Genomic DNA, 57,671 nt, shown 5'->3' on the forward strand with positions numbered 1-57,671 from the left:
GGTGGTACCGCACAATCCATTAGGTCGGGTGGACATTCGACGCTAAAGCTTAGACGTGGAATCCGCATATGAATCACGCCCAAATATGCACGTACTGAATTGAATTGATTATCGACACTGCTGAGCATCAAGTTGCCATCACTGCGCATTTGTGGAATAGTCGAACGTAAATAATCGACCAGATGGTCAATGATCGCCACACCACGGGCTGGATCGCTGAGCATGGCGGCGCGTACACCGGACAAAGTATTGAATAAAAAATGCGGTTCGACTTGGCTGGCGAGAACCGACAGGCGCATCTGCGCTTGATTGCGTTCGTTTTTGTATTGATCCAGTTTTTCTTGGATACTGGCCTCTTCGAGCTCTCGTCTTTGCTTAAGATAAGTGCGAAAGTCGAGTACGCCACCCCACCAACTTAATAATACAATCCACAGCATGATATTGGCGATATTGACATCGCGTTCCTGTTCAGCCGTGATAACTATTCCCATTTTTACCTCATTACTTTTGCTGAGCTCATGAAGTTTTTCCTTGGTTTCAGGACTGGTTTTTTTCATTTTTTTGTCGACTAAGCGATCTGCCGACTCGACAATCACGAGTGAAAGGGCGATGCCTAAGATAAGGCCACTGGCAATGCCTAACATTTCATTTTTCTTTTGCCATTGTCTCTTTTTGACTTGTGTCGCGAGCCAGCGTCCTCCTAATAAATTCAAGGCGATTCCCAAATAGAGAACAAGAAACATTAGGAAAGGTCTTTCTGCTTCGGGAGACTGTATTTTCTCGTTCGCAACGATGACCGAAATGATTAGCATGATCAATGCCAATACTCCCAAGGGCGCCGTAAAACCCAGCGCACGATAGCGGAACCAGGTTTGACTAAAGACTGGGTAATGCTGCGCTTTCACCGACCAACTACCTAGCTTATCGATCAGTTTTCCAGGTAAAGGCTGGTCTGGCGTGATGGGATTTTTTTCTAAAGTCGACATAAGAGTGGGCGCAGTATCTTTCCAAGTTTGGCAAGGTAATTGAATGGCTAGCAGTATTCCATCATTTTGAAAGGTGCGAAGTTTTTGCGATAGAGCTGACAAAACAAGACATCAGTTTACAGTTTCCCGTCATGAGTGCGGGACGATGCTCTTAATGGTGATTTCAATTCATGCACGATTTTGGGCTTTGGTGACAGGAATTTGCGGCTTGATCGCATTTAAACTAATTGATTGCATTGTCATGTATATTTTGCATGGTATGTCATAGCAAAATTTTCATCGCTAAATTGTTAATTGTTGGAGTTTTACACTTAGGAGCTTACCTCATGCTGTCGATTAAAAATTTAAATAAAACTTACGCCAATGGCGTGCATGCAACGAATAATGTGAATTTGGAAATTCCGAATGGACTATTTGGTTTGTTAGGACCTAATGGTGCAGGTAAATCTTCCTTGATGCGCACGATTGCGACTCTGCAGGAGCCAGATAGTGGCTCGATTCACTTTAATGGCTTGGATGTATTGAACAATAAAGAGGAACTGCGCCGTCAATTAGGCTATTTGCCGCAAGACTTTGGCGTTTATCCAAAAGTGTCGGCCGAAGATTTACTCAATCACTTTGCGGTCTTGAAAGGCATCACCAATAAAGCTGATCGTAAACAATCGGTAGAGGGCTTACTACGTCAAACGAATTTGTGGGAAGCACGTAAACGTGGATTGGGAACCTACTCGGGCGGTATGCGCCAGCGTTTCGGTATTGCCCAAGCCTTATTGGGTTCGCCCAAATTAGTGATCGTGGATGAACCAACAGCGGGTCTCGATCCCGATGAACGTAATCGTTTTTTGAATTTGCTATCTGAAATTGGTGAACAAGTTGTCGTCATTCTATCGACGCATATCGTAGAAGACGTGACCGATTTGTGCCCACGCATGGCGATGATCGCCAAAGGACAGGTTTTGGTTCACGGCGAACCTCAGGCTGCCATTGAGACTTTACAAAACAAAGTCTGGCGTTGCAGTGTCAGCAAAGAAGCACTGCCAGGTTATTTGGAAAAATTCACCGTGTTGACGACCCGTCTGGTTGCTGGCAAACCACAAATTAATGTGTATTCAGAAACCCAGCCTGACGATGGTTTCCGTCAAGTGGAAGCGAATTTAGAGGATGTGTATTTCCTGCAATTGCGCAAATCACAAAATAGCGCCCCAGCGCTCTCAGTTTAAGGAGCTCGCTATGTGGTTTGAATTCTTTAAATTTGATTTGCGATTTCAACTCAAACAGCCTTTGCTGTGGGTGATCGCCTTGATTTTTGGTGCGCTCGCTTTTGGTGCAGCGAGTAGCGATGCGATCACCGTCGGTGGTGCGGTCGGGAACGTCAATCGCAATGCCCCAACCGTGATTGCCCAATTTTTGGGTGTCTTCAGTGTGTTGTCGATGTTCGTCGTCACTATCTTTATCGCGGGTGCGGTCTTGCGTGATGCAGAGATTGGTATCTCCGACATGCTATTCGCGACGCCTATGCGTAAGCGCGACTATTTGATTGGTCGTTTCGTCGCTGGTTTGGTGGCTTGTTTGGTGATTTTTTTATTCGTGATTTTGGGACTGCTGATTGGTCCCTATATGCCGTGGGTAGATAGCGCTAGAGTCGGGGCATTCACGCTTCAGCCTTTCGTTTGGGGATTGTTGGTTTTTGTGCTTCCTAATCTCTTGTTTATCGGTGCTTTGCTGATGTTATTGGCAGCAACCACCCGCTCCATGATGATGGTGTATGTGGGCGTGATCGGTTTTTTTGTGTTGTGGTTAGTGGCCGGTTCTTTCACGCGCGACATCAGCAATGAGTGGAGTGCAGTTTTGCTAGATCCATTTGGTCTGCGTGCATATGGCCGTATGGTGCGTTACTTCTCGACCGCGGAATCGAATTCGATTTTGCCTGCACTCGATAGTTATCTGCTAGTGAATCGATTGTTGTGGGCGGGTATTGGCTTGGCATTGTTAGCGCTGACATTAGTTCTGTTTAAACCGCAGCGTGCTGGTACTGGTCGCCGTTGGTTTGGTAAGGCGAAAGCTGAAGCAGCGAGCAGTTTGGCGACACCTCAGTTAGCCAAAGTTAGCTTGCCAAAAGTCCAGCAAGACAGCGGTACTGCAACAGCATGGACGCAATTTTGGAATATTCTCAAATTCGATGCGAAAGCCGTGTTTAAGAGTGTGCCTTTTCTGGTCATGCTGCTGTTTGGTATCGTCAATTTTCTTGGTAGCGCCAGTCAGTCTGGTGCGATGTTCGGCACCACGGTGTATCCCGTGACCACGAATATGCTGTCGGTACTGGCGGGTAGTTTCAATTTTATGTTGATCATCATCATTACCTTTTATGCGGGTGAGCTGATATTCAAAGAGCGTCAAGTGAAAATTGCCGATGTGGTAGATGCTATGCCTGTGCCGAACTGGGTGCCTTTGTTAGCCAAATCGGCTGCTTTGATTGCCGTGATTTTAAGTTTTCTTGGTGCTGGCGCAATCGCTGGCATCTTGATGCAATTAGTTAAAGGTGGCGCACCGATTGAATTGGCTTTGTATGTGAAAGGTATTTTGCTTGGGGCGAGCGGCTTTATCTTGCTTGGTTTACTTGCCTTGGTTTTGCAGGTGCTGACGAACAATAAATTCATTGGTTACTTGGTGATGATTCTGGTGTTGATTTCACAAATTGTATTTGGCAGTTTGGATTTGGATCACAATCTTTACAATTTTGCAGGCATGCCAGCGACGCCTTATTCTGATATGAATGGTTATGGGCATTTCCTCTATGGGTGGTCGTGGTTCACGCTGTATTGGAGTTTGTTTACGGTTGCGTTGCTGATTTTGGCGCAAGCATTCTGGGTACGCGGCTTGTCGCAGGAATGGAAGGTTCGCGTGCGTTTGGCGTTTGTGAAACTCAATAGCAAAGCTGGTCTTGCATTGGCTCTGACTTTGACCGCCTTTGTCTTTACTGGTGGCTGGATTTTCTATAACACCAATGTGTTGAATCAGTACCAAACCAAGTCTGCCGGTTTGGATGAAAACGCCGAGTACGAGAAAAAGTACAAGCAATATAAGAACTTGCCACATCCACGTTTGACCGATGTGAAAGCGAATGTTGATATTTATCCTGAGCAGCGCAGAGTGGTGATCAATGGGCATTATGTATTGCAGAATAAATCTGCTCTACCTCAAGATACTTTGCGTATTCAACTCAATACACGCGTAAAAACCGAATGGGAAAATTTACCTGCACATGAGTTGGTGTTGGATGACAAAAAACTGGGTTTTAGTATTGTCAAACTCAAACAAGCGCTTGCTGCCGGTGATAGCCTAGCTTTGGATTTCGTCACGACAGTTGAAAACCCCGGCTTTACCAATAGTGGTGCGGCGAATACGGTGAATTTGAATGGTAGTTTCTTCAATAATCGTGAGTTCTTCCCACAGTTTGGGTATGCCTCCGACCTTGAAATGCGTGACCGCAATGAGCGTAGAAAACGTGGTTTGGGCGAGCCTGAACGTATGCCTAAATTGGAAGATGAAGCAGCGCGTGCGTACCACGCTTTGGGTAGTGAAGCTGATTGGATCAATTTTGAAACCACCATTTCAACTTCCTCAGATCAAATCGCCATGGCGCCAGGGTATCTGCAAAAAACTTGGGAAGATCAAGGTCGTCGCTATTTCCAATACAAAATGGATAGACCGATGATGCCATTTTTCGCATTTTTGTCGGCGCGTTGGGAAGTTAAAAAAGGTGATTGGAAAGGCCTGCCGATTGAGATCTATTACGACAAAAAGCATGCTTACAATGTTGATCGCATGATAGAAAGCACGAAAAAATCCTTGGATTACTACACGGCCAATTTCACACCTTATCAGCATCAACAAGTGCGGATTTTGGAGTTTCCTCGCTATGCTGGTTTTGCGCAATCCTTTGCGAATACGATTCCTTACTCCGAATCCTTGGGCTTCATCGCGGACTTGCGAGATAAAGAGGATATTGACCATGTGTTTTACGTGACGGCGCATGAAATGGCGCATCAGTGGTGGGGACATCAGGTCATCGGTGCGAATATGCAAGGGTCGACTGTCTTGATGGAATCACTATCGCAATACTTCGCCTTAATGGTTATGGAAAAAGAATACGGCAAAGATAAAATGCGCCGTTTCTTGAAGTATGAGCTCGATGGCTACTTACGCGGTCGTGGTGGTGAATTGATTGAAGAGCAGCCACTAGCACGGGTTGAAGGTCAGCAGTATATTCATTATCAAAAGGGCAGTCTGATTTTCTATCGTTTGCGCGATGAGATCGGTGAAGATGCTTTGAATCGCGCTTTGAAACGCTTTTTGCAAGACAAAGCCTATCAACAAGCACCGTACACCACGACCAAAGAATTATTGGCCTACATCAGCGAAGAAGCACCGCAAGAAAAGCACGCTTTGATTGCAGATATGTTTGAAAAAATCGTGTTTTACGATAATCGCGTGACAGAAGCGAAAGCAGTGAAGCGTGCTGATGGACAGTGGGATGTGACGATGAAATTACATCTGGCAAAAATCGAAGTCGATGGCAAAGGTAAAGAAACGCTGCGTACTTATGACGAAGCCGTCGAGATTGCTATCTTCTCCCGCGCTCCGGGTGCTAAGGAAAAAGATGAGAAAGTTCTCTTCATCGAAAAACGTGTGTTGCAAGGTAACGCACCGAGCGTCACGATCACGGTGAAAGACAAACCGTTTGAAGTCGGTGTCGATCCATACAATAAGATGATTGATCGCGTGTCGAAAGATAATCGTAAGGAAGTGAGTATGGATTAAGTCGAAAGAGCTTGAAATCAAAACCGCTAATCAGAAATGTTTGGCGGTTTTTTTATTGTGCGACGATTTATAATGCCGCCATCAAGATCATCTCAGGAAATAATAAATGACAATATTACCCATCATCATCGCAGGCGGCGGTGTTTCCGGTCTCTACTGCGCAATGCAATTGGCCGATGCTGGGCATCCAGTTTTGATTTTGGAGGGTTCGGCAGACCGTTGGGGCGGGCGCATCGAAACGGAGGAGATGGACGGCTTCATCGCTGAATACGGCCCCATGCGTTTTGAGCCGACCTTGCAACCACGCTTCGCCCAATTGTGCGCCAGTCTTGGTGTTGATTTGGTGGATTTTTCCGGACCCAGCGCGGAAGAAATGGTGATGCCTGATCAAGATTTGTCACCAGAAGAACAAGGACTAAATTCGCTGCAACTTTTGAAACGCGGCATTATGCTAGTGATGGGACGTGACCCCAATGATCAGGCTTGGATAGATAGTTTGACGGAACAAGATTTCAATCAAATGCGTAAGCACGCGCAATTGCGTGGTCAGCCTTTATGGAATATGGGTTTTTGGAATGCCTTGTCGAGTCAGGGTGTATTGAGCCATAGAGCCTTAGTGAAGCTGCGCGATACAGGTACTTTTTATCACATGATTCCAGAAAATCTGAATGCGATTGAATGGATTATTTGGTGGCTGCGCGCTTTAAAAACAGTCGGTCAACAACTGGCTAGTATCGCCGGTGGTTCTGCCCGACTCACTGAGCGATTATTGGGGCGCTTGCGTAGTCATCCGAATGTCACTTCGGCGGGCGCGCACAGTTTGTTATCCTTCCGCCCAGTAGGTTTAGGTCAGAAACGCATCGAGGTTGATGTCGCTACCGAAAACGGCACCATACAATTGCAAACGGATCGATTAATTTTGGCCCTGCCCCGATTACCTTTATTGAAGCTAGCGAATTCTTTACCAATGCATATCAGCGAACAACTCGATAGCGTGAATGGTTTTCCGATGTTGAAAGTCTTTTTCGTTACCGATAAACCTTGGTGGGATTACGATCAGCGTCCGCAACAATACGCAAATTGTATGCCGACCCGCGAGATTCATTATTTCCGCCGCGCCCCCGATGCGGATCACGATGGTCACGGCATGATCTTGTTGTATATGGATAGACCGACGACCGAATTTTGGAAGCATTATCTGACCGAGCCGTACAAACACGATCGTGCAGAGATTGATCAAAATGTGAATATCGTCGATGCCTTTTCTCTGTTCATCGCTCGCGATGTACATCGTGTCGTAAACACCCCCGATAACCCAGCCGCAGGCTTACATTTGACGGCACAATCAAAAGATTTGTTCAGCCATCAATCCGTGGATGAATCAACCGCTTATATCAAAAATTCGATTTTGACCTACGGCATCCGTGACTGGGCACGCGCACCGTATGGCGCTGCTAATCATGGCTGGCAACCAGGCGTGCGATCGTGGCGTGTAATGGAGGCGTTTAAGGCTTTTGATTTTGGCTCGGGTGCCAAGAACGTGCACATTGTCGGCGAAGCGTATTCGGATTATCAGGGCTTTATTGAAGGGGCTTTGAATAGCTGTGAATTGGCATTGGCGGGGATTGCGCCAGTTGTTGTGCCAGGTCTGGATACTGATGAACAAAGTTGATTTATTTGGCCTTAGTATTCGCTTTTGGAACGGATTTCCCAATCGCAGTTAGGGTATGCTTTTGTAAGTCAAAGTCAAAGTCTGAGCAAGACTTGTCATTCCTGCGTAGGCAGGAATCTAGCGTCTTTCGTTGTTCAACAAAACGACGCTGGACTCCTGCCTACGTAGGAGTGACAGTGAATGGACTTTGCTGTTTATTTAACTTACGTAGATATCGATGCCTTTAAAGGCTAGGGGCTAAAACCAGTTCACGGCACTTTCAAGAATGTAACGTTGAACAGCAGGCTACTCAGCTTGATTCATCGCCGCCATAATCTCATGATGCCCCTGCGCCATGCCATTTTCAGGAACGATTTGGCCTTCACTGTTTTTGACATCTTGCAGATGCGCCATCAGCTGTTCATCAATGTCATCGCCGCGTCCTAAATAAACGCCCTTGGTTAAGCTGATATGCGCCGCCTCAAAACTACCACCACCCGCGCATAAAATTGTGCGATTTGGTGCATCTTGCGCGGCCAATACCAACATGGCTGGTACCACATCGCTTGCTTGTATCGCATTGAGCATGGCTTCTGGATATAGACCATTGGTCATGCGGGTTGCCGCGGTTGGTGCTAGTGCGTTGACGCGGATATCGTGTTTCGCGCCTTCGATTGATAGGGTTTGCATTAGGCCGACTAAGGCCATTTTAGCTGCGCCATAATTAGATTGGCCGAAATTGCCGTACAGACCAGATGACGAGGTTGTCATCATGATGCGACCATAATTTTGTGCTGTCATGATAGGCCATACCGCCTTACAACAATTTACGCTGCCCATCAGGTGCACGTCGATAACTAATTTAAAATCATCGAGCTCCATTTTACCGAAAGATTTGTCACGCAAAATACCGGCGTTGTTGATCAGTATATCGATGCGCCCCCATTTTTCCAGCGTCTCCTGCACCATCGCCTGAACTGCCGCAAAGTCGGTTACGGAGGCACTGTTCGTGATGGCTTCACCGCCAGCCGCAATGATTTCATCGACCACCACTTGTGCGGCCGTTGCCGAGCCGCCTGATCCATCTCGTGCACCACCAAGATCATTGACAACGACTTTGGCGCCACGTTTGGCAAGTGCCAAAGCGTGTTCACGACCAAGACCACCACCAGCACCAGTAACGATAGCAACGCGACCTGAAAAATCTAAACTCATGTGGACTCCTGTTTGACTACATTGAAAATAAGGTGGAAATCAAAGTTAACGTTGAAACTTTTTTTGGCACTCCTGTATTCTACAAGCGACCAATCGACGATGTTGCTTTGTGGATGCGAAGCCTTGAGCAATCAAGAAATGCCTCCACCATCATCTCGCTACCAAAATGCATAAGCGATAAGATAACTGAAAAGATACCCAGAGAGTTTGGAAATTTTTCGAGAAACTCATCTAGCTGATATGGATCAATCACTAAACTCTTAAAAATTCTTCTCTATGGCCCATCCATCGCTGCAAATGCGCTTCGACAGTCGGCATATCATGTGCCAATAACTGCACCGCCAGATTGCGGGCTTTCTCAACTAAATATTGGTCTTTCTCCAGATTGGCAAAACGTAGCAGTGCTTCGCCTGATTGCCGTGCCCCTAAAAATTCACCCGGGCCGCGTAGTTCTAAATCTTTTCGGGCAATTTCAAAACCATCCGTACTTTCACGCATAGTCAGTAAGCGTTGTTTGGCGGTGTGACCGAGCGGGCCCTGATACAGCAATAAGCAAACGCTGGCAGCCGCACCGCGACCAACACGACCACGCAATTGGTGTAACTGGGACAGACCAAAGCGTTCAGCATGTTCGATCACCATCAGGCTCGCATTCGGCACATCGACGCCGACCTCAATCACGGTCGTTGCTACCAAGACTTGTACTTCATTGCGAGTGAAGGCATCCATCACGATCTGCTTCTCAGTGGGCTTGAGTTTGCCGTGTACTAGACCAACTCGACAGTCAGGCAAAGCGGCACTGAGCATCGCGTGTGTGTCTGTTGCAGTTTGTAATTGCAGGGCTTCGGATTCTTCGATCAGCGGGCAGACCCAATATACTTGTTTGCCTTCTTGCGCTGCGGCGTGTACGCGTTCTATCACTTCATCACGGCGATTCTGATCGACCACGCGCGTAACGATGGGTGTGCGTCCTGGCGGCAGTTCATCGATCACTGACACTTCAAGATCCGCGTAGTAGGTCATCGCCAGAGTACGTGGAATCGGTGTTGCTGACATCATTAGTTGATGTGGAGTTTTGCCGGCTTCAGCTTTGTTACGTAGCGTGAGTCTTTGCGCCACACCGAAGCGATGTTGTTCATCGACGATGACTAAACCCAATTTAGCAAATTGCACACTGTCTTGAATCAGCGCGTGGGTGCCAATCACCAGTTGTGCTTCACCGGAAGCGATGAGGGCGTTTGCTTGTTCTTTCTCTTTCTTCTTTAAACTACCGGTCAGCCACGCTGTTTTTACGCCTAGAGGTTCTAGCCAGCCCGCGACTTTACGAAAATGTTGTTCCGCCAAAATCTCGGTCGGTGCCATCAAAGCTGCTTGATAGCCGCTGTCAATTGCTTGCGTGGCGGCGAGCGCGGCGACTATGGTTTTGCCGCTACCGACGTCGCCCTGCAATAATCTTTGCATGGGAAACTCTTGTTTAAGATCGGCGCGAATTTCTTCCAAGACGCGTTCTTGGGCTCCCGTTAGTTTGAAAGGCAAAGTCGCTAAGAAAGCGTGCGTCAATGTCCCAACGATAGGCAGCGCGGTCGCACCTTGAGAACGTCGTGAGGCTTGTGCCCGTTTGAGTGATAACTGTTGCGCTAGTAGCTCATCGAACTTCATACGTTCCCAAGCTGGATGCTCGTGTTCCAGCAAGGCATACTGATCAACATCCGGCGGCGGATTGTGTAGTAACTTCACTGCCGATTCAAAATCTTGCAAGCCCATTTCCTGCAGTAGAGCAGGGGAGAGCGTGTCGTACCATCGCACTTTATTGAGCGCACTAGTAATGGCTTTGCGCAGCATGGTTTGCGAGACACCGTCGCCAGCGTGATACACCGGTGTCAATGAGGTGGGTAATGCCGCACCTTCATTCACCATTTTATAGGTTGGATGTACCATCTCCGCACCGAAAAAACCGTGGCGAAGCTCACCGCGAGCTCTGACTCGCATGCCGACTGCCATCTGTTTGATTTGGCTGCCGTAAAAATTTAAAAAGCGTAGGACAACTTGTCCGGTATTGTCGCTAATCGTGACCACGAGTTGACGACGTGGTCGATATTGAATATCACATTCGGTGACTTCACCTTCGACTTGCACCGAGCTACCACCACGAAAACCGGCATCGCGCATGGACACGACTTCCGTCTCATCTTCGTAGCGCATCGGTAAATGCAGAACGAAATCCATGTCAGAACGCAGACCTAGTTTGGCAAATTTGTCTTCCAAGCGCACAGGCTTGGCGGGAGCAGCTTTCTTCTTGCTGGCAGGCTGAGTAGGTGCGCTTGCTGACATAGGGTAAAATGGCGGGTTGGTCTTAAAAGTGATGCGCGGAAAGTAATTCGCGTGATTCTACTGGTTTTTTATACAGTGATGTGAATTTTAAGTAGGGCGGGTTGTAACCCGCCAAAATAGGTTCGGGTAAAACTTGGTTCCGGCCAAACTCGGTACCGGTTGATCATGGCGGGTTGCAACCCGCCCTACGGTTTCCTTCGGTAGTTTGTTTATTTGGTGTAAATATGTACTCACTCAGTGATTTTGATTTTGAACTCCCACCCGAGCTGATCGCGCAGACCGCTTTGCCGGATCGCACGGCGTCGCGCCTCTTGCACGTCAGTGATACTGGCATCGTTGACCGTCAATTTTTTGACATCGTCGATCAACTTGACGCAGGTGATTTGCTGGTATTTAACGATACCCGCGTATTGAAAGCACGTTTTTTCGGTGCCAAAGAAACCGGCGGCAAAGTTGAAATGCTGGTCGAGCGTGTGATCAAAAATACGAATGACGAACACATTGTGCATGTGCAATTGCGCGCTTCCAAATCGCCTTTGGCAGGTAGCAAAATCCGCTTGGCTGATGCCTTCGATGTCACAGTTGGCGAACGTGCTGGTGAGTTTTTCACCTTGCATTTCCCTGATGATGTGTTCGAACTCATCGAGAAATACGGCCGCCTGCCATTGCCTCCATATATCAATCATGAAGCCGATGATTTCGATGAACACCGCTACCAAACCGTGTACTCACGCGTTCCGGGTGCAGTCGCTGCACCTACCGCAGGTTTGCATTTTGACGAAGTGCTTTTGGAAAAATGTAAAGCCAAAGGCATACAACTCGCGTTCGTCACTTTGCACGTTGGCGCTGGGACTTTCCAACCTGTGCGTACCGAAGACTTAAGCAAGCACGATATGCATAGCGAGTGGTACACCGTACCAGAAGAAACTGTAGCGGCAGTGCGCGCGACCAAAGCTGCTGGTAAAAATGTGGTCTGTGTTGGCACTACCAGTATGCGTGCAATTGAATCGGCGTCACAAACTGGTGAGCTGTTAGCAGGCAGTGACGATACCTGTTTGTTCATCACGCCAGGCTATCGTTTCATTACTGTGGACCGTTTAATTACGAATTTCCATTTGCCAAAGTCTACATTAATGATGCTGGTATCAGCATTTGCGGGTTACGATGCGATACGTGAAGCGTATGCCCATGCGATTGCACAGAAATATCGTTTCTTTAGTTATGGTGATGCGATGTTGTTGACGAATCGCTCATAAAGAAAGCATTGAACCGCAGAGGCGCGGAGTACGCAGAGACATTAAGTACGAACTTCTGTGATGTCTGCAATGCCGTTCAGCTAAGCTCTTGATTGATTTGTCGTCATTCCCGCGAAGGCGGGAATCCAACGGCGTAAAAGCCGAAAGACACTGGATCCCTGCCTTCGCAGGGATGACACCAAGTCGTGTTGAGCTTATTTGATTGGTGACTGTCAATTCTGTGCATTCACAGTTAAACGTTTAAATTTTCTAGTTACAATTTTTATTTAGGTCGGTAAATCCTATGCTGCAATTTCAATTACTCAAAAAAGACAAAACCACAGCCGCGCGACGTGGTCGTATCACGGTTGATCATGGCGTGATCGAAACGCCGATCTTTATGCCTGTCGGCACTTACGGTTCGGTGAAGGCGATGTCGCCGCTCGAACTGAAAGAAATCGACGCCCACATTATTTTGGGTAATACCTTTCACCTGTGGCTGCGCCCAGGTTTGGACGTCATCAATAAGTTTGGCGGTCTGCATGATTTCATGGGTTGGGACAAACCTATCCTGACGGACTCTGGTGGATTTCAAGTATTCTCACTTGGCGCAATGCGCAAGATCACCGAAGAAGGCGTGAAGTTTGCCTCACCGATTAGTGGCGAGCGCTTGTTCTTGTCGCCTGAAATCTCGATGCAAATCCAACGTGCTTTGAATTCCGACATCGTCATGCAATTCGACGAATGCACCCCGTACGAAATCGACGGTCGTCCAGCTACGAGCGAAGAAGCCGGCAAATCCATGCGCATGTCTTTGCGCTGGGCACAACGTTCGATGAATGAATTCAAAGGTGGCGAAAATCCAAATGCCTTATTCGGCATCGTACAAGGCGGCATGTTTGAAAATCTGCGCGACGAATCTTTAGCTGCGTTAAACGAAATGGGCTTCGATGGCATGGCAATCGGCGGCTTGTCGGTTGGTGAACCAAAAGAAGACATGCTACGCATCCTCTCGCATGTCGGCCCAAAACTGCCAGAAAACAAACCGCACTATCTAATGGGCGTAGGCACACCTGAAGACTTAGTCGCTGGTGTGGCCAACGGCATCGATATGTTCGACTGCGTGATGCCAACTCGCAATGCACGTAACGGCTGGATTTTCACCCGCTTTGGCGATGTCAAAATCAAAAACGCCCGCTACAAAGAAGATAAAGCGCCATTGGACGAAACGTGCACCTGCTACGCCTGCAAAAATTTCTCCCGCGCTTACTTGCATCATTTACACCGCACTGGCGAAATCTTGGGCGCTCGTTTAAATACGATACACAATTTGCATTACTACCTCGATTTGTTCCGCCAGATTCGTTTGTCTTTGGATGAAGACCGTTTCCCTGAGTTCGTTGCGCAATTTAAGGCGGATCGGGCGCGTGGGGTGTAAGGGCGCGATTTAGGTAGGTTTTGCCGAATTTGCCTCAAAGAATCGTTTGCACAACAAGTTTTCGACTGTCTCGGCCGAATTGGCAGAATCCGGCGATCAAGATGCTAGAATGTTGCGCTTTGTTGCTAGGCATGAAAATGCTGATGGTTTTGGCAAGAGTGTTGTAGGGCTTTAAATCTTCAAGATTGCCCCAAGATGCGTGCAAGTGTCTGATTTGTTTTGAAAAAATTATTAAATGGAGTTTTATCGTGTTTATTTCTAATGCTTATGCACAAGCTGCTGGTGCAGCAAGTCCTGAATCTTCTTTGATGAGCTTTTTGCCTATCATTTTGATGTTTGTGGTTTTGTACTTCGTGATGATTCGTCCGCAGATGAAACGTCAAAAAGAACAAAAATCGATGTTGGATGCGTTGGCTAAAGGCGATGAAGTCATCACTGCTGGCGGGATCGCGGGTAAAGTTACGAAAGTATCCGACGCATTCGTGTCTGTCGAGGTTAGCAATGGCGTCGATATCCAGATCCAAAAAAGTGCAGTCACCACACTGCTACCAAAAGGTACACTGAAATAACATTCGCTGGCGCAGCATAAGGGGCAAATTTGAAAGTTTGCCCCTTCGTTATTTTCGTTGTTTAGTTTTCTATTGTTCTTATTGTGCTGTATTTATTTAGACTCTCGCTATGAATCGTTATCCTCTCTGGAAGTACATCATCATATTGATTTCGCTGATCTTTGGTGTTTTGTATGCTTCACCAAATTTTTTCGGTGATTCATACGCTGTGCAAGTCAATAGCATGAAGGCCACTGTCAAGGTGGACCAAAGCATGATCGCGCAGGTAGAAAAAGTGTTGAAGGAAGCTGGCATCAGCTCAACCGGTTTTTCTTATGACTTTAATGGTATTCAAGGCTCTGTGCGTGCGCGTTTTGCCAATACGGATTTGCAGTTTAAAGCGAAGGCAGCACTGGAAAAAGGTCTGAATCTTGATCCTAGTGATCCCTTATATACCGTGGCCCTGAATCTGTTACCGAACACGCCAGAATGGATGCAAAAACTGCACGCCTTTCCTATGTACTTAGGTTTGGATTTGCGCGGTGGTGTGCATTTCTTGATGAAGGTCGATACTTCTGCGGTTCTCAATAATCGCTTGAATGCCTTGCAATCAAGCATCCGTAGCACATTGAAAGATAAAGAAGTACGCCACGCTGGTATTTCGCGCGATGCTTCTTCTGTCACCATCAAATTCCGTGACGCTGATACACGCAAAAAGGCACGTGACGTCATCGCACGTCAAATGAATGACGTGAATTTACTCGACAATGTGGTGACACCGGATAACACGGACTTGTCTATCAAAGTCTCGATGAAACCAGATGCTTTGACGAATCTGATGAACGAAGGCGTGAAGCAAAATATTGCCGCTTTGTCCAAGCGTGTGAATGAAATTGGTGTTGCAGAACCGATTATTCAGCAACAAGGCGCAGATCGTATCGTCGTGCAATTACCTGGCGTGCAAGATGTAGCGCGCGCAAAATCGATTATCGGTCGTACCGCGACATTGGAAGTGCGTTTGGTTGATGAAAGTGTGATCGGCCCAGTCGATGAAAATACGGCTGTACCATTCGGTTCCGAAATGTTTAAAGTTGGTCGCGGCGGTCCTGCAATTTTGTATAAAGATCCTATCGTCACAGGTGACGCCATCACTGGCGCGCAAGCAAGTTTCGATCAAAATCAACAGCCTGCAGTGAGCATCGATTTGAATAGCGAAGGCGGTCGTCGCATGGGTGAAGCGACTCGTCAAAACGTTGGTAAACGTATGGCCTTTGTCTTGTTTGAAAAAGGTAAGGGCGAATTGTTGCAGGTGGCGACGATTCAAGGTCTGTTCAGCAATAAGTTTCAAACCACAGGTATGCGTTCCACCAATGATGCAAATGAACTCGCATTACTGTTACGCGCTGGTGCTTTAGCAGCGCCGATGGAAGTTATCGAAGAACGCACGATCGGTGCGCAATTGGGTGCGGAAAATATCACTAAAGGTATTCACTCCACAATGTACGGCTTTGCCGCCATCGCTGTGTTCATGATCGTGTATTACATGATTTTTGGATTCTTCAGCGTGTTTGCCTTAGCGGTTAACTTGTTATTGTTAGTTGGTATTTTGTCGGTGATGCAAGCGACCTTGACCTTGCCAGGTATGGCGGCGATTGCACTGGCACTGGGTATGGCGATTGACGCTAACGTTTTGATTAATGAACGTATCCGTGAAGAGCTGCGTGGTGGTAATTCACCGCAAAACGCGATCACGCAAGGTTTTGATCGTGCTTGGGCGACGATTCTCGATTCCAACGTGACGACCTTGATCGTTGGTTTGGCTTTGTTGGTGTTTGGCTCTGGTCCAATTAAAGCGTTTGCGATCGTTCACTGTTTGGGTATTTTGACTTCGATTTTCTCCGCGGTGTTTGTCTCGCGTGGTGTGGTCAATCTTTGGTATGGACGCAAAAAGAAATTGGCTTCTATTTCGATTGGTCAGATTTGGAAACCTGCTGATTAAGCATAGTCCACTCAGCACTTAGTCAATTACAGAAAAGATTTAGGGATTTATCATGGAATTATTCCGAATTAAACGCGACATACCTTTCATGCGCAATGCGCTGATTTTTAATGTCATCTCTGCTTTAACTTTCGTTGCAGCTGTGTATTTTCTTGTGACAAAGAGTTTGCATTTGTCTGTGGAATTTACTGGCGGTACTTCGATGGAGGTTAGCTATAGTCAAGCGGCAAATACTGACAAGATTCGCGACAGCATTAAGGCCTTGGGTTTGAATGAAGTCGTGGTACAGACTTTTGGTAAGGCTCAAGACGTGGTGATTCGTTTGCCTTTGCCTAAAGTTTCGGACGGTGCTGCTAAGCCAAGTGAAAAAGAACTCAATGCGATGATTACTACGCAAAATGAGCGTGTGATGAGTGCTTTGAGAACTGATCATCCCGATGTGAAGCTTCAGCGTACAGCCTTAGTTGGCGCGCAGGTTGGTGATGAATTGGCGCATGATGGCTTGATGGCCTTGTTATTCGTGATCGTCGGCGTGATGGCGTATCTAGCCATACGCTTTGAATGGAAATACGCAGTTTCTGCGATTATCGCGAACTTGCATGACGTGGTGATTATTCTGGGTTTCTTCGCCTACTTTGAATGGGAATTTGATCTCGCGGTGTTGGCAGCGATATTGGCGGTCTTGGGATATTCAGTCAACGAATCTGTGGTTATTTTTGATCGTATCCGTGAAAATTTCATGAAAATGCGTAAGGCAACCGTGACCGAAGTTATCGATAATGCGATTACTAGCACGATCTCACGTACAGTCATCACCCATGGTTCAACGCAGATGATGGTGTTGTCGATGTTGTTCTTTGGTGGGCCAACTTTGCATGGTTTTGCGATTGCTCTGACGATTGGTATTTTGTTTGGTATTTACTCTTCTGTTTTCGTGGCTGCTGCAATCGCGATGTGGTTGGGTGTCAAGCGTGAAGATCTGATCAAACCAGTGAAAGAAAAAGACGAAACTGACGGCGCAGTCGTTTAACTTAGGGAAAAAACTTTCCTATGTCGTAATTTTCGTAACAAAGCGTATAAAAGAACCAAGCCAGCCTGAGTGCTGGCTTTTTCTTTGTTAAGATGCCGTACGTCAACAAAACATATGTTTTTTGATTTTTATCACTTAGCTATTTTATTATTCATTGGCTAAGCTGATTTGAACCAGAAAACAGGCACAGATTTACAGTGTGTTACAGAACTTTCCCAGCGCAAACTGTCTAAAGTGCTTCGACCAGAAAACCAAACCAACATGAAAAACACAAAAATCACGGTACTTGCTTTATCCATCGCTCTTGCCGGGGGCGGCTATTGGATGTGGAAAAAAGGCGGTTCTGAAAGTACAGAATTAGTCACAGGTCAAACCATAGGTGGCAAAGGTGATAAGAATCGCCCAGTCACGGTCAATACGGTGCTCGCAAAAAAACAAGACTACGAAGTCAAATTACAGGCGAATGGTGTGGTGTCATCCTTGAATATCGTTGACGTGCGTCCGCAGGTCAGCAGTGTGATTGAACGTGTCCACATTAAAGAAGGTCAGTTCGTCCGCGCCGGCGATTTATTATTTACCTTGGATAACCGCACAGACACGGTCAATGTGAATAAAGCCCAAGCACAGTTAGACAAAGAACTTGCAAGCTTGGCAGAGAATCAACGCCAACTCGCACGTAGCAAAGAGTTATTTGAGAAGAAATTTCAATCCCAAAGTGTCGTCGATGCCGCGCAAACGACTGTCAAAGCCCAGCAAGCCGTGGTGGATGGCGCCAAAGCTGCTTTGGCTGCCGCAAAAGTTAGCTTGGGTTACAGTCGTATTGTCGCGCCGGTCAGTGGACGTACAGGTTTGATCAATGTATTTCCAGGTTCACTAGTGCAGCCGAGTACGGCAGGGGCCGCTTTGGTAACGATAACGCAAATGGACCCGATAGCGATTACATTCCCACTCCCGCAACGGAATTTATTCGATGCCCTAGACAGTATGAAGCGTGGCGATAGTGTCGCCAATGCCAGCTTGCCGGATAATAAAGCGCGCTTCAAAGGTAAATTGCAGTTTATCGATAACGCAGTCGATGCCATTTCTGGCACGGTGAAAGTCAAAGCGGTGTTCGATAATAAGGAAATGAAATTGTGGCCTGGCGCTTATGCTAATGTGGACTTAAGTGTACTGACCTTGAAAGACGTGATCGTGGTACCACGCGATGCGCTGGTGATGGGCGTCAATGCGGTGAGCGTTTTTGTAGTCGATGCTGAGGGCAAGGCGGAGCAAAAGAAAGTCCAGCTCCAATATAGTTTTGAAAATGATGCCATCGTTTCCGGCTTAGAATCAGGTATGAAAGTCGTGTTGGAAGGTAAGCAAAATCTCCGCCCTGGTGTGCCCGTCAAAGAGCGTGTCGAGGGCGATGGCAAGACTAAGAGCGAAGGCGAAACAAAGAAAACGGGTAATAGTGCTGCAGTTGGCACGGCAGCATCGGGAAGCGCAAGCGCAAGTGCAACCGTATCTTCTGCGAGTGCATCATGAATTTATCGGAGTTATTTATCCGTCGTCCCGTGATGACGATATTGCTGAATATTTCTATCGTTGTCGCCGGCATCTTGGCCTACCGCATGATCCCAATTGCGGCCTTGCCAAGTTATAACACCCCGGTGATCAGTGTCGGTGCAGGTTTGCCCGGTGCGAGTCCTGAAACCATGGCAACTTCTGTGGCACTACCTTTAGAAAAACAATTTTCTACCATCCCCGGTTTAGCTACGATCAGTTCTAGTAGCACCTTGGGTTCGACTTCGCTGACTTTAGAATTTGATGCTAGTCGTAATGTCGATGATGCTGCTGTTGATGTGCAAGCCGCCTTACTGCGTGCACAACGCGCCTTACCGATAGAGATGACCTCGCTGCCATCGTATCGTAAAGTGAATCCGGCCGATTCTGCCGTATTGGTTTTGGCATTGACTTCGCCGTCTTTAAGCTTGGCTGAACTGACTAATTACGCGGAACATTTAATTTCGCCAAATCTTTCGACCTTAGCCGGTGTGGCGCAGGTGAATATTTTTGGTATCCGTCGTTATGCGGTGCGTATCCGTGTTGATCCGGGTGCCTTGGCGAGTCGCAATATTGGCTTTGATGAAATCACTACCAGTATCCGCGCAGCGAATTCGATTGCGCCTGTCGGTACACTCGATGGCGATAAACAAACTTTAACCATCGTCGCGAATAAGCAATTACAAAATGCGGCTGAGTTCGCCAGCATTATTATTAGCAACAAGGGTGGCCAAGTTGTGCGTTTGCGTGACGTCGCCAGTGTGGAAGACAGTTACGAGAGCGTCAAATCAGTTGGCAATTTTAACGGTGAGCCAGCAATTATGTTGGCGATCCAGCGACAAACTGATGCCAATACGGTCAAGGTGGTCGATGCCATCAAAGCGGCGATTCCAGGCTTTAAAGCGCAATTGCCAGCTTCTGTAAATATTACTTTAGCCAATGATAGATCAGTCTCCGTACGTGACTCTTTGCACGATGTGAATCTGACTTTGCTGCTCACGATTTTCTTAGTGATCGTGGTGATCTTTTTATTTTTGCGTCACATGGTGGCGACAATTATCCCGGCCTTGTCTTTGCCAGTGTCTCTGATCGGTGCCGTATGTTTGCTATGGGCGTTTGATTACACCTTGGATAATATTTCCTTGCTTGGGATTACCTTGGCAGTAGGTCTGGTGGTCGATGATGCGATTGTGATGCTAGAAAATATTATTCGTCACGTGGAAATGGGCGAAACTCCGTTTGAGGCGGCGCTCAAAGGATCACGCGAAGTTGGGTTTACGATTATTTCGATCTCGACTTCCTTGATCGCCGTGTTTATTCCTATCTTTTTTATGCCCGGCGTGATCGGTCAACTCTTTCATGAGTTTGCCGTCGTGGTGAGTCTGGCGATCATCGTGTCGGCCTTTGTGTCTTTAACTTTGGTACCGATGTTGGCGAGTCGTTTCTTAAAAGCGGAGAGCGATCATTTGCCACCGTCAAAATGGATGGGCGCCTTGACCCATAGTTTTGAGCGTGGCTTCAATGCCTCCTTGAACGCCTACACACGTGGATTGGACTTGGCTTTAGCCCATAGGAAATTTGTGTTATTCGTGGCGTTCCTGACTTTCGCTGCTACCGCGTATTTGTTTAATGCGATTCCGAAAGGTTTCTTCCCAGAAGAAGACATTGGTCAACTTAATGTCTCAACTGAAGCGGCTGAAGATACCTCGTTTCCCGCGATGGTGATCTTGCAGGAAAAAGTCGCGAAAATTTTGCGTGATGATCCTAACGTATTGACGGTATCTTCATTTCACGGTGGTGGCGGCTCACAAAATACCGGACGTGGTTTTATTAATCTTAAACCACGCGATCAACGTAAGCCTATGAAGGAAGTCGTTGAAGGCTTGCGGAATAAATTAAAGGCCGTCCCAGGTATCACCGTGTTTTTGCGCCCAACGCAGAACTTACAACTGGGTGGTCGTCCAAGCAAGAGCCAGTACCAATTCATTATGCAAAGCGTGAATGCTAGCGAGCTCAGTAGCTGGGCATTCAAAATGCAAGACAAAATGCGTGCTGATCCCGGTTTCAAAGATGTGACGACTGACTCACAACTAAAGGGCTTGCAAGCCTCGATAGAAATCGACCGAGATCGCGCTAACTCTTTAGGTGTGGGCATTGATGCGATTCGCGCGGCTTTATATAGCGCGTTTGGTGAACGTCAAATCGCAACTCTATTTACCAGTGTCGATAGCTACGCGGTGGTATTGGAGGTCGGGCCTGAAGATAAAAAAGACGAGGCCGCCATCGGTGCCATTTATGTACGCAGTAACACCGGGAATTTAGTACCGATGTCGAGTTTTGCTACCGTCAAACGTACCGTGGGACCGACCGCCATCAATCACGTTGGGCAGTTACAAGCCGTAACTGTGTCGTTCAATCTGGCACCTGATATGCCCTTAGGTGATGCGACGAATAAGATCGATAAATTTAAAGATGAGATCAAATTGCCATCCTCAGTGATCACTTCCTACGGTGGTGATGCTGCCGTGTTTAAAGATTCGCAAGCTGGACAAATGATCTTGATCATCTCCGCGCTGCTGGTGATCTATGTCTTGTTGGGTGTCTTGTATGAAAGCTTTATTCACCCGATCACGATTTTGGCAGGCTTGCCATCTGCTGCGGTTGGCGCTCTCTTGATGCTGCAATTGTTTGGTAAGGACTTAACCTTGATTGCGACCATCGGTATTTTGCTCTTGATTGGTATCGTCAAGAAAAACGCCATTATGATGATCGATTTCGCTCTCGATGCACAAAGGCATCGCGGCATGAACCCACCAGAAGCCATACGCGAAGCCTGTATTGAGCGTTTCCGTCCGATCATGATGACCACGCTGGCAGCTTTGGTCGGTGCGCTACCAATTGCTTTGGGACTAGGTGCTGGCGCGGAGTTACGTCAACCACTGGGTTTGGCTGTAGTCGGTGGTTTGATCTTCTCGCAAGCGATTACTTTGTTTATCACGCCGGTGATTTATTTGGCTCTGGATAAATATAGTGGAAAAGGGCCGATACTTGGGAATGCGATATAACAGCGCTCTAAACTGTCCGCTATAAAGAAGAACGCCCGACATTTTCTAAAGATTCATTCAGAAAATGTCGGGCGTTTTTGTTTTAAGGATGAGGCTAGCGAGTAGATTGGGCTGCAAAGTCCAATAGCCGATGTTCTTGTAGCTGAAGCTAGCAATTCATTGGTTCAGCATCAATGGATTTCTGTGGCTTTTATCCAATTCCTGTCGATTTGAAACAAGTAAAGCCTTTGACGAAAAATGTTCAATGCGCCTTAACGGCTTGCTCAGTACCTACTGCAAAGCGTTCCAATACATGACTGGTCATGCCCTTCGCCAATTCTTCTTCACCCAAAAACACCAGATCTGAAGTTTCTTGTTTGAGTAATTGCATCTCGTCTGCGCTATCAGCCCGCAGGATGATTTCAATCTCGGGATTGAGTGTGCGAGCGGTTTTGATCATTTGGCGCGCATGTAAGGTATCGGGGATGGCGATCACTAACATCGCTGCAGTGTGAATGTGTGCTTGTACTAAAACCGCAGCTTCTGCCGCATTGCCGGATACGGCGACGACGCCTTCACTGCGGATTTTTTCCACCAGTTCGCGATTTTGTTCCGCCACGACAAAGGGAATATGTTGCTCTTTGAGAGTCGCGCCGATTCTGCTGCCTATACGGCCGTAGCCGACTAACACGATTTGCCCTTGCAGATATTTACCGTCCGTGCTTTGTGGTAATTCTGCGTAAGGATCTTGTCTTTGTTCCAGATTGCGTGCTGCTTGTGAGTTTGCCAGCGTCCAGCGACGGATAGGTTCGACCAACGCAAACAATACGGGATTGAGCGCGATCGTAATCAAAGCACTCGCGAGAATTAAACTCATGCCCTCGATGGGTAGCAAGCCTAAGCTGACACCAAGGCCGGCCAGAATAAATGAGAACTCACCGATTTGTGCCAGACTCGCCGCGACTGTCAACGCGGTGTTGAGTGGGTAGCGGAATGCGATCACAAGAGCGACCGCTGCGAGCGCTTTACCAAGAATAATAATCGCCACCACCGCCAACACATGCAAAGGTTGTTCGAGCACGATTACCGGATCAAATAACATGCCGACTGAGACGAAAAATAACACTGAGAAGGCATCGCGTAAAGGGAGCGATTCCTCCGCAGCACGATGACTAAATTCTGATTCGCGCATCACCGTGCCTGCAAAAAAAGCACCGAGCGCGAAAGACACGCTAAACAGCGCAGAGGCACCATAAGCAATTCCGATCGCACATGCGATTACTGCTAAGGTAAATAATTCACGCGAACCCGTACGCGATACCTGCCATAACAACCAAGGCAGCGCGCGCCGACCGACGACGAGCATCAAGACGATGAAGGCAGCAACTTGCAATAAAGTTTTTCCAAGTGCCATCCAAAGCGGTGTTTCAGGTGAGCTCGTGGGGATGGTGCCACCCAAGACGCCAGCGAGCGCTGGTAACAACACCAGGAAGAGGACAGTTGCTAGGTCTTCCACCACCAGCCAGCCAACTGCGATGCGTCCATTCATCGAATCCAAAATGCCACGCGCTTCCAAAGCCTTTAAAAGCACGACGGTGCTGGCACAAGAGAGCGACAAGCCGAACACCAGACCACTTCCTAGACTCCAACCTAGACACCATGCCATGAACATGCCCAGCCCAGTTGCAAAGGCCATTTGTAGAATGGCACCTGGTAGGGCAATGCGCTTAACTTCCAATAGATCTTTTAAGGAAAAATGCAGACCGACTCCAAACATCAATAACATCACCCCGATCTCAGATAATTGTGCAGCGATATTCGCATCGGCAACAAAGCCGGGCGTGGCGGGGCCAATTAAGATTCCCGCGACCAAATAGCCAACTAAGGCAGGCAGTTTGATCTTTTCTGCGATAAAACCAAAGATCAGTGCAAAGCCAAAGCCTGCTGCTAAGGTGGTGATTAAGGAAATGTTATGGTGCAAAATGAGTTCTCCTGAAATTGATGCTTTGCGTGGCGAAGTTATTCTAACACCATGGACCAATTGACCCTGATAGACGTAGAAGCTATAAAAGGTGTTTTTTTGTGACTCTAAGGAAACTACAACTCTAAAATATCCTACAATAACGGCTTACTTTTCATCACCATTCTAGGACTGACACCATGGCCGTTAATTCCCCCATTCCACTCGCCGCCGATTTGAAACCAGTGAAAGGTATCGAACTGGGCTACGCTCAAGCGGGCATACGCAAAGCAAATCGTAAAGATTTGTTGGTGATGAAGTTGGCGCCAAGTGCGACGGTGGCAGGTGTTTTTACGACCAATCGTTTTTGTGCAGCGCCAGTGCAGGTGTGTAAAGCGCATTTGGAAAGTCCCCACATGGCAGTCGGACCGATACGCGCGTTGGTTGTGAATACAGGTAATGCCAATGCCGGTACTGGCGATGCGGGCTTGGCAGCTGCCAACGCGACTTGCGCCGCGCTTGCTGAATACCTAGGATGCGAGCCTTCACAAGTGTTGCCATTTTCGACAGGCGTGATTCTTGAACAATTGCCGGTGGATCGTTTGATCGCTGGTTTGCCCGCTGCCATTGCGAGTTTGAGTGAAGACAATTGGTTCCACGCAGCCGAAGCGATTATGACCACCGACACACAGCCAAAAGCTGCGTCAAGTTCAGTGGTGATTAATGGCATCCCGGTGACGATGACGGGCATCAGTAAAGGCGCGGGTATGATCAAACCCAATATGGCGACCATGCTTGGCTATCTGGCTTTGGATGCCAAAGTGTCACAAACTGTACTTGACCATTTGGTGAAGAAGGCCGCCGATCAATCATTTAATTGCATCACGATTGATGGCGATACGTCTACCAATGATTCTTTTATGTTGATCGCCACTGGCACATCGGCATTAGAAATCAATGAACTTGATACACCAGAGTATCAAGCGCTAGCTGACGCGGTCATCGCTTTATCGCAAAAATTAGCACACATGATTATTCGCGATGGCGAAGGTGCGACCAAGTTCATGAGCATCGTGGTGGAAGAAGGCCGTGATGTCGAAGAATGTCGCAAAATTGCGTATTCCATTGCCCATTCACCTTTAGTGAAGACCGCTTTCTTCGCTTCTGATCCGAATCTAGGTCGTATTTTGGCGGCGATTGGCTACGCTGGTGTGAACGACTTAGAAGTTGGTAAGTTAAATCTGTACCTTGATGATGTCTGGGTTGCCAAAAATGGTGGACGTAATCCTGATTATCGCGAAGAAGATGGCCAGCGCGTAATGAAACAAAGTGAAATCACGATACGCGTAAAGCTCGCGCGCGGCATGGCAAGTACGACAGTTTGGACCTGTGATTTGTCGCATGACTATGTTTCGATTAATGCTGATTATCGTTCTTGATTCGGCAATTACCTCATGTCCCAACTTGATCAATTCTTAAGCCGTGCCGAGCACTTGTTAAATCGCTTGGAAGCCTATTTGCCGCCACCTGAGCCAATGCCAGACTGGCGCTTGGCAACGGCATTTCGTTGGCGTAAACGCAGCGGCCAGGGGTTTTTGCAGATCGTTAAACATACTGCCAAATTGACATTCGATGACCTGCAACATATCACGCCACAAAAAGAATTGATCGCGCAAAACACGCGCCAATTTGTTGAGGGAAAGCCGGCCAATAATGTTTTGTTGACTGGCGCTCGCGGCACTGGGAAATCGTCTTTAATTAAAGCCTGTTTACAAGAATTTGCCGAGCAGGGTTTGCGATTGATTGAAGTTGATAAAGCCGATATGTGTGACTTGCCAGATATCATCGACTTAATAGCAGAGCGCCCAGAAAAATTTATTTTGTTTTGTGATGATCTGTCGTTTGAAGATGGCGAAGCGGGTTATAAGGCATTGAAGGTCGCTTTAGATGGCAGTATCTCGGCTCAGGCTGACAATGTGCTGATCTATGCGACATCGAATCGGCGTCATCTGATGCCAGAGAGAATGTCGGATAACGCCAGCTACACCCATGACGAGGATGGCGATTTGCACCCGGGCGAAACAGTTGAGGAGAAAATCTCCTTGTCTGAACGCTTTGGTTTGTGGGTCTCGTTTTATCCGTTCAAACAAGACGATTATTTAGATATTGTCGCGCATTGGTTGCACAGTTTTTCATGCACGCCCGAACAAATTGCGGCCGCGCGTGGCGATGCTTTGCGTTGGGCTTTGCAACGAGGCTCACGTTCTGGTCGCGTCGCATGGCAATTTGCCCGCGATTTTGCTGGCCGTCACAATTAGGTTTCCTTACTCCCATTTTTTGAAGTTGATACTATGAACGCAAGCCCGGTCAATGTCGCAGTCGGCATTTTGATGCAAGCCAACGGCGATGTCCTATTGGGACAGCGGCCGGAGGGGAAGCCTTATGCTGGTTACTGGGAATTCCCTGGCGGTAAAGTCGAAGAGGGTGAAGATATTCTGGCGGCACTCGAACGCGAATTTATGGAAGAGCTAGGAATACAAATTCTGACTGCGGAACCATGGTGTGGCGTCGAATACATTTACCCACACGCCCATGTGCGCCTGCACTTTTACATCTCACGTGAATGGATAGGGGAGCCGCAAAGCCTGGAAGGGCAAGCGTTTGCATGGCAAGGCGCGGTGGCAGTGGAACCGCTTCTTCCTGCCACCATACCCTTGATTACATGTTTGGACGGCTTACGTTTTTCTAGCAACCTAAGTTGATTTTTTGATTTTGAATAATCAACTTACTGCCCGAACAAACCTTTCAATTTGTCCTTCAATTGCTCATTTACTTTTTCTTTCAATTCTTTTTTCTTCTCTTCTAAGACCGGCGCGGCTTTCGCTTTAAAGGCGGATTTCAAAGCTTCGCTTGAGATCTGGGCGAACTGCAACTGATAGCCTAATTTATCGAATGGCCCGCTGATGCGAACTGGAATGGTCAAGTCTTTCAGTTGCGCCAAGTCTGCGCCGTCTTGACCAGTTGAGGTATTGACGATGGTGGCGCGTGCTGTGTAATCGAGACTGCTATTGCGCAGATTGACTAGTCCTTTGCCACCCACGCGTAAGAAGGGCGATTTCATATCGAGATCGTCACTGTTACCTATGCCATCGACGAAATTGATCGATGCCGACATCGCCGAAAAGTCCGTTTTTTCAAGTTGATTGGCGGCTTGCTGTTGATCGGTTTTGTTGAGAATCTTTGCCTTAAAGTCGCGCAAGGATTTCGCTAGGTTAATGCCTTTAACCGCGCCATCCGAAAGTTGTGTGCGTATGCTGCCGTTTAAATTGTCTTTGAATTGTGAGACGCGTTTGCCATGGGTCTTGATGTTCAAATTCAAGTTGCCACGTCCTTCTACAATATCTTTTTGCATGAAATCGACTAGGATAGGATTGATCTGCACATTGCTTAAATTTTGCTGCATCTGGAAGTGATTGCCATCGACATCAAATCCCATACTGCCAGCGACACTGCCTTGATACAGTTGTGCCGCAATACCATTCATGGTGATTTTCCCCTGATTGGCTTTGAGCGGTAATGCCACTTGATTGATCTTGAGGTTTTTAACCTGTAAAGCACCGATGCGGATCAATCCATCGAGATTCAGTGATTTTAATGCGGTCAGATTGAGATCGTCTTCTTTGCTAGTATCGGTTTTCGCAGATTCAGTCGTACTCTTGAGGTAGCGATCCAGATTCAGTTTGTCGATATCGACGTTAAAGCTAATTGCCGGATTGGAAAAGTTTTGCACTTGTACCGTTGTGTGGAGCGATGTCTCATCAAACTTCGCATCGAGCTTGGTGTTGAGTGACTTATCTTTGAGGTTGGCGCTGAGTTGACCAGTTACAGGCACCACAATGTCGGCTTGTGCCAATTTGGGATCGTTCAATTTGATTTGCATCGTCAATTGCGGCAGTTGCAGGATTTGGGTATCGAGTACCATCTTCAGACTAGATTTCAAATCGACCTGTTTGGAGGCACCAGCTTGTTTGCTTTGTGCCTGTAAGCTGATCTCGGCAATGCTGAGGTCTTTGTCATGCATCAAGAACTTATTCAGTATGACTTGCGCGTTCAATTCTTGCGCGCCACTGAGTTTTGCCGTTAGCTTAATTTGTTCGCTAGTGCTGTCTGTCTGACTTAGATGCAAAGCCGATGTATCGATTTGAACATCGAAAGGATTTGCGCCTAGTTTTCCTGCGATCTGTGTTTTTAGGTCTTGTACATCGAGAATTTTTTGTTCGATATCAAAGCGTAATTGGGTATTGATGTTTATTGTCGCTTCGGCTTTTGGTTTGTCGAATTGAAATTGTGCACTGAACTTAATAGGGGTTTTATTTTTATCACTGATTTTTCCAGTACTCAAATTCAAGTCATGAATACGACCTTTCAACTCGCCTTTCTGATCATCAATCTCGAAGCTCGATTGCGCGATGTCGATCCCTTCGATATCAAATCGCATTTGTTTTTCTGACGGATTTGCAGATTCAGCTTCTTTGACTTCGGGATCTTGCTTGATTAAGTCATCGATATTCGATTTGCCCTCGGCATCACGTTGATAACGCAGTCGCATGCCGTGTAAAGACACTTTGTCGATGACGATTTGTTTTTGTAGTAGTGGTAGCAAGGCGAGAGAGACTTGGGCACGATCAAGTGCCGCGAATTGTGTCGTCGATTCGAATTCTGATAGCTTAATTTTTTCTAAACTGACACCAAGTTTTGGAAAAAAATTGAGTTGAATATTGCCATCGATACGCAAACTACGATGCTTTTTATTTTTCACCAAGTCGATCAGTTGCGATTTGAATTGATTCGGATCGAAAACGAAACTGAGATAAGCGATACCAAGGCCGAGTATGAGTGCCAAGGAGGCAAGCAGAATGGCGATTATCTTGAGTGGCTTGTTCATGACGTTTTCCTGAAAAATTTGTAGATCACAGTGTCGTGATCATAACATCGTCGGAAAAGTGATTTTGTTAAATGTGTTGGCTTTGGCGAATGTTATTGTGATTTGTTACCAGCGTCTGTTGCCAGACACTGGTGTGCGTAGTGAAATTCTTATTTATTCACATTCACAAGTGGCGTCGCATTTCCCAAGAGTACCGTGTTGCCGGCCTTTGATGCCACTGCAATTGCCGCATCGCGATGGATCTCTGCCAGACGTAATTCTTTTAACGCTGGGGTGAGCGATTCGCTAATGATTTTATTCGCTTTGGCTTCACCTTCTGCCTGCACGATCAGACGTTCGGCTTCGGCGCGGGCGAGATCAACTTCTTTCAGTTTCTTTTGGATCGCTTGATCGGTCTCTGCACGTTGGCGAATGGCAGCTTCGATGGCGGGATCCGTCAGCAGATTACGTACGTTGACGGCGGTAATCAAAAAAGCGCCCTTGTCATTGGCGTCTAACTCCGCTTGTAAGCTAGCTCTAACCATCTCGGCTAATTCGGTGCGTTTGGTATGCATGGTGGTGGCGTCAAGTTGGGCGATCGACTTATAGACCGATTCACGTGCCTCACGTGAGACTCGGCTATAGGCCATCACTAAGTCACTGGTGCCATCTCTGACGACTTGCTTATGCTGTACGACATCGCCTTGGTATTTAGTGTAGAGAGCAGGAATGGCCGCTGGCATGGTTTTGAAATAGATGTCGATATCGACGTCTTTCATGGTTAAGTTATCGCGGCTTTTTGGCGTCATATCTTGTAGTTGAAAATTCACTTCTTTTGCCGTGAATTCATCAACCGTTTTAAATACCGTGAAATAGACGCCAGGTGGTAGGGCATCTTTGCCAACTTTGCCTAAAGTACGTTCGACACCGACATTGCCGGTGTCGATTTGGGTACATCCAGTCATGAACGCTGCTAAGCTGATAAGTCCAATTGGGGCGATTTTTGTGAGGCGTGATTTCATGATTTTTCCTGAATTAGAGTAAATGTAGCGCCGGTGTGTAATAGGCGATGATCAATAAAACGATAAGAAATAGGCCGAAGGCTATCAAGCGAAAGGCGTGACGAGCTAAAGTTTTGCTGGCGTTTTTTCGAGTTAGTGGGCTGGTTAGGTTCCAGCAGCCATACAGCACCAATGCGCCGATTAGTATCATCACAAAATGTTTCATCACCGTTCCTTTCTGTTGATCGCTGAATTACTTAAATTTTGCCTGGCGAGTCGCCCTTCATAAAGCTGACTCATTTGCCAGAAATCTTCATCGCTCGTAAATCATTTGAGTTTTGAAAAACAGAGTGTAGTTTTTTTATGGCGTCAGCACTAGAAAAATCATCAGGTAATTGGTGTCATAAAACACCGATGCTTTCTTTGCGTAGCGTGAAATTACGGTGCTCCTGAGAATTTGTTACACTGTGACCATTCGTCTCTCCTCATTTTCCTCAGGTTGCGCGTGTCATCCACAGCATTTTTCTTAGTTGTTCTCGCTGGTCTTATTCATGCACTTTGGAATATCGCTGCCAAAAAAGCTGGAGGCGATATTCGTTTTGCAGGCTTTAGCTCACTGATCATGACCGTTGTATGGGCGCCAGTCGGTTTGTATGTCGGATGGGATGTCGTGCCGCAGTGGGGTTGGTTGGAGTGGGCGTTTATCAGTGCCAGTGGGGTGTTGCATGTGCTCTACTTCATTACTTTATTGCGAGGCTACCGCAATGCAGATTTGACCGTGGTGTATCCGTTGGCACGTGGTTCTGGACCGCTGCTTTCCTCCGCGGTGGCAATTTTGTTTTTGGGCGAGCATCTCAGTTTGCTTGGCGGTTTCGGCATTGTGGCCGTGGTCGGCGGGGTGTTCTTGATTGCAGGTGGACGCCAATTACTGGCTTCACTATGTCAGCGTGAAGAAAAAACGCAACAGCAATTGCGGGTACGTAAAGGTATTTTTTATGGCCTATTTACTGGCTTATTTATTGCTGCGTATACCGTGCTTGATGCTTATGCGGTGAAAGTTTTGTTGTTGTCACCAATTTTGATCGATTATTTTGGCAATTTCCCCCGGCTGTTGGTGTTGCTACCGGCACTCTTGCGCGACCGTGAAGCGACTCGCACTGCTTGGCGTAAAGAGTGGAAATATGCAATGATCGTTGCCTGCGTCAGTCCCATTTCCTATGTTTTGGTGCTGTATGCGATACAGACAGCACCATTGAGTCATGTTGCGCCGGCTCGCGAGGTCTCTATGTTATTCGCGGCGCTAATTGGCGGCCATTTACTGGACGAAGGCGATCGCATGCAAAGAGTGCTTGGCGCCTTGTTGATCGCAGCAGGCGTGATTGCTCTTGGAACGTCGTAAGCCACGCCAAACAATATCTCAGGGCTTAATTTGCTGGTAATTTTTATCTAACTTCGGCTGAAATAATTGTGCATCCACAGTGGGGGCGACGGTGTTTGGTATCGGTGTGTTCAGCGTAGTTTTTTTACCAGTTTGCACGGTTGCAGGTTTGGGCTTAGCTGCATTTTGTGCCTCTTGTTGTTGCCACCACCAATAGCCAGTCAGCGCGATTCCGGCAGTGATGACAATGGCAATGGCACCAGTACTCAAGCCCGATTTGGAACGATTCACACTTTCCAAATACAGCTCAAATTCATCTTTGCGATCTATCGACATCAGGTTGGTGCCTGGTGTCAGGTTGTCGTCGGCTGGTACACGTATAGCAACCAGTTCCTCGGGAGCCGCTTCTAGTTGATCAATTGCTAAACGCAGTTGAGGATCTTGTAGTTGTTGCCGTTCTTGTTCACGAGTATCTGCTTGCTCGGCGAGTTGTTGTCGCTTTTCGGCCAGCGCTTGTGCTTGATCCTCGGCGATCTGGCGCGCTCGTTCGGCCGCCATAGCTTGCTCTTCGCGTTCTAGTCTTTCCTGTTCAGCGGCAATAGCGAGTGACTCTTGTTCAGCACGATCCTGCGCGAGGCGTTCTGCTTCCTGTGCCCGCATGTGACGTTGCTGAGCAACGACCGTAGCAACCTTTTCGGCATTGAGTCTGGCTTTGGCTTTGGCGTATAAGTCTTTTTCCTGTGCAATTTTTTGATGTGCCTGAGCGAGCAGAAGACGTTCTTGCCCGGCGAGTTCATTGAGGGTGTCGATGTCCGTATTTAAGCTGATCAACTCAGCATCTAGTGCTGCACGTTCGACTTGTAAAGTCTGAGCCTGCTGTTCTTGCTCTTGACGATCATGTGTCAGTGCTGCTAATTGCTGTTCTGCTTGTGCTTTGCGCTCTTTGACGGCGGTGTGTCGCTCAAGTAATTGATGCAGTTCCTCACTCTGCAATGCCACGTGTGTTTCTTGTTCCAAACGTGCCTGCAGTAATTGTTCGGTTTCTGTTTCTAGGGCGAGTTGCGCTCGGGTGCTCTGGATTAATTCTGCTTCTGTTAATTGTCTTTGTTCTTGCAAACGTTGGGCATTGAGTTCTGCCTGCTGTCTTGCCTGTAGCTGTTGCTGTACTTGGATCGAGGCTGCGACTCTTTCTCGCGCGAGCTTCTCGGCTTCGGCTTCGGTGATCGCTAGTTGCTGCGCCGCTTCAAGTAGTGCGGTTTCGTGGGCTAAACGCAGCTGTTCCGACTCGAGTGTCAGGCTATCATTGAGTTGGCTTTGCTTCACCGTGGTTATTGCATCATGCTCGGCTTGCAAGCGCTTTTGCGCAAGTCGTTCCGCCTCTTGGGCTGCGGCTAAATGTAGTGCTGAAACCTGTTCTGCACTTTGTTCAGCGCGCAGGCGGGCTTCGACCTGCACGAGTAAATCTGTTTCCGCAGCGAGCTTGCGTTGACTGTGCTTTAGTGCCTCATGTTCGGCGATCGCTCGTTCTTCCGCTTTGAGTGTCGCCAATGATTCCAGCTCTAATTTTTCTTTGGTTGCCCGCTCCGCCTCGTCATCCGCAATGGAGATTGCTAAAGCAGATTCCATTAAGGCCGTTTCTGCTTGTACTTTTTCTTGTATCAGTGCACGAAGTTCTGCCTCGCTGGCAATGCGCTCTTGGACTTTTTGTTCGGCGACACGGCTGATTAACAAACGTTCCGTGCTCTTTAACTTGGCTTCGCGTTCTAGTGCGACTTTGATTTTTGTCGCTCGCAATAATTCACTTTCCGCTTCCACTTTGGCGTTGTTGACGCGAATTTGTTCAGCTTCTAAGGCTTCCTGTCGAATGAATTCTTGTCCTGCAGCTTGCTCGGCTTGTTGTTTTTCACGGGCGATGCGTTCGCATTCTAAATCCGCTTGAATTCTCTTTTGAATTTTGTCTTGCAGCGCTAGCTCTGTTGTGGATTTTTGCAGGCTAGTTTGCGCAAGTTCTTGTTCTGCGGCCAGGCGTAATTGTGCTTGTTCTAAGGCAGCTTGCTCCGCGAGCTCGCTATTTTTCAGTGCTTGCAATAGGGCAGTCTCTGCCTGCAATTTTTCTTGCGCTGCTTGCTGCGCTTCAGTATCGATCCTCAAGCGTTCTTTCGCAGCCAATTCGATCTTCTGATTGGTTTCTAGTTGAGTTTGCGCGGCAACTTTTGCTGCTGTTTCATTCGCCAATAGTTGTTGGGCGCTTTGTAATAATTGCTCTTCTAATGCCAATTTTGCCAATGCGGCTTGTTCTGCTTGTTGCTCCGCCGTCAGTCTTTGCGTGCTTGTTTCCAATGCCTGCTGTTCACTATCGAGTCTTTGCTGTGCTAGTTTTTCTGCTTGTTTTTCCGCTAGCAGACGATTTCTCACCTTGAGTAATAAATCCTGTTCAAAATTTGTGCGGCTGTTGGCGTCGATCAACATATCGCGCTCGACTTTTGATCTGGCGTAAGCTGCCTGTTGTAAATTCCATTCTTTGTCTATCTGATCCAAAATGCTCTCATGTTGCTTTTCATCGCCTACATTATTCTCTGGCGAACTAGCTTGCGCTAAAACAGAGTTCTTAGCGAGCTCACTTTTTTCATCGTCAATACTGAAATCCATTGAACGACCTAACAGTGATTGCTTAAGGTGTTTAAACATGAAAGAAGCCTAGACCTAAAAAAATTGCACAGGAAAACAATTTGATGAAAATTGGAATAATTTTTATTATCATCAAATCAAGGGATTGCTTAACATTTTACCGAAAATTAAGCTGAAGTCTTTCGTCGTTGACCTGCGATATCTTCTTGCAACGTGTAAAACCACACTTTTGCGTGTTTCTTCGTCAGAGTTTGGAACTTTTTGCGGGGTGCACGCTCAAACTGGCGGGGCTTAAATTCAAGAAATGTTCTAAAAGAATAAAAGTCTACTCTCTCTTTTCCCACCTCATGGAGTCAACATAATGCGTTTGCCTGTTTCATTAGTGCTCTTATGTTTGAGCATGCCCGCCTTTGCCGGTGCTCAATCCGACGATAAATTTCGTCAAATAGAAGATTTGTTACCGACGCCAACGTCGATTCGTGCTGCCTCTGGCGCACCTGGTCACGCTTACTGGCAACAACGCGCCGATTATGTGATTCGCGCGAGTCTTGATGAGTCCAAGCGTGCTATCACTGGCGCAGAGACCATTACTTATCATAATAATTCTCCAGATACTTTGAATTACTTGTGGGTGCAACTGGATCAAAACATTTTCCGTTCCGATTCTGATGCCAACACAACACGGACCTTACCTTCTCGTGATGCGTGGAAAAACCCGAATGCTGTGAGTTTTCAAGCCATGGCAGCGATGAATGAGCGCGATAAGTTCGAAGGCGGCTTCAAAATTACCAGTGTCAAAGGCGCGGATGGTCAGGCCTTGAAGCACGTGATTAATCGCACCATGATGCGAATTGACTTGCCGCAAAGCTTGAAGCCGGGCGCTAAGTATGTATTTAGCATCGATTGGAACTACAACATTGGTAACGGTAAAGTGCTCGGTGGTCGTGACGGTTATGAGCATTTTAAAGAAGATAAAAACGATATCTTTGAAATCGCACAATGGTTCCCACGCATGGCAGCTTACTACGATGTTTACGGCTGGCAGCATAAACAGTTCTTGGGTTCAGGTGAATTTACCTTGGAATTTGGCGACTATGATGTGCAATTGACGGTGCCTAGCGATCACGTGGTTGCTGCGACTGGTGAATTGACGAACGGCGACAAGATCTTGACAGCGACGCAACGCGATCGTTTGAAGCAAGCGCGCACAGCAAAAACGCCGGTGGCGATTGTGACGCAAAAAGAAGCCGAAGAAGCAGAGAAAACACGTACGACTTCAAGCAAGACTTGGCATTTCAAAGCGAAGAATGTGCGTGACTTTGCTTGGGCAACTTCGCGTAAATACATCTGGGATGCACAGGGCTACAAGACTGGCTCCAGCACTGGTTTAGCGATGTCTTTCTATCCGAAAGAAGGCAATCCTTTATGGGGACAATACTCCACGCAGGCGATCATTCATACGATTGAACAATACAATAAATTCTCGCTCGATTATCCATATCCGACCGCGCAATCAGTCAATGGCCCACAAGGCGGTATGGAATATCCTATGTTGTCCTTTAATGGTGGTCGTCCGACTAAGGATAAAAAAACCGGCGAATTGACGTATTCTAAGCGTACTAAATATGGTTTGATCAGCGTGATCATTCATGAAGTTGGTCATAACTATTTCCCGATGATCGTTAACTCTGATGAGCGTCAATGGACATGGATGGACGAGGGCTTGAACTCCTTCGTACAAAGTTTGGCAGAACAAGCTTGGGAAGAAAATTATCCTGGCACACGCGGTGAACCACGCGGCATCGTTGACTACATGAAGAGCCAAAATCAAGTGCCTATCATGACCAACTCAGAATCCATTTTGCAATTTGGTCCAAATGCTTACGCGAAACCAGCGGCTGGCTTGCACATTTTGCGTGAGACGATTTTAGGTCGTGAATTGTTTGATTTCGCATTTAAAGAGTATTCACAACGTTGGAAATTCAAACGTCCAACGCCAGCAGATTTCTTCCGCACCATGGAAGATGCGTCTGGTACGGATCTAGATTGGTTCTGGCGCGGTTGGTTCTACACAACCGATCCAGTTGATATCAGTATCGACGGCATCGTTGAATACACAATGTCCACGAAAGATCCAGAAGTTGAAAAAGCATGGCGTCGTGCCCAATTTGCTTCACAGCCAATGTCGACAGCCAATCAGGCAGACAAGGGTAAGTTGGAGCGCCGTTTAGATTCCCATCCAGAGCTCAAAGACTTCTACAATCAATATGATGACTTCACCGTCACCAATAAAGATCGCAATACTTACAATGAGATGATGAAGGGTCTGGAAGAAGACGAAAAAGCGATGCTGAAATCTGGCAAGCATTTCTATCTGGTTGACTTCTCCAACGTCGGGGGTTTGGTGATGCCTTTGATTTTGGAAGTCGAATTGAAGAGCGGTAAGAAATTGATTCAACGTATCCCGGCAGAAATCTGGCGTTATAACTCCAAAAAGTTCACTAAGTTGATCGTTACTGATGAACCGATGGTTGGCTTGACGCAAGATCCTTATTTGGAAACAGCCGACATCGATACGAATAACAATTCTTGGCCACGCAAGATCACACAATCACGCTTGGAGTTATTTAAAATGCCTCCACCGCCAAGCGACATGATGATGGATTTCAAAACACCTTTGAAGACAGATAAGCCTGAATCCAAAGATGCCACGAAACCAGCTGAGAAAAAGTAAGCCTTGGTAAGTTTGCTGGGTTGGTCTGATGTCTGACTGTAGTGCATTAGATCAACCAGCAAATTGGTTTTTTAGACAGAGAAATTGAGACAAGCATGTTGCGTAGTTTTAGGTTTTTTAAATTCGACTTTCGTGGTGCCTTATTGAGCACATTCGTTTGCACATTAATCTGTGCATCTATTGGCCTCAGCGCATTCGCACATGCACATCGCTTTCATGCTGGCATCACCGATATCAGCATGAATCCCAATACGGGTAATACCGAATTTGTGCATACCTTTATGGCGCATGATGTCGAGGCTTTGCTAGAGAATTTATATCAACGCCAGTTTGATTTAAGTGATCCAGAAGATGTCTTAGTGTTCAAGAAATATTTTGAAAAGCAATTTGTCCTGAACGATACTGGTGGTGTTCTTCCTTTGAAATGGGTGGGTTTGAAAGTTGATCCAAATAGTGTGATCGTTTTTCAGGAATTGGAACAACGTGCTTTGCCTGAGCAAGTCAGTATTCGTCAGGCTGTGTTAACAGATTTTTTGATTGATCAGGTGAATACATTGAACATCACCAAGAATGGTGTGACCCAGACACACACGTTCACACGTAACCAACGTGAGCAGCGATTGCCTTAAATGTCATTGCGTTGACAGTGTAAAATTAGAGCGCCAGTTGGCGCTTTTTTTCAGATAGTAATTTAATCTTTAGAATTTTATTTCATATATGAAGCAAGGTTTATTGGTTGGCTTGATCGCTACCATTTTTCATCAAAATGCATTTGCCGACGATTCGGTTTTACATCGCGTGGCAATTGATGGCTCTAAAATGAGCCAATTGGGTCTGCTCGACGCTGCTAATGCCGGTGTGATTGGGAAAAAAGAACTGGCGTCGATGACGACTTACCGTCCGGGCGAATTGCTCGAAGCAATCCCAGGCTTGATTGTGAGCCAGCACAGCGGCGAAGGCAAAGCCAATCAATTCTACCTGCGCGGCTTTAATCTTGATCACGGCACGGATCTGCGCACGACGCTCGATGAAATGCCTGTCAATCAGCGTAGTCACGCGCACGGACAAGGTTGGACAGATTTGAACTTCTTAATCCCAGAATTAACGGCGCGTATGGAGTTCAAAAAAGGGCCTTATTCATCGACGACCGGTGACTTTTCGGCGGCTGGCAGTGCTGCCATGTTGTATGCAAATCGATTGAGCCAAAGCATCGCCAGTGTCACAATCGGGCAAAATGCCTATCGCCGCGCCTTGCTCGCAGCTTCGCCAGATTTTGCCGATGGTAGTTTGTTATATGCACTTGAATTCACAGGTAATGACGGCCCATTTGTGAACCCAGATAAGTTCAAAAAAGTGAATGCGGTATTGCGCTACAGTGAAGGCTTTGCGAACAATGGATTTAGTCTCAGTGCGATGCTATATCGCGGCAAATGGAACGCCACTGATCAGATTCCGTTGCGAGCAGTGGAGCAGGGCGACATTAGCCGCTTTGACACCATTGATAAGACCGATGGGGGCGAAGCGCACCGCTATAGTTTATCTGGTAGTTGGCGTCGTACGGCAACGGACGATGCTTCAAAGATTAGTGCGTATTTGATCAATACTGGTTTGGATTTATATTCCAACTTTACCTATTTTATGGACGATCCGATTAATGGTGATCAGTTCAGTCAGCCAGATCGTCGAGTGACGAGCGGGCTGAACGCAAGTCATACTTGGCATTCGCATTTGAATGGTAAGAACACCGACTTCACAATTGGCACACAGCTGCAAAACGATAATGTCTTTAATGGCTTGCATAAGACTAAGGCACGTCAGCAATTATCCACGGTACGTCAAGATCACATCGTCGAAACCAGTTTGGGCTTGTATGTCGATATGAGTACCCGTTGGACGGAAAGTTTTCGTACGAATTTTGGCTTACGTCATGATCAATATCGATTTCAAGTGGATGGAGATCGACGTGAAAATTCAGGAAAAGCCAATGATCACATCACTAGCCCTAGTGCCAGTTTGATTTTTGGTCCGTGGAGTAAGACCGAGTTTTATGTGAACGTGGGCACGGGCTTTCATAGCAATGATGCGCGGGCGACTTTGACGACGATTGATCCACAAAGCTTAGAGCCAACAGGCAGATCACTAGGACTGGTACGCGCACGTGGCAGCGAATTAGGCATGCGTACAGAAATTCTACCGGGTCTGCAGACTTCGGTATCTTTGTACCGTCTTGATTTCGATTCTGAGTTGAGTTTCGTCGGCGACGCTGGTACGACCGAAGCAGGGCGCCCAAGCCGTCGTCATGGTATCGAAATTTCTAATTCTTATCAGGCCAACGATTGGTTGGCGATTGATTTTGATGCCGCGTATGCAAAGGCACGTTCATGTGATTTTGATCCTGTTGGTAATCGTATCGTGGGTGCCGTCGAAGGTGTTGCGCAATTATCGGCAGTAGTCGATAAGCTAGGCGCTTGGTCGGGTGCATTGCGTTTACGTTATTTTGGCCCACGTGCCTTACTGGAAGATAATTCCGTGCGCTCAAAAGCAAGTAGCACGCTCAACGGGCGTTTTGGGTATAAGTTTAGCCCGACGCTGAAACTAGAGTTAGAAGGATTTAATCTGACCAATCGCCGTGCTTCTGCGATTGACTATTACTACGAATCGCAGCTGAAAGGTGAAGCAAGTCCGAAAGAAGATATCCATTTTCATCCTTTGGAATCGCGCTCATTCCGCTTGATGTTGATCAAGACTTTCTAGATTTGTTAGAGCATCCTGCAAAAAAAAGCCAGCGAGACATTCATCTCACTGGCTTTTTTTGTGATGACTGGTGCGAACTTATTGGATCGTCGCCACCAAACTTGCACCACTCATCGCTGCGTAAGCTTTAATGAGTATGTGATAAGTGCCTGCCTGTGGTGAGGTGAACGTGATGGTTTCTGCGTTGGTTGCGCCATCCGATTTTTTGTCGAAGACAGTCGTGGTTGGCGCAGTGTTAAATTTGGCATAAATATCACCATCACCTGTGCCGCCCGATAATTTGAATGTCAACGAGGTTTTGCCAGCTGGTACCGAGATTGTGTAAGTCTTGGTGGCGTTCTTTGCCATACCAATGCTGACCGCTACACCACTAGTCAAGATGTTCCCCTGAGTGGTGCCTGTTTGATAGCTCGCAACCAATGATGCTCCACTCACTGCTGTAGATGCATTGGCTAGTAAGTAGTAGGTGCCGGCAGTCGGTGTCGCGATCGTGATTGTTTCCGTATTTGTCGCACCATCGGCTTTTTGTAAATAGGAGGTCGTGGTTGGTAAGCTACCTAGCTGCGTATAAATATCTAAATCGCCAGTGCCACCGGTGGTTTTGAAAGTTAAGTTGCTGACGCCGGTAGGGACCACAAAGCTGTAATTAGTTTGTGTGCCAGCAGCGCCCGCAACCGCCACTGAAACATCTTTCGTTAAGACCGTGGTTGCTGGTGGTAATCCCGGGCCATCACTGCCCAATTCCACCGCAAAAGAAGCAGCTAAGCGACCAAATTTTAAAGCATGATTCGCTTGGCTACCCATATTGGCGTAGGTGTCGCCTGTGCCGTGAATTTTTGGATTGCTTTCATTCATCGTCGTTTCAAAGGGCATCGACGTTGGATACCCTTGTGCATGCCAAGAGGCGTGGTCTGAACAGCCGTAGCCACAGCTATCATTGCCCACGGTTAACGTCGGTTGATAAGTGCTGATGAGGTTGGCGACAAAAGTATTTTGTGCCGCGTTGGTGTAGTCGGTGTAAAGGTAAATATCTTTAGCGGAGCCTTTGTAATTGGTCATGTCTAGCTGCATGACACCAACCACTTTCACGCCATCCGTTTTATATTTTTTAGCGATTTCTGCTGAGCCTTTTAGTCCCACTTCTTCTGCTGCATAGGCGATAAATTTGATGGTACGTCGAGGTTGATAATTGCTCGCCAACATGACGCGAATTGCTTCGGTCAGACTCGCGATACCTGAGGCGTCATCATCCGCGCCAGGTGCTCTCGTGGTCTCGGTTGTGCCGGCAGTGTTGATCGAGTCTTGATGCCCACCAAGAACCACGACCTCAGAAGCATTGTCGCTACCTTGTATGGTCAAAATCACGGATTTTTGTGGAAAGGCAGCATGGGTAAATTGTTCGACTGTCACATTACTGCGACCACTTGCTAAGCTTGTCCATTTGTTCTTGATCCAGTTGGAACCTGTGGTGCCACCGGTTGTTGTGTAGTAGCGATTGGTGATCGCAGAGAGGTCAACGATGGTTTGTCCAATGTTTGTCGCCTGCATTTGGGTCAACAATGGATTGACTGTGGTTTGATTATCGATGGTATAGGACGGCGCCAAACTGGCAAATGCTGGCGCAATGCCTTGTGCCGTGCTTCTTAATGCATTTCGGCCAGACAATTCACTATCATGCGAAATGAAGCCCCCGCAACGCTTTAGCTTGGTATGAATGGCGCCAGATAACGCATGCATAGTTGCTTCATCAACTTGTACCAGATGAACATCCTCTGATCTTGCAAAACCAACTGAGCCAGCATTGACTGTGTGACTTTCTCGTGAAACTAAGTTCGGTGAAATTTGCTTGAGTTCATTAAAAGCGGCATCACCAATGGTGATCCAAATCTTCTTTTCAGCGGCATTGCTTGTGACATTGCCTGATGCGCTCAGGACTAAGCCGAGCATTAAACTCGATAGAATTTTCTTTTGCATCTGTCTCTCCCAGACTATATGGTTAGGATGTTTATTTTGATTTTAAGGAATTGATTGCACCCGACTTACCGTGAGATATCCCATTCCGCCGATGTATTGCAATCAAAAGTGAGTAGAACAGAGAAAGAGGTTGACGGAAAGTTATCAGTTGTTTTTTGGATGTTGGTGAAATACGGTATTTTTTGTAAACCAAAGAAAATTCTGTCATTAGCTGTTTTTCTTTGGTTTTCTGCGTCTATTAGTCTTCAACGTCGATAAATACGAAATTAATCTATTTAAAGTAAATAATCTTTATACTTTTAGTCGCCTAATTTGATCTGCGGGAGCGGCGCTGGTATTGGTGACCTTATCGATAGGATTTTTTTAGTAAATTGTTTTATAAGAATTTTGTCGTGCGATTTGTTTAAGTGGTATCAAATTACGAGCATTGTTCACGAACCATTTCCTGAGAACGCAGTGGACTCTCAAACTTCGGTATCATGTCAGGCTCAATCAACCGCGAGAATTCACATGAACAGCCAACGCCATCTTGCCGTCGTTACCAGCGCGGACTTACCAGATTTATTCGGTGGAGAAAAATTACTCCCGCCCGCTTTGCTTGAAATGGGGGCAAAAGTCTCGGTTTGCATCTGGGATGATCCGACCGTGCAGTGGCAGTCATTTGATGCGGTGATTATTCGCTGCCCTTGGGATTATCATGAAAAGCTCGCAGATTTTTTGCAATGGCTGGAACGATTAAGTGTGATGAAACTGCTTGTCATTAATGATCTGGCGACGCTGAATTGGAATTTGAATAAGAAATATTTGTTCGAGCTCAGTTCCAAACAACTACCGATTATCCCCAGCCTTTGTGTCACACCAGAGGATTTAAGCACGTTGGCAGAGTTGATGAAAGAGCTTGATAGTGAGCAAATCGTGATAAAGCCTGTGCAGTCGGCCGGTGCCTGGCGGACTTTGCGTGTGAATCCTGACAATATTGTCGAAGTCGACCGTGATTTTGCAGTGTGGCGACGCGAGCAAGATTTCTTAGTCCAGCCCTTTATGCCCGAAATTATGCAGGACGGCGAATGGTCTTTGATTTTCTTTGATGGCGAATTTAGCCATGCTGTGCTGAAGAGCGCGAAGGCGGGTGATTTCCGTGTTCAGTCAGATCACGGCGGTACCGTGCGATCGGTCGCAGTCTCGGTGAATATGCAGGCTCAAGCCCAAGCTATTTTGAACGCCTTAGAACGTATGCCATGTTATGCACGTGTGGATGGGGTAATACGCGATGGGCAATTTATGTTGATGGAATTGGAGCTGTTAGAGCCAGAATTATTCTTGGAATTCGATGCTGATGCACCTCAGCGTTTTGCACAAGTGATCATGCGTAGATTGCCTCGGTCGTAAGCCGTGTCACAATTTATAAAGCTAATCCAAGCTGACACAACTTGCTCACGGTATTGATGTTGCGTGCAGTTCCATTTTTCGCCGCAGGGATCAGCAGTTTAGAATCCGCCATCCCTGCACCGTAATAGACGTAGATCGCACCTTCACCGCAGACGAGCACTTCATCACGCTTGTTTTTCACCGCATCGATCAATGCCGATGTCACTGGCTCATCAAGAAATAGGCAAATGCTGCGATTACCTTCTTTATCGGCAAATGGATTTTGCGCGAGCAGATTTTGTATCTGTTCGGGGGTCCGAATGAAGACCCCAACAGTTTTGCCTGCATAATCGGCTAAGGCTTTTTCCAGCAAGTCCTGACATGCTTTTGCACTAAGCATGCTGCTAAAAATCACATTGCCACTTGCAATATAAGTTTTGACTTGTTGAAATCCAATTGCCTCACACATTGTTACCAAGTCTTTCATTGGCAGTTTGCCAGTGCCGCCGACATTCACGGCTCTTAGAAAAGCGATATAAGCGGTCATCTGGTTTACTCTTTGGTTGTAATTGACTAAGCACTTAAGACGGTGACTACCACCGCATAAATGCTAAAGGAAATTGAAGCGATTAAGAGCAGGGCCACGGTGCGCCATAAACTAGATGGTACGCTTAAACTATACGCATGGCGTAGTTGAGAAAACATATGTATCGGTGGCACAAAAGCGAATAAAAGAGCGGCGCTTCCTTTGAAATCGAATTTCGATAAAATGGCGACTACCATCATCAAAATACTCATAAACGATAAAGAGTATAAAGAAAATACGACGTGATCAAATATGACATATTTTCTGCTAAAAGCAAATAATAGCCATACAAAAGGCAGAGAGATTGGAATTAATAAAATCGCTGCACTCGCCGCATTCTTCTTCATTTTGTAGAGGGTAAGTTCGCGATTCTTATTGATATCGGCAAGTGCTTTACCTATGTACGGAATTTTCGATAAGTCATCAAGCTCATTCGTCGCTTCTTCTGTTTCTGACATTGCTGTTGATGCACTTGCATCACTACTTGCACTAGTTTCTTCCGCTGTCGGAGTCGTCTTTGGTGACGCCTCTTTCTTTGCAGTTTGTTCTTGCTTTGATTTGTTGTGCTTGGCGATTGCTTTCGCTACGCGTTTCCTATGGTATTTCACTAGGTTTTCCATTGAACGAATCTCTTGGGCGATTTCCCAAGGTTTGAGTGATGCAATGTCTAAGGTGGATGCATCGCTACTCGTTTCTTTGCCCTCGTCAGCCTGCTTACTCGCAGACGTGTCGACTGGATTAGCCGTTGAGCTTATTGATGAACTCGTCGTTGAACCATTCTTCACGTCCTTACTTGAACTGATGTCTTTGGTTGACATGTCAGTTGATTTTTCTGACTTAAATTTGTGCTGAAGCGTTTTCAGATCCGCCAAAGTTCGCTCAGCTTGTTCCAATGCTTGCTTCGCTTCCAACACGGAAACAGTATTGCCATCTATTGCATCTAAGGTGTCTTGCAGCTGAAGCACTTGGGCTTCATATGCTCGGATTTCTATTTTTAATCCCAAATGCTCTGGGCTATGTTCACCTAATTGGCTTTTTTCAAGGCGCTTCTGCTGTAGTGTTTCCTTGGCTTGTGTTAATTCCAGTGTGACATCTTCTCTTGAGTCGTCAGTTTTGATCAGATCTTCACCCTTCCATGAGGTTGTGTAGGAGAACACAAAGAACATTAAAAAAATCAAAAAAAGGAAGAGCGCCAGTGGTGAAACATAAGAAGTACGTTTACCTTCGATGTAATCTTTGGTTAACTGACCAGGGCGTAAAATCAAGGCCGGAATCGTGCGCCAGGCTTTGGTGTCGAAGTGGAAAATGCCATGTAGTACTTCCTCGAACATGTGCAACAGGGATCGATGTATATGCGAGTATTGACCACAAGTATGACAGTAAGCGCCATTAAGGGTTATGCCGCAGTTTGCACATTGTTTAGAGTGGTTTGGATCGCTCGTGTCGCCATCATGTTTCGGCGTATTTGGTTTCCCTAATTCCTCGCTAACGACAATCGCTGTCAAAGTTTCAGCGGCATTACCCATTTCAATTCCCATGACCTACCTCAATTTATTGTTGCATGGATTGTGCCCTATTCAAGCAATACTCTCAAGCAAAGTCACTAACTAAAATTGCTCTGATTGGCGGTTGGAATTCTTATCGAAAAAAGGGTTTTCAATGCAGTTTTTGGAAGTGACAAACCTGTGATGGACGTGTGATACCTTTGCCGCACTATATTTCATGTTCGTGCTTTTTCTTATTGTCGATAGAGAGTCACACTGTTACAGTTCTGCGTTTTGCGATAAAAGCAAAGACTATATTATTGGTACACCTTATGAAAATCTCATCTCAAGTTGATCGGGCAGAACCCAAAACGCATTCACGCTTACCATTTTTGGATGGTTTACGTGCATTGGCGGCACTTTGGGTGGTGTTAGGCCATTGTCATTTATTTGCTTATGGTTGGAATTCACATCAATCGATCTGGACAAAAGCCATTAATGCTTTGTTATACCTGCACTTAGGGGTTGTGGTATTTCTGGTGTTGTCAGGATTCTGTCTAGCATTGCCGGTGCTTCGTAACCAAAACCGATTGTCGGCTGGTGTGCTGGGTTTCTTTAAGGCGAGGGCAACGCGTATTTTGCCACCTTACTTTGCCATTCTTTGCCTCATTTTATTGATCAATTTTTTTATCCCTCTTGGGGCTTGGGGCAGGCATCCGATTGGATTGACGCCGACAATTTCTTGGGAAATTTTGGCAGTTAATTTTTCATTGATGCAAGACTTCTATCCGCAATTTAATGCCATCAATGGCCCTTTTTGGAGTATCGCGACTGAGTGGCATCTGTATTTCTTTTTCCCACTCTTAGTATTTTTTCTGCGTAAGTTTGGGGCATTGATCGCCTTTGCTTTGTCTTGTATTTTGGCCAGTGCTATCGTCTGGATCGCGAGTCATCCACCTCAGTTTGTGTCGAATCTGCAGATGACGATCATGACACCGTCTTACTTTCTCTACCTGTTTGTATTTGGGATGTTTGCAGCGTGGTTGGCTTTCGGTGAGGGTTATTTGCAAAGACGTCGACAACAATGGTTGATCTTGTTGCCTCTGTTTGCTGCTACCCTGGTTTGGTTTGTATCCTTGATGAATACCTATGCGATTAAAGACGCCGCCAGCGCGACTCGGTTTGCCGAGCAAGCGCAAACGATAGATATCGTGTTCGCAGTTTTGGTAAGTATTGGTTTGGTGTGGCTGGCTGGGCGTGCGCCGCATTCGATGGCTCGCCGATTATTGGAAAGCAAAGCTTTGACTAAGATAGGTCATTTTTCTTACTCACTCTATTTGGTTCATATTCCAGTCTTAGCCATAACGAATCATTTGATAGAGGAAATGCATTTACCTACCAATTTGATGCATTTACATTTTGCAATTTTGGTAGTTGTCGGTACTGGGTTTTCAATTGTCTTTGCAAATATTTTTTGCAAGATATTCGAGACCGGATTGTGGTGGAGATGGATCTCGGGAGTCAAAAAATGAGGTCTAGTTGGGCATGGACGCCAACGCGGCATTGAGCAAGAGCCCTATGGCTTAAGGCTTGATCATAAATGGAGCTTGCGACGAACAAGCTCCAATACTTTCTCGGTAGAGCAATTTCTGAAACCTATGTTCGCGCATCTTTTTGTTTTTCAACTCGGCGTTGTAACACAAAAATCGGCTGTGCCCATTCCGTATCTTTTTTCTTCTTGCTGGTAATCAGCGTCAATTCTGAAGGATCGTAGACGTCAGTATTATGCGTCAATGGCGTCGTCATCAGATACTGCGCATCGGTATTTTTCAAGAATTCACCGACCAATTGAATGTTGCGGATATCCAAATGCGCGAAGGGTTCATCGATGAATACGAAACCACCGGAGCCGTCTTCAGATTTCAATAAGCCGATTAACAGGATCAATGATTTCATGACTTGTTGACCGCCTGATGCTTCGCCGTCGTTCATGCCGATCGGGCCTTTGCCGTCGAATTTAAAGCGCACATGCAAGCCAGCTTGTGACAACATGATGTCATCATTTTCTAGCTTGACTGGATCGGTGTGGACTTCAATGCCCGCCAGCTCGCCCAATTGTTTGATGTTTTTGCTGTAGGTCTTGATCGTGTAACGTAATCTATCCATGTAAGCAGCACGTGCATTCACAGTCGCTTCCATTGCACGATTGTTTTGATAGCGACGTTCGTCCGTTTCAGCCTGACGGTTTTGTAGCAAATTATTTAAACGCGTGTATTGATCGACGACGGTGGAATCCGTTTCCCAATCATCACGCGCTAAGTTGTTGCCGAGGCTGCGCAAACGCAATTCGATTTGATGTACGTTCTCGTGTTCCGCCACTAGCTCTTTACGATGCGAGCTGCGCTTCCAATTGAGTGGTAGCGTATGCCATGTATTGCGCATGTTACGCAGGGTTTCGAATTGCGCTTTGCGCTCTTCGGCATGGCGTTTTTCTGAAACACGTTGTTGTGATTCTGCGTCGGCAATCGCGGCTTTGGCTTGTTCCCATTTCAGATGCGCGACTGTACGTTGTTCAGTCGCAGCTTTGAGTAGAGGGGCGATCTCACCGAGGCGTGTACCGACTTCGATACGCTGTTGTTTTAGTGGCTGGGTATTGCGAGACGCTTCTTCAAACTCTGCGTGGCGAGCACTCAATTCTTTGGCTGCATCGACACCGGCTAAGCGGGCTTTGTAGGATGAGATTTCACCAGCGAGTTTGCTGATTTTGATCGTGAGTTGATCTTCTTGCGATTGCAAACGCGGCAGGGCTTTTTGTAATGCTTCTAAACGCTGCGTACGACCTGCATTACCAAAACGGTAGCGTGATACTTCAACAAATAAAGAGCGACCACCGCGACGTTCGAAGTGATACGCGTCCGGCGTAATCCATTCTTGCGACTTGTGCAGCTTCATGCCGATATCGATACTATCGACGGTTTCTATGCGTTCTAATTGTTCGATCAGCCATGCCGGTGCTTTGGCATTGAAACTGACAACGGACAATAAACTATCGTCTTTCACCACCGGGGCATTGACACGATCCGGCACGATGAAGTGACTATAACGTTGCTTCTCACCGATGCGATACGCTGCACTAGCGTCGCTGGCATTGTCGAGCAAAATCACCGAGGTATAACCGCGCAAAACACCTTCGACTGCACCTTGCCATTTGGCGTCAGTGACTTCAACGATCTCAGGCAACATGCTGTGCGGGATATTCGCTTCATTCAAAGCACGGCGCATCTGACGCACGTTTTCTGGATCGGGCAAACTGGCTTTGCCTTGCAGTGCCGAGATAGTTTCCATGTCGGCTGCAATGCGCTGACTTAAGGCATCGCGCTCTTGTTTTTGCTGCGCGAGTTCTTCTTCTTTTTTCTCTAATTCATCGGCGATATTCGCGATGTCGGCATCGGCTTCAGCGGCGAGTTTTTGTAAACGTGCTTTTTGTTCGAGTAAGCTTTCTTGTGGTTTTAGCTTGGCATTCACTTGCGCGAGTTTTTCGCGCAGGTTGGATTCTTCGGCTTCTAATGCCGCTTCAGTTTGCTGTGCCTCGCTGTGATTTTGTGCCTGTTGTGCTAAGGCTTGACGACGTTCGGACAAGGCTTCGTCTTGTGTCTTCAAATAACGTTTGCTGGCGCGTAATGCCTGGCTGGTTGCCGATGCACGTTCTAGATCTTCGTGATATTGCAGAGTCGGTAAAATCTCTTCCTGCAAATCACGTTTTTCTTTATTCAGACTTTCCCACTGATGGAAGTTGGCGACTTTTAAGCGCAAGCCTTCCAGATTGGTCTTAGCCCCTTCGAGTTCGGTTTCAAAGCGTTGCAGTTCAGATTCCGTATCGCGCTGATGACGCTTCGCATCGTCGTAAGCATCCAAGACTTCTTTGTCGCCAAACACTTGAAACACCAAGTCGAGCAATTGGCGCGGTGCGTATTCGCACAGCTTATCGGTTTCACCTTGTTCCAGTGCCAGCACTTTACCCATCGCGGTGGATAGACCTGCGTGGGATAAACGTTTGCGATAGGTTTCTACGCCCAACCAATCGTTGGCTTCTTGTATTTCTTCAATTTCGATTTTGCCACTGCGCATCAAGTATTGACGTTTCCAGTCACCACCGTTTTTCTCGATTTTGCAGAACAGCGTGACTTCATCTTCATACAAGCCCGACATACGGAAAGGGCGATTCGAAATCTGTGGTCCAACTGCGCTATTGTCCACCACCGCGCGTATCCACGCAGTTTGTTGGCCGGAGTGGCGTGCATAATGTTTGTAGGAACGCCCCATAGAACACTCAAGACCAAACAGCGTGCGTAAAGCATCGAGCAGTGTCGTTTTGCCTGAACCATTTTGTCCAGCAATCGTGATGATCTTGGCGTCGAGTGGGATGTTTTTAATCCGTTGCCAGTAATCCCAGTGAACCAGTTCTAGTGATTTGATGTGAAACATAATTGTTTTTCTTTAGAAAATTTTTAGTGCTATGGGTACTGCTTCTATGAGATCACTTTGAATAAAAATCAAAGGCGAGCCGCAGAGGCGCAGAGTACGCAGAGTTTTTTGAGAACTTTCTCAGCGTTCTCTGCGCCTCTGCGGTTCAAGCTTTTATTCTTTATTTTGTTCGGACGGCTTTACTTCTTCTGTCAATGCATGTTCGGCTTCTTCAGCGGCCAAACGCTCCGCTTCTATCACCGCTGGTGTACGTGGCATAGGGATATGGAAAATATCCGACAGCGCGCCGTTGATAATGCGATCTTTTAAGGCATCGGTATCCATCAGCAAATCGAGCAATGGACCTTCCATAATCAGATCCATTTTGCGTTCGATAAATCCTAGACGTGAGAGTTGGCCGAGATTCATGTCCATGCGCGTTTTTTTGCCTAGCTTCTCGCCAAAATCAGCGAGCAAGGTGCGGTAAGAAATACCGATCGAAGTATCTTCTGCGCGTGGCAAAGGTTTTTCTTTGCCGAACATATCGTTCTGATCTTCTTGCGCCATTTGATGCGCTTCTTGACGTTCGCGTTTCGGCAAAATAATTAGTGACCACAATACGACCAACAAGGCTACGCCATCACGTGCCAGACCAAAATTATTGTTCTGCCAGGTGTCTTTGGTGCCGAATACTTTGGATTCGCTATCACGTGTCAATGCCAGCGTCACATGGTCGGCATATACGTTATCAACAAATTTCATGCCGCAAGCTTTCAAGCGCGCATCAACATCGCTGCGAAAATTTTCGTCGGACAAAGCACGTTTTACTAATTTGTCTTCACGACGTAAAGTCTGATGCGCCAACAAACGGGCGATAAGGATTTGTGCGTCTTCAGTCATATCACGTTCTCGGTATTCGTAGGGTGCGCCGTGCGCACCAGTTTTCTTGCGTTGGGGACATTGATGGTGCGCGCGGCGCACCCTACGTTTGTTTTATTCATGTTTAGTTTCTTGCTGTGACTGCTGCTGAGATTGTTCCTGCGAGTCTATGGGGATGAGACTCGCCACAGAAATCGCCGCCACATGCGGATCAGAGACTTTCTGCATTTTGTCTTTGGAGCTGAAGTTCAGTGGCAAGCGTGCCAGAGTCGCTGTTGCACCTTGCAGGGAGGCTTCATTTGCGTCACCAATCAAAGGAAGTAGCGAAGCGCGGTACGAAGCAATTGCAAAGCTAGCGGGCAATAAATAATCTTGTAGTGGTTTGTGTTTTTTGGTTTCTGGGTCATACGACTTACCGTCAATTTTGCCGAGCAAATCTAACCAATGATCGAGTTCCAGTAAAGCTTCGCTATTGTCATTCGCAATTGACGGTGCATTTTCACCGGTCGGTAATACACCTAAGACAGCTGAATTACGGTGGCTCAGTAATTCGCTTTCCGCTACGTCGATCATTTCAGACGGCGTAATAAAATGCGGCGTCACCGGGTGTGATAGAGCGCCATCGGCGAGCGAAGCTAAATCGTCACGCTGTAGCAACCACATCTTAATATCAGTCGTTGATAAACCCGATTGACCCAGATGCACGCGTTGACGTTCGATTTGGTTCAAAGCACGTGAGAACATACCTTGCATATTCAATAATGCACTTTGCGCTCGACCAATTGCCTGTGCTGCTCGATGCGTCGCGGAATCAGCGCGGCTATCATTGGTGATTGCATGAATAATCTGCGAACCTTTTTCTACCCAATCACAGGCCGTGTGCCATTTTTGCTGTGCAGTGCGAAGTTGGAACTCTGAACCTGAGGCAATCGCATCGGAAAATTCTTCAGTCAGCTCAATCAAGCGACCGAGTAAATGATGTAACTGTTCAACCGAAACACCACCGACAGCCTGTGCGCCCGCAACTTGCGTCAACATATAGCTGACTTCAGATGGATCGTCTTGCTGCTCAACTTGAATCAGGGATTCAATCGCCGCTAAGACATTGCGCGCCATCGGTGCGATGCGATATACCGATTGGCTCGCATCCCACACCAAGAGTCCCGTGCTGCGCAAACGAGTCAACACGGTTTCGAGCGCTTCTGGCTCTAGATAACCGAGCTTGGCATTAATATCGGCGCGACTTAGGGATGGCGAGTCGACATCCGCGGTCAATTCGCGCAAGACCAGCAGGCGCATTAAGACACTATTGATGCCGCCGTGGAATAATGCGGTGAACGCTTGCAGCATAGGCTGCGCGCGCCGCAAAGGGGCGAGGGCAACAACATCGTCGGGAGTTAAACTGGATTTGAAGTAAGACTTGAGACTTAAATCGGTCTGATCGGATAAATCGTCTTCTATTCTTACTATGGATTCGTCGTCAAAATTTTGCATCTCCGCATTTTACCCGCTTGAACCGAGGTTTAGTATTGTTAGAAAACTACTTTGGCGGGTAGATTGTGCCGTTTTCTCGATAATGACAGCCAAGGAATTGAGTGAAATATTTCTTCTAAGGCAAATAGTGTAAGAATATGGTCTGAAAATTGACTAAAAGTAGGCAAGTTCCCGATTCTGAATAGTTTGGAGATAAATAATGACAACGCAAATTGAGCAAGTTGCCACCTTGGGTGGTGGATGTTTTTGGTGTACCGAGGCAGTTTTCCAACAGATTCGCGGGATCAGCAGCGTCGAGTCAGGCTATTGTGGCGGTCGGATTCACAATCCGACCTATGAGCAAATTTGTACTGGTACGACCGGGCACGCGGAGGTAGTGCGCCTGCGCTTTGATCCTGGACAGATTAGTTACGCCGAAATTCTAGAGATATTTTTCACCATTCATGATCCAACTACCTTGAATCGTCAAGGTGCGGATAAGGGGACGCAATATCGTTCGGTCATTTATTTTCACGACGAACTTCAAGAACAAGTTGCGCGTGAAGTGATGGCAAAAATGGCGAGTGTTTGGGATGATCCCATCGTCACAGAATTAAGCATGGCGCCACAGTTCTATTTGGCTGAGGCATACCACCAAAATTATTTCCGCCAACATCCTGAGCAAGGCTATTGCTCTTTTGTGGTGGCACCAAAAGTCGCAAAAGCACGCAAGGTGTTTGTTGATAAATTGATTTGATTTAAAGAACGTGGCTGTAACTTTAATTGTCAAGCCACTTAAACATGACTAAGGCATCCACAAGACCATGTACAGGATGGTGAAATGCCTTAGGTAATCGGCCAACAGTGTCGAAACCCAATTGCGTCCACAAATGTACCGCGCCTTCATTCGTCGATACCACAAAATTAAACTGCATCGCCAGATAGCCCAACTCTTTGGCGATGTTTTGTGAATGCGCGCACATCAAACTTGCCAAGCCACGTCCCCTTGCTTTTGATGACACCATATACCCGCAATTACAGACATGATCACCGCCGCCGCTTTGGTTGGTCTTGATAAAGTAAGTGCCCAGAATTTCACCGTCTTCTTCAGCGACAAAAGTCTGTTTGGGTAATGACATCCATAAGTGGAATCCTTCCTCCTTGCTGGTGTCGCGTGGATAAGTGTAAGTCTCACCGGCGCTGACGATCTCGTGAAAGATGGGCCATATTTTTTCGAAGTCGGTAGGTGTTGCTGAGCGTATTGTGAGCATTTTTGTGCTGTCTGTAGTTGGGATTTGATCTATTTAGATGTCGGCAAATTCCGTGCTATTTTACGTTCGATTGCAATCCAGTTTCACAAGACACTTCCGAGTGCAGAGTTTCATCGATTCAGAACAATAGTTCAGGCAATTAGATGGAGGATCTGTTCTATGTTGTGCCGAATGACAGCAATGGCTGTACGAATTGCGATAGTGATCGAGTCAAGGATCTCTAAATGAAAAAATATCCGGTGCAAGGGCCTTTCTGCTACCCGACAACCAATTGCTCATGCCTAGCTATTGCGTTTGATTGATATTCGCTTAGAAAGAGAATATCAATCAAAAAATACAAGATATGACCGCCGACTAATGAAAATTCACAACTCAAGCCCCAAGCCAAGGCAAATCAGCAGAACACCATCCCCCAACAGTTTTGCGATGACCGTGATGGTCCTTGTCGCCTTCGAATCCCTGCAAAATATCAAAGCAAGCTTGGTAACCGTTTTCTGTGGCGAGTTTGGCTGCATGGCGTGAGCGTACGCCAGAGCGACACAGGAATACGATCGTGGTTTGCTTATCTGGTACGGCCGTTTCTAATTGCGACATAAAGTCTGGATTTGGCGTGCCGCCTGGATAAAGACTCCATTGCACGGCTTTATGTTGCTCTTCAGGGATGGTGACACGGCCAACCCAGTCGCGTTCGGCGTTGGTACGCACGTCGACCAAAATGACCTTGGGATTTTCAGTTAATAAGCGAAAAGTTTCTTCCGGTGTGAGTGCTCCAGCATACGGAAGTTGTTGCTCTTGCGCGTGGGTCTGCGCTTTAGTGATCAGCTCATTCATAGTGTTTCCTTAGCGTGATAAATGGATTGAGGTTTTGCTTAGCGAGCGCCTGACCACCACCGAAACTGGTTTGTATTGGTGCTACGCCACCAGCGCGCAGTTTGACCGCGCAATATTTAAATTCTGGTATTTTACCAAAGGGATCGAGCGCGGCATTGGTGAGTCGGTTGATCGCCGCTTCGTAAAAGCAAAATGCCACAAAAACAGCGCCACGTGGAGAAGCTCTGTCGGCACGAGCATACAAACATACTTCGCCGCGACGTGATTGTATGGTGATCAGATCCCCGGCTTGCACCCCGGGAGTTTGTAAATCGTCGGGATGAATCATGGCGACAGGATCTGGCTCCATAGCGTCTAAGACACTAGCTCCGCGGGTCACGCTGCCGGCGTGCCAGAGTTCGAGTTGGCGACCCGTAATCAAGACCATCGGATACTCGTCGTCAGGTTTTTCCGCTGCAGGGATTAAGTCTGCAGGAACAAATTTGGCTATGTCGTCGCTGGTTGGAAAGTGCTCGGTGAAGACGATGACTTCGTCCATATCTTCTTCATGCGGGCACGGGTAAGTAAGCGCACCTTCATGCTCTAATCGTTGCAAGCTGATGCCTTCAATGTTAGGCATCACGTGACGCATTTCTTCAAAAACTTCGGAAACGTGCTGGTAATTTCAGCCCAGATCAAATCCTTGTTCCATTCGCTGAATGATCCAGAAATCTTGTTTAGCCTCGCCGGGTGCTTGGATTGCTTGGCGACGTCCATGACGGGATTAGACACAGCGCCAGAACCTATTCCTTCTAACAAAACAGCAACGAAAGAGGCATGGTAGCGACGGGCGCAGTGATCGACGTTATTCGAGCCAAATCCTGCTAGTGATTTTTACCATGAGTAGCACACGCGCAGCCGCAAATCTGTGCGTGCTGTATCGGATTCAAAGGCGATATTAAAGTGGTGATAGAAACTCGCGACTTCAAACACATCCGTTTGCGCTAAACGCCTTTCATGGGTGAGTGCGACCAGATGGGCAACTGGTAAATATCCAAAATGGTCATTAATCTTGTGCAGATGTTCAATCAGCAGATCTTTCTGGCGGGACGCATCGCCGAGTAATTTGCGCACAGCTTCCAAAGCGGATGGATCAACTTGTCGTCCTTTAGTTTGTTGGCGTTTGCGCTGGCGATTCTCGGAGATGGGGATAATTGGAATCATGAGAGATTGATGTTTTGGATAAAAGGCGATTGATTGTCAGTTTGACCGCAAAGGCTAAATCCCGGTAGTGTTCTTTTGGTGTTTGGCTTGCGAATGAGATGGTGAGAATTGTAAGACTTGCTTAGGATGAATGACATGATCATTTGCTATTAATTTACTATTAATGACGACTTTGTTTTCAGAAATCAGTTTTTTTGATGACACAGATAAATAGACCGTAAAAAAATGTCATGATAAACAGCGACATTTCGGTGCAATTTTCACTTTTTGTAAAAGCTCACTCGCACTGATTTAACGCATGTTATTTGCACTAAAATGGCGCATTCTAGAAATTTCGCATTATTTTAGTGCGTTATTCGATTGCTAATTTTTGGATTGAAAAGTTGCGGTTTTGGATTTTCCCATAAAAAACAAAGACTTAATTCTCCGCAAATGTGTATCGATTTAAACTTGAACATGGCACGCTTTCTGCTAATATCCTCGTCGTGTTCTTCAATCCTTTATGCATTGTGATGGTGCGTTTTTTGAAATGCCTGGGTCACAAAGCGGGGAGAAAATGGAGATTGAATGCAGCAATTGGTATCGATGCAGTAGTTCCTACACTTATTTTGAACGATTATTTTGAACGATTAAGGAGTTTCAAATGGCAATGACCCCAGCAGAAGTGTTGAAGATGGCGAAAGACAACGAAGTTAAATTCGTTGATTTCCGTTTTGCCGATACACGAGGTAAAGAGCAGCACGTAACAGTGCCTATTTCTCACTTCGATATCGATAAGTTCGAATCTGGTCATGCATTTGACGGTTCTTCTATCGCTGGCTGGAAAGGTATTGAAGCATCCGACATGTTGTTGATGCCAGATCCAAACACAGCAAATATCGACCCATTTATGGAAGAAACCACATTGTTCATGCAATGTGACGTGATCGAGCCAGCGGATGGTAAAGGTTATGATCGTGATCCACGTTCTATCGCAAAACGCGCTGAAGCGTATTTGAAATCCTCTGGTATCGGTGACACAGCTTACTTCGGTCCAGAACCAGAATTTTTCATTTTTGATAGCGTACGCTGGAAAATTGATATGTCTGGTTGCTTCGTGAAGATCGATTCTGATGAGGCTTCATGGACAACAGGCGAAAAACTCGAAGGCGGTAACACAGGTCACCGTCCAACAGTCAAAGGTGGTTATTTCCCAGTGCCTCCAGTCGACAGCTTCCAAGATATGCGTTCTGAAATGTGTTTGATCTTGGAATCTTTAGGTATTCCAGTTGAAGTGCATCACCACGAAGTGGCTGGCGCTGGTCAAAATGAAATCGGTACTAAATTCTCAACTTTGGTAGAGCGTGCTGACTGGACGCAAAATTTGAAATACGTTGTATGGAACGTTGCGCATACTTATGGCAAGACAGCGACTTTCATGCCTAAGCCTATCGTTGGTGACAACGGTTCTGGTATGCACGTACATCAATCTATCTGGAAAGATGGCAAAAATCTGTTCGCAGGCGACGGCTATGCTGGCTTGTCTGAATTTGCCTTGTTCTACATCGGCGGTATCATCAAGCATGCGAAAGCACTGAATGCGATCACGAATCCAGGGACTAACTCTTACAAGCGTTTGGTTCCAGGCTACGAGGCACCAGTGAAATTGGCTTACTCTGCAAAGAATCGTTCTGCTTCTATCCGTATTCCATACGTTGCGAATCCAAAAGGTCGCCGTGTTGAAGCACGTTTCCCAGATCCATTGGCGAATCCGTATTTGTGCTTCTCTGCATTGATGATGGCTGGTTTGGACGGCGTTCAAAACAAGATTCATCCAGGCGAAGCGGCATCCAAAGATTTGTACCATTTGCCACCAGAAGAAGATGCATTGATCCCAACAGTTTGCCATTCTTTGGAACAAGCTTTGGAAGCTTTGGACAAAGATCGCGAATTCTTGACACGCGGCGGTGTGTTCAGCGACAGCATGATCGATGCTTACATCGAGTTGAAAATGCAAGAAGTTCAGCGTATGCGTATGACTACGCATCCAGTTGAGTTCGACATGTACTACTCTCTGTAAGTAGCAATAAAAAAGCGGGGTTAGCCCCGCTTTTTTATTCGACATAAGATGGGTAATTGTGCAAAATCATTGCTTGGCATACACTAAGCTCTTATTGACTACTCTACATTACTCACTATGAAGCAATATCTGATTGGTTTTGGTGCATTATTAGGTCTGGCGTGTGTGATCAGTGTGCCTGTGCTTGCACAGTCCGATGTGTATTTGTGTGTTGATGCGAATGGCAAGAAAGAGTACAAAAATACAGGTATTACCAAAGGATGTAAGTTGGTCGATCTGCCGCACGTAAATACAATACCCGCGCCGGCTTCTGCTAAAAAAGCGGCAAGTCCTTCGACTAATAAACCGACTGCTAGTCCAAGCAATTTCCCCAAAGTCGATGGAAGTACGCAAAAAGCACGCGATTCAGATCGCAAGCAAATTTTGCTCGATGAACTTAAAGTTGAAGAGCAAAAATTAGAAGCGATTAAAAAAGAATATAACGGTGGTGAAGTTGAGCGTCGTGCGGACGAGCGTCAGCCAACTAAATATGTAGAGCGGGTGAATAATTTAAAAAACGATTTGGCGCGCACTGAGAAAAATATCGAAGCGTTGAAACGTGAAATTAGCAACCTGAAATAATGCTCGCAAGTTGAGGGCAGTATTAAAAAAGGTCGCTGATGCGGCCTTTTTTAATGTTTGTACTTGGTTTTTATTGTTCTACTTTTCGTGCGATTGTGATGAATAAATTCTCGGGACTAGAGTTACTGGCATCGGCTGTATTGGTCATGGACCGGCAGGGAGGCATTGTGTACGCGAATCCAGCGGCAGAAAATTTGCTTGAGCGGCCATTTAAATCGCTGTTCAAATTACAGTTAAAA

The 57,671-nt window shown here is 46.7% G+C and carries 40 protein-coding genes and 1 pseudogene (2 of these 41 only partly in view); 23 read left to right on the forward strand and 18 right to left on the reverse strand.

What is annotated here, in order from left to right; translation table 11 throughout:
- On the reverse strand, positions 1–986 hold the 5' portion of the coding sequence (locus H8K52_RS12410; protein ID WP_186923224.1) for a sensor histidine kinase. It extends 325 nt beyond the left edge of the window; only the first 986 of its 1,311 coding nucleotides appear in the window; the start codon lies at positions 984–986; its stop codon lies off the left edge, out of view.
- Between the two features lie 326 nt (positions 987–1,312).
- On the opposite strand from H8K52_RS12410, the gene H8K52_RS12415 reads away from it, so the two are divergent.
- The 3 genes from H8K52_RS12415 to H8K52_RS12425 all read left to right on the forward strand — a co-directional run bounded on the left by H8K52_RS12415 (position 1,313) and on the right by H8K52_RS12425 (position 7,479).
- Positions 1,313–2,206, forward strand: a complete 894-nt coding sequence (locus H8K52_RS12415; protein WP_186923225.1) for an ABC transporter ATP-binding protein — start codon at positions 1,313–1,315, stop codon at positions 2,204–2,206.
- A 10-nt stretch (positions 2,207–2,216) separates the two neighbouring features.
- Positions 2,217–5,807, forward strand: coding sequence for an ABC transporter permease/M1 family aminopeptidase (locus H8K52_RS12420; RefSeq protein WP_186923226.1), 3,591 nt, complete (start codon positions 2,217–2,219; stop codon positions 5,805–5,807).
- Positions 5,808–5,913: 106 nt separating this feature from the next.
- Positions 5,914–7,479 carry a flavin monoamine oxidase family protein gene (locus tag H8K52_RS12425; RefSeq protein WP_186923227.1) on the forward strand — a complete coding sequence of 522 codons (1,566 nt, stop codon included), beginning with the start codon at positions 5,914–5,916 and terminating at the stop codon, positions 7,477–7,479.
- Between the two features lie 285 nt (positions 7,480–7,764).
- Here the strand turns inward: H8K52_RS12425 and H8K52_RS12430 are convergent, their stop codons facing one another.
- Both H8K52_RS12430 and recG read right to left on the reverse strand, forming a co-directional pair.
- Complete coding sequence (locus H8K52_RS12430; RefSeq protein WP_186923228.1) at positions 7,765–8,673, reverse strand: SDR family NAD(P)-dependent oxidoreductase; 909 nt, start codon at positions 8,671–8,673, stop codon at positions 7,765–7,767.
- A gap of 252 nt (positions 8,674–8,925) precedes the next feature.
- Positions 8,926–11,004: an ATP-dependent DNA helicase RecG gene (gene recG / locus H8K52_RS12435; protein ID WP_186923229.1), complete on the reverse strand. Its 2,079-nt coding sequence runs from the start codon at positions 11,002–11,004 to the stop codon at positions 8,926–8,928.
- Positions 11,005–11,228: 224 nt separating this feature from the next.
- Between recG and queA the strand changes: the two genes are divergently transcribed.
- From queA to H8K52_RS12470, 7 genes are all read left to right on the forward strand, one after another.
- Positions 11,229–12,260: a tRNA preQ1(34) S-adenosylmethionine ribosyltransferase-isomerase QueA gene (queA, locus tag H8K52_RS12440; RefSeq protein ID WP_186923230.1), complete on the forward strand. Its 1,032-nt coding sequence runs from the start codon at positions 11,229–11,231 to the stop codon at positions 12,258–12,260.
- Between the two features lie 283 nt (positions 12,261–12,543).
- A complete protein-coding gene (gene tgt / locus H8K52_RS12445) occupies positions 12,544–13,677 on the forward strand; it encodes a tRNA guanosine(34) transglycosylase Tgt (protein ID WP_186923231.1) in 1,134 nt (377 codons plus the stop codon).
- 245 nt (positions 13,678–13,922) lie between these two features.
- Positions 13,923–14,246 carry a preprotein translocase subunit YajC gene (gene yajC / locus H8K52_RS12450; RefSeq protein WP_186923267.1) on the forward strand — a complete coding sequence of 108 codons (324 nt, stop codon included), beginning with the start codon at positions 13,923–13,925 and terminating at the stop codon, positions 14,244–14,246.
- Positions 14,247–14,355: 109 nt separating this feature from the next.
- The gene (secD, locus tag H8K52_RS12455) at positions 14,356–16,224 is read left to right on the forward strand and encodes a protein translocase subunit SecD (protein ID WP_186923232.1); all 1,869 of its coding nucleotides are present in this window, start codon (positions 14,356–14,358) and stop codon (positions 16,222–16,224) included.
- 52 nt (positions 16,225–16,276) lie between these two features.
- Complete coding sequence (secF, locus tag H8K52_RS12460) at positions 16,277–17,254, forward strand: protein translocase subunit SecF (protein ID WP_186923233.1); 978 nt, start codon at positions 16,277–16,279, stop codon at positions 17,252–17,254.
- A 261-nt stretch (positions 17,255–17,515) separates the two neighbouring features.
- A complete protein-coding gene (locus tag H8K52_RS12465; protein ID WP_186923234.1) occupies positions 17,516–18,778 on the forward strand; it encodes an efflux RND transporter periplasmic adaptor subunit in 1,263 nt (420 codons plus the stop codon).
- Positions 18,775–21,861, forward strand: coding sequence for an efflux RND transporter permease subunit (locus H8K52_RS12470; RefSeq protein ID WP_186923235.1), 3,087 nt, complete (start codon positions 18,775–18,777; stop codon positions 21,859–21,861). Before H8K52_RS12465 ends, H8K52_RS12470 begins: the two co-directional genes overlap by 4 nt.
- Positions 21,862–22,102: 241 nt before the next feature.
- Here H8K52_RS12470 and H8K52_RS12475 read toward each other — a convergent pair whose 3' ends face one another.
- Complete coding sequence (locus H8K52_RS12475; protein ID WP_186923236.1) at positions 22,103–23,821, reverse strand: cation:proton antiporter domain-containing protein; 1,719 nt, start codon at positions 23,819–23,821, stop codon at positions 22,103–22,105.
- 179 nt (positions 23,822–24,000) lie between these two features.
- Between H8K52_RS12475 and argJ the strand changes: the two genes are divergently transcribed.
- Genes argJ through H8K52_RS12490 form a run of 3 tightly spaced genes read left to right on the forward strand, consistent with a single transcriptional unit; the run spans position 24,001 to position 26,562 of the window.
- A complete protein-coding gene (argJ, locus tag H8K52_RS12480; protein WP_186923237.1) occupies positions 24,001–25,239 on the forward strand; it encodes a bifunctional glutamate N-acetyltransferase/amino-acid acetyltransferase ArgJ in 1,239 nt (412 codons plus the stop codon).
- A gap of 15 nt (positions 25,240–25,254) precedes the next feature.
- Complete coding sequence (locus tag H8K52_RS12485) at positions 25,255–26,118, forward strand: ATP-binding protein (RefSeq protein WP_186923238.1); 864 nt, start codon at positions 25,255–25,257, stop codon at positions 26,116–26,118.
- 33 nt (positions 26,119–26,151) lie between these two features.
- The gene (locus H8K52_RS12490; protein ID WP_186923239.1) at positions 26,152–26,562 is read left to right on the forward strand and encodes an NUDIX domain-containing protein; all 411 of its coding nucleotides are present in this window, start codon (positions 26,152–26,154) and stop codon (positions 26,560–26,562) included.
- 23 nt (positions 26,563–26,585) lie between these two features.
- Here the strand turns inward: H8K52_RS12490 and H8K52_RS12495 are convergent, their stop codons facing one another.
- The 3 genes from H8K52_RS12495 to H8K52_RS12505 form a co-directional block, all read right to left on the reverse strand.
- Complete coding sequence (locus H8K52_RS12495) at positions 26,586–28,745, reverse strand: AsmA family protein (RefSeq protein ID WP_186923240.1); 2,160 nt, start codon at positions 28,743–28,745, stop codon at positions 26,586–26,588.
- A 149-nt stretch (positions 28,746–28,894) separates the two neighbouring features.
- Positions 28,895–29,746, reverse strand: a complete 852-nt coding sequence (locus H8K52_RS12500; RefSeq protein WP_186923241.1) for an SPFH domain-containing protein — start codon at positions 29,744–29,746, stop codon at positions 28,895–28,897.
- Between the two features lie 13 nt (positions 29,747–29,759).
- The gene (locus tag H8K52_RS12505) at positions 29,760–29,951 is read right to left on the reverse strand and encodes a hypothetical protein (protein ID WP_186923242.1); all 192 of its coding nucleotides are present in this window, start codon (positions 29,949–29,951) and stop codon (positions 29,760–29,762) included.
- Positions 29,952–30,230: 279 nt separating this feature from the next.
- Here H8K52_RS12505 and H8K52_RS12510 point away from each other — a divergent pair, with 279 nt between their 5' ends.
- A complete protein-coding gene (locus H8K52_RS12510; protein WP_186923243.1) occupies positions 30,231–31,124 on the forward strand; it encodes an EamA family transporter in 894 nt (297 codons plus the stop codon).
- Positions 31,125–31,142: 18 nt separating this feature from the next.
- On the opposite strand, the gene H8K52_RS12515 is transcribed toward H8K52_RS12510, so the two are convergent.
- A complete protein-coding gene (locus H8K52_RS12515; protein WP_186923244.1) occupies positions 31,143–33,791 on the reverse strand; it encodes a hypothetical protein in 2,649 nt (882 codons plus the stop codon).
- 301 nt (positions 33,792–34,092) lie between these two features.
- Between H8K52_RS12515 and H8K52_RS12520 the strand changes: the two genes are divergently transcribed.
- The 3 genes from H8K52_RS12520 (at position 34,093) to H8K52_RS12530 (ending at position 39,219) form a co-directional block, all read left to right on the forward strand.
- The gene (locus H8K52_RS12520; protein ID WP_186923245.1) at positions 34,093–36,465 is read left to right on the forward strand and encodes a M1 family metallopeptidase; all 2,373 of its coding nucleotides are present in this window, start codon (positions 34,093–34,095) and stop codon (positions 36,463–36,465) included.
- Between the two features lie 95 nt (positions 36,466–36,560).
- Complete coding sequence (locus H8K52_RS12525; protein ID WP_246464488.1) at positions 36,561–37,094, forward strand: DUF6702 family protein; 534 nt, start codon at positions 36,561–36,563, stop codon at positions 37,092–37,094.
- Between the two features lie 88 nt (positions 37,095–37,182).
- Positions 37,183–39,219, forward strand: a complete 2,037-nt coding sequence (locus tag H8K52_RS12530; protein WP_186923246.1) for a TonB-dependent receptor — start codon at positions 37,183–37,185, stop codon at positions 39,217–39,219.
- Positions 39,220–39,297: 78 nt separating this feature from the next.
- Here the strand turns inward: H8K52_RS12530 and H8K52_RS12535 are convergent, their stop codons facing one another.
- Entirely contained in the window at positions 39,298–41,193 is a 1,896-nt protein-coding gene (locus tag H8K52_RS12535; RefSeq protein WP_186923247.1) for a M20/M25/M40 family metallo-hydrolase, read from the reverse strand.
- Between the two features lie 510 nt (positions 41,194–41,703).
- Between H8K52_RS12535 and H8K52_RS12540 the strand changes: the two genes are divergently transcribed.
- Complete coding sequence (locus H8K52_RS12540) at positions 41,704–42,582, forward strand: ATP-grasp domain-containing protein (protein WP_186923248.1); 879 nt, start codon at positions 41,704–41,706, stop codon at positions 42,580–42,582.
- Positions 42,583–42,595: 13 nt separating this feature from the next.
- Here H8K52_RS12540 and H8K52_RS12545 read toward each other — a convergent pair whose 3' ends face one another.
- Both H8K52_RS12545 and H8K52_RS12550 read right to left on the reverse strand, forming a co-directional pair.
- Positions 42,596–43,108 (reverse strand): DUF1697 domain-containing protein, encoded by a 513-nt coding sequence (locus tag H8K52_RS12545; RefSeq protein WP_186923249.1) that lies wholly within the window; start codon positions 43,106–43,108, stop codon positions 42,596–42,598.
- 26 nt (positions 43,109–43,134) lie between these two features.
- On the reverse strand, positions 43,135–44,685 hold the full coding sequence (locus tag H8K52_RS12550) for a DUF3667 domain-containing protein (RefSeq protein ID WP_186923250.1): 1,551 nt from the start codon (positions 44,683–44,685) through the stop codon (positions 43,135–43,137).
- A 278-nt stretch (positions 44,686–44,963) separates the two neighbouring features.
- On the opposite strand from H8K52_RS12550, the gene H8K52_RS12555 reads away from it, so the two are divergent.
- Entirely contained in the window at positions 44,964–46,163 is a 1,200-nt protein-coding gene (locus H8K52_RS12555) for an acyltransferase family protein (RefSeq protein ID WP_186923251.1), read from the forward strand.
- Between the two features lie 124 nt (positions 46,164–46,287).
- Here H8K52_RS12555 and H8K52_RS12560 read toward each other — a convergent pair whose 3' ends face one another.
- The 3 genes from H8K52_RS12560 to H8K52_RS12570 form a co-directional block, all read right to left on the reverse strand.
- On the reverse strand, positions 46,288–49,116 hold the full coding sequence (locus H8K52_RS12560) for an ATP-binding protein (RefSeq protein ID WP_186923252.1): 2,829 nt from the start codon (positions 49,114–49,116) through the stop codon (positions 46,288–46,290).
- A gap of 153 nt (positions 49,117–49,269) precedes the next feature.
- Entirely contained in the window at positions 49,270–49,995 is a 726-nt protein-coding gene (locus H8K52_RS12565) for a hypothetical protein (protein ID WP_186923253.1), read from the reverse strand.
- Between the two features lie 93 nt (positions 49,996–50,088).
- Entirely contained in the window at positions 50,089–51,468 is a 1,380-nt protein-coding gene (locus H8K52_RS12570) for a hypothetical protein (protein WP_186923254.1), read from the reverse strand.
- 199 nt (positions 51,469–51,667) lie between these two features.
- On the opposite strand from H8K52_RS12570, the gene msrA reads away from it, so the two are divergent.
- Positions 51,668–52,204 carry a peptide-methionine (S)-S-oxide reductase MsrA gene (gene msrA, locus H8K52_RS12575; RefSeq protein ID WP_186923255.1) on the forward strand — a complete coding sequence of 179 codons (537 nt, stop codon included), beginning with the start codon at positions 51,668–51,670 and terminating at the stop codon, positions 52,202–52,204.
- Positions 52,205–52,226: 22 nt separating this feature from the next.
- Here msrA and H8K52_RS12580 read toward each other — a convergent pair whose 3' ends face one another.
- From H8K52_RS12580 to H8K52_RS12595, 4 genes and pseudogenes are all read right to left on the reverse strand, one after another.
- Entirely contained in the window at positions 52,227–52,718 is a 492-nt protein-coding gene (locus H8K52_RS12580) for a GNAT family N-acetyltransferase (RefSeq protein ID WP_186923256.1), read from the reverse strand.
- A 372-nt stretch (positions 52,719–53,090) separates the two neighbouring features.
- Positions 53,091–53,549 (reverse strand): rhodanese-like domain-containing protein, encoded by a 459-nt coding sequence (locus H8K52_RS12585; protein WP_186923257.1) that lies wholly within the window; start codon positions 53,547–53,549, stop codon positions 53,091–53,093.
- A pseudogene (locus H8K52_RS12590) lies at positions 53,542–54,297 on the reverse strand (molybdopterin oxidoreductase family protein); the annotation flags it as partial. The gene H8K52_RS12585 and the pseudogene H8K52_RS12590, both read right to left, overlap by 8 nt.
- Positions 54,298–54,422: 125 nt before the next feature.
- Positions 54,423–54,752 carry an NAD(P)H-dependent oxidoreductase subunit E gene (locus H8K52_RS12595; protein ID WP_186923258.1) on the reverse strand — a complete coding sequence of 110 codons (330 nt, stop codon included), beginning with the start codon at positions 54,750–54,752 and terminating at the stop codon, positions 54,423–54,425.
- A 643-nt stretch (positions 54,753–55,395) separates the two neighbouring features.
- Here H8K52_RS12595 and glnA point away from each other — a divergent pair.
- From glnA to glnL, 3 genes are all read left to right on the forward strand, one after another.
- Positions 55,396–56,811: a type I glutamate--ammonia ligase gene (glnA, locus tag H8K52_RS12600; RefSeq protein WP_186923259.1), complete on the forward strand. Its 1,416-nt coding sequence runs from the start codon at positions 55,396–55,398 to the stop codon at positions 56,809–56,811.
- Between the two features lie 117 nt (positions 56,812–56,928).
- Positions 56,929–57,432 carry a DUF4124 domain-containing protein gene (locus H8K52_RS12605; RefSeq protein WP_186923260.1) on the forward strand — a complete coding sequence of 168 codons (504 nt, stop codon included), beginning with the start codon at positions 56,929–56,931 and terminating at the stop codon, positions 57,430–57,432.
- 98 nt (positions 57,433–57,530) lie between these two features.
- Positions 57,531–57,671, forward strand: partial view of a nitrogen regulation protein NR(II) gene (gene glnL, locus H8K52_RS12610; protein ID WP_186923261.1) — the beginning only. It continues 921 nt past the right edge of the window; the window shows 141 of its 1,062 coding nt (coding positions 1–141); its start codon is at positions 57,531–57,533; the stop codon falls past the right edge of the window.

This window comes from Affinundibacterium seohonense (assembly GCF_014284305.1).
Classification (GTDB): Bacteria; Pseudomonadota; Gammaproteobacteria; order Burkholderiales; family Burkholderiaceae_D; genus Undibacterium; species Undibacterium seohonense.

What these genes read in the sequence shown, in the direction of transcription:
- H8K52_RS12555 (WP_186923251.1), top strand. Translation starts at nt 44,964, where the DNA reads ATGAAAATCTCATCTCAAGTTGATCGGGCAGAACCCAAAACGCATTCA.
- H8K52_RS12485 (WP_186923238.1), top strand. Translation starts at nt 25,255, where the DNA reads ATGTCCCAACTTGATCAATTCTTAAGCCGTGCCGAGCACTTGTTAAAT.
- H8K52_RS12585 (WP_186923257.1), bottom strand. Translation starts at nt 53,549, where the DNA reads ATGAATGAGCTGATCACTAAAGCGCAGACCCACGCGCAAGAGCAACAA.
- H8K52_RS12420 (WP_186923226.1), top strand. Translation starts at nt 2,217, where the DNA reads ATGTGGTTTGAATTCTTTAAATTTGATTTGCGATTTCAACTCAAACAG.
- H8K52_RS12560 (WP_186923252.1), bottom strand. Translation starts at nt 49,116, where the DNA reads ATGTTTCACATCAAATCACTAGAACTGGTTCACTGGGATTACTGGCAA.
- H8K52_RS12465 (WP_186923234.1), top strand. Translation starts at nt 17,516, where the DNA reads ATGAAAAACACAAAAATCACGGTACTTGCTTTATCCATCGCTCTTGCC.
- H8K52_RS12495 (WP_186923240.1), bottom strand. Translation starts at nt 28,745, where the DNA reads ATGAACAAGCCACTCAAGATAATCGCCATTCTGCTTGCCTCCTTGGCA.
- queA (WP_186923230.1), top strand. Translation starts at nt 11,229, where the DNA reads ATGTACTCACTCAGTGATTTTGATTTTGAACTCCCACCCGAGCTGATC.
- H8K52_RS12505 (WP_186923242.1), bottom strand. Translation starts at nt 29,951, where the DNA reads ATGAAACATTTTGTGATGATACTAATCGGCGCATTGGTGCTGTATGGC.
- tgt (WP_186923231.1), top strand. Translation starts at nt 12,544, where the DNA reads ATGCTGCAATTTCAATTACTCAAAAAAGACAAAACCACAGCCGCGCGA.
- H8K52_RS12550 (WP_186923250.1), bottom strand. Translation starts at nt 44,685, where the DNA reads ATGGGAATTGAAATGGGTAATGCCGCTGAAACTTTGACAGCGATTGTC.
- H8K52_RS12525 (WP_246464488.1), top strand. Translation starts at nt 36,561, where the DNA reads ATGTTGCGTAGTTTTAGGTTTTTTAAATTCGACTTTCGTGGTGCCTTA.
- H8K52_RS12540 (WP_186923248.1), top strand. Translation starts at nt 41,704, where the DNA reads ATGAACAGCCAACGCCATCTTGCCGTCGTTACCAGCGCGGACTTACCA.
- H8K52_RS12500 (WP_186923241.1), bottom strand. Translation starts at nt 29,746, where the DNA reads ATGAAATCACGCCTCACAAAAATCGCCCCAATTGGACTTATCAGCTTA.
- H8K52_RS12470 (WP_186923235.1), top strand. Translation starts at nt 18,775, where the DNA reads ATGAATTTATCGGAGTTATTTATCCGTCGTCCCGTGATGACGATATTG.
- H8K52_RS12595 (WP_186923258.1), bottom strand. Translation starts at nt 54,752, where the DNA reads ATGATTCCAATTATCCCCATCTCCGAGAATCGCCAGCGCAAACGCCAA.
- H8K52_RS12515 (WP_186923244.1), bottom strand. Translation starts at nt 33,791, where the DNA reads ATGTTTAAACACCTTAAGCAATCACTGTTAGGTCGTTCAATGGATTTC.
- msrA (WP_186923255.1), top strand. Translation starts at nt 51,668, where the DNA reads ATGACAACGCAAATTGAGCAAGTTGCCACCTTGGGTGGTGGATGTTTT.
- H8K52_RS12605 (WP_186923260.1), top strand. Translation starts at nt 56,929, where the DNA reads ATGAAGCAATATCTGATTGGTTTTGGTGCATTATTAGGTCTGGCGTGT.
- secD (WP_186923232.1), top strand. Translation starts at nt 14,356, where the DNA reads ATGAATCGTTATCCTCTCTGGAAGTACATCATCATATTGATTTCGCTG.
- recG (WP_186923229.1), bottom strand. Translation starts at nt 11,004, where the DNA reads ATGTCAGCAAGCGCACCTACTCAGCCTGCCAGCAAGAAGAAAGCTGCT.
- H8K52_RS12545 (WP_186923249.1), bottom strand. Translation starts at nt 43,108, where the DNA reads ATGACCGCTTATATCGCTTTTCTAAGAGCCGTGAATGTCGGCGGCACT.
- secF (WP_186923233.1), top strand. Translation starts at nt 16,277, where the DNA reads ATGGAATTATTCCGAATTAAACGCGACATACCTTTCATGCGCAATGCG.
- H8K52_RS12565 (WP_186923253.1), bottom strand. Translation starts at nt 49,995, where the DNA reads ATGACTGAAGACGCACAAATCCTTATCGCCCGTTTGTTGGCGCATCAG.
- H8K52_RS12570 (WP_186923254.1), bottom strand. Translation starts at nt 51,468, where the DNA reads ATGCAAAATTTTGACGACGAATCCATAGTAAGAATAGAAGACGATTTA.
- H8K52_RS12415 (WP_186923225.1), top strand. Translation starts at nt 1,313, where the DNA reads ATGCTGTCGATTAAAAATTTAAATAAAACTTACGCCAATGGCGTGCAT.
- H8K52_RS12430 (WP_186923228.1), bottom strand. Translation starts at nt 8,673, where the DNA reads ATGAGTTTAGATTTTTCAGGTCGCGTTGCTATCGTTACTGGTGCTGGT.
- H8K52_RS12530 (WP_186923246.1), top strand. Translation starts at nt 37,183, where the DNA reads ATGAAGCAAGGTTTATTGGTTGGCTTGATCGCTACCATTTTTCATCAA.
- H8K52_RS12425 (WP_186923227.1), top strand. Translation starts at nt 5,914, where the DNA reads ATGACAATATTACCCATCATCATCGCAGGCGGCGGTGTTTCCGGTCTC.
- glnA (WP_186923259.1), top strand. Translation starts at nt 55,396, where the DNA reads ATGGCAATGACCCCAGCAGAAGTGTTGAAGATGGCGAAAGACAACGAA.
- argJ (WP_186923237.1), top strand. Translation starts at nt 24,001, where the DNA reads ATGGCCGTTAATTCCCCCATTCCACTCGCCGCCGATTTGAAACCAGTG.
- H8K52_RS12580 (WP_186923256.1), bottom strand. Translation starts at nt 52,718, where the DNA reads ATGCTCACAATACGCTCAGCAACACCTACCGACTTCGAAAAAATATGG.
- H8K52_RS12535 (WP_186923247.1), bottom strand. Translation starts at nt 41,193, where the DNA reads ATGCAAAAGAAAATTCTATCGAGTTTAATGCTCGGCTTAGTCCTGAGC.
- H8K52_RS12490 (WP_186923239.1), top strand. Translation starts at nt 26,152, where the DNA reads ATGAACGCAAGCCCGGTCAATGTCGCAGTCGGCATTTTGATGCAAGCC.
- H8K52_RS12520 (WP_186923245.1), top strand. Translation starts at nt 34,093, where the DNA reads ATGCGTTTGCCTGTTTCATTAGTGCTCTTATGTTTGAGCATGCCCGCC.